The following is a 57,671-nucleotide window of genomic DNA, read 5'->3' as shown; positions in this document are numbered from 1 at the left end:
TTCGCGTTCTCGTCCTCGACATGCTCGAAAACAGCTTTCGCAATTACCGGGTCGGCTATGCAGCCGCCGAAGCCGTCGTGCTCCTCGTCATCGTCCTCATTCTGACCGGCGCGCAGTTCAGGCTTTTCCGCGATCGGAGCCGCGCATGAGCGAGCCCGATCGTCCGTCCGTGGTTGGTCAGAACCGTGTCGTCGGCCTCGTGATCGATGCCGTTCTTTGCGCGGTTAGCCTGATGATGCTTTTGCCGCTGGTGTTTCTGATCAGCAACGCGTTCAAGACGCCGCCGGAGCTGCTGGCCTGGCCGCCCACTATCATCCCACACCAGCCGACGCTGGAAAACATCGTCAGCGTCGTGCGCGAAACGCCGCTGTTTCGCTGGATCGGCAACTCGCTCGTCTTTGCGACGCTCTCGACCGCGAGCATCGTCAGCACGTCGGCGATCGCCGGTTATGTGCTCGGCAAGTTCGATCTGCCGGGGATCCCGGTCATCTTCGGCATCATCATCGCGACGGCCGTCGTTCCCTTCGAAGTCTACATGATCCCGCTCTACCTCAACGTTCAGTCCGCCGGACTGTTGAACACCTGGCCCGGGCTTCTGGTCGGCTATCTCATCATGAGCTTCGGCATCTTCCTGGTGCGGCAATACGTGATGACGTCGATCCCTGACGAGCTCCTGGAGGCTGCGCGGGTGGATGGCGCGGGGGAGGGCTGGATCTTCCTGCGGATCGTGCTGCCGCTGATGCGCGGCCCGTTGGGAGCTCTCGCCGTGCTGGCGTTCTTTCAGGCCTGGACCGCGTTCGCGTGGCCTCTCGTCGTCATGACCCACAAGGACACCTATACGCTTGAGGTTGGGCTAGCCTTGTTTCAAACCGGTTTCACCGTCGATATCGGTCATCTCAGCGCGGCCGCCGCCCTGGCTCTGGTTCCGAGCGCGCTGTTCTTTTCGCTGATGCGTCGAAATTTCGTGCGTGGCGTGGCCGCGAGCGGTTTGAAAGAATGACACCTTGCCGGCGTAAGCTGCGTGATGGACGGACAGGGAGTACCTTGAGGGACCTAGGTGGACGGCTCGAGCACGAGATGGTCGCTGGCCTTCGCAATTTTGCTCCAGTCGTACAACATCGGAACCATTTTGACGGAGGCCCATTGCGCATGCTGATCGGCAAAATGTGGGCTCGTGGGGTGCCCCGACGCGCCATGAAACACGACCCAGGCGCTGTTGTCCCAGTTGCCCACGTCGAAGACATAGCGCGCAACCGCGCCATAGGCCGCGTTCAGGCTTGACGTAGCCCAATAGCATCCATTGGCCATAATGGTATCGTTGTCGCCGCCAACCGGAAGCCCCGGCGGTTCGAGCTGCGACACCGCCTGCGGGAAGGCCGCCGACAACGGATGCGACATGCGGACGTGATGCAGCTCCGACCAAGTCTTGTCGTTCCATGTCTTGTCCTTGTCAGTTTCCGCTGCTCGCTTGAGCGCTGCTGTCAGCGCGCGATCCCAATCCCAACCTCCGAGGAACGCGGTATCGTCGTTGCGCAGCAATGACGGGAGTGCCCACCAGATCTGATTGAGCGGCGCCACGCCGGGGGCAACCTGGGCGACGGGATCTCGCGACACCGCGCTGAGACCGGACCGCTCGAGAACGATACGCGCAAGCTCGCGTCGCGTCCGAGCATAGGTTGCAGCCGCCTTTGAATTGGCAGCCATGCACGCGTCCCAACCGGCGATGAGGTCGCGCAACGCGGCAGCTGGTCCTTCGATCGCCGGGAGCCGGTTCAGGCGGGCGATGAATTCACTCGCCGTGAAGCTGTGCGTGTCGGCATGGATGCTGCCCATGTCGCTGACGGTCGCAGCCGAAAGTTCGGCCAGCCGATCGGCGATCCGTCTGGCCCGGTACGGAGGATGACAGTCGGTGCACAGATAGTCCGGATTCTCGTCGGTGACGACACGGTTGTTGGCGGTGACCAGAAAGCCTTCCGGCGGATCAAAGGCGCGCGGCATATCCTCCCAGGGAATGACACCCTGCCATTCATACTCTCCTGTCCAGCCCGGCACCGGCAGCCAACCATTCAGTCGCGGACGCCGCGGAACGATGGCGCGCACGAGATTTCCGATTCGCCCGGTGGTATCGGCCGCGACCAGATTGTGATCGATCAGGCCCCAGCCTCGCGTTGCCTCATAGAGCGCGTCGACGCTTCCAGCTCGCAGCATCGGCAGCAGGCAATCGAACGACCGATCGAGTTCCGCGAACTGCACCGACCGCAGCGTCAATGCCGCTCCCTGATGAGGGTCGCCCGCGATCACCGGCCCATGGTGGGTCGCGATCACCTCGACATCGACGGCAGGTCCACCGCGAACCGCGATGCGTTCATGACGGATATCGCTGGTGCGCCATTCATTCCGGAACAGGTAGCGGGACGCGTCGCCGGGCTTGAATTTCTCGACATACAAATCGTGGATATCGACAAAGGCGTGAGTCACACAAAAGGCGACATGGCCGTTGTGGGCAAAGTGCGGGAATGCAGGCACGCCCGGCACCGAAAGCCCGATGGCATCGAACGCGTCGCAGGCGAGGTGGAACTGCGAATATAGGCTCGGCATCTCGAAGGCGCGGTGTGGGTCGCCGGCCAGCAATGGCCGGCCGGTCGCGGTCCGCGACGGTCCGATCGCCCAATTGTTGCTGCCACCATCGGTGGCCTCCGGCCCTGCGAGCGTTGCCAGTGCTTCGATCGCTGGCGCCAGATCCTGCAGCGCGGCGGTCCATCGCTTGCCTTCCGCACCCGGCGGCGTGGCGAGAAAATCCTGGCCGCCATCGTCGTAACGCAGCTTGGCGACGTGATCCGGACCGATTCTGCGCATGGCCGCCGCGCGCCACAGTTTGAACCAGACCGAGCCCATCAGATAGCCGCGCTGCCGCATCACGAGGATGCAGTGCCACGGCTCCCAGCGTTCGACGTCGCCTCCGACCAGGCCGTACTCGAACGGCAACGGCGCGCCCTGCGCCAGGAAGGCGTTGACGCCGCTAGCATAGGCTTCGAGCATCGCGCGCGCTTCACTCGACAAACCGGCGAAGTCGCGCTGCGACGCGCCCGCGACATCCAGCTGCCGCGCCAGCGTATCCGCCGCGACACCCGCGCTGCCGTCCCATTCCGCCCAGCGGCCCAGCATGCGCCGGCGCGCGGCGTCCATCTGCCAGAGCCGGTCCTGGGCATGGACATAGCCTTGCGCAAAAAAGGCGTCCGCCGTTCCGCGTGCGCGGACGTGAGGGATGCCCCAGGCGTCGCGATGGACGTCGACCTTGTCCTCAAGACCACGCAGCACGACGGTGCCTTTGGTCTGAGGCAGGCATGAAGGTCTGTCATTGGCAGCGTTTGTCACGCTCTTCTCCCAGTCTTGTCAGGCTTGCAGGTAAGGGCTTCGTCGCCCGATCGATCATGCCGCGGGCGGTCGACGATCGGCCCAGGGGCGAATTCGCTCAAGAATGGCACCGAGGCGCAGAACATCGTTATCTTTCCACCAGCGGCCGACGATCTGCAGGCCGGTCGGCAATCCATCGGCGCCGAATCCGTTTGGCACCGACAGCGCCGGATTTCCGCTCTGGTTGAACGGATAGACGAAAGCGTTCCAGCCGCGATTGAACAATGCGTCGACGGTCTTGCCGGCCTCGGTCGTAATCGCAGTCGTGGGCAAGGTAGGGGTGACGAGGAAGTCGTAGTCTTCAAAGAGCTTCTGCACGGCGCGATAGAGCCGCGAACGGGCAACCTGGGCCTTGCGAAAATCGACCAAAGTAGCGCGGCTGCCTGCTGCGATCCATTCCACCAGGACCGGGTCCATCCGGTCGCGCCATTTTTCCAGATGGTGGCCGAAATAGACGTTCAGATTGGCGAGGTACATGAGCCGGGCAGGACCCGCGATCCAGTCCATTCCAGCGCCTGCCTCTTCTACCTCGGCGCCGAGCGCTGCGAGGGCTGCGAGCGACGCCTTGGTGTTTGCCGCAACGTCCGCGCTGCAGTCGCTCATGGCGGACAAATATCCGATCCGCAATCCGGACAAATCCTCCGAGATCAGGCTCGGCATCAGCGCCCCGTTACCGGGCGCACCGAGCGACCAGGGATCGAGCGTCGACGGACCTACAAGGCTGTCCATCATCAATGCCGTATCGGCTACGGTGCGCGTCAATGGACCGGCCGCGGCATAGTTGAAGAACGAATCCGAGGTCTGCTCATAGGGTACTGCGCCTGTGGTCGGCTTCAGTCCAACCACGCCGCAGGCTCCTGCGGGAATGCGGATCGATCCCGCGCCGTCCGTGCCGAGACCCAGCGGCCCAAGTCCGGCCGCCACCGCGACGGCCGCGCCACCGCTCGATCCGCCTGCGGTGCGTTCGGGATTCCAGGGATTGCGCGTGATCCCGAAGCTGGGTCCGTCGGTGTGGCCCTTGTGACCGAATTCGGGTGTGGTGGATTTACCTACCATGATCGCGCCCGCATTCTTCAGCCGCGTCACCAGGATATCGTCCTGCGCGGGAATATTGTCAGCGAGGATCGCCGATCCGTGTGCAGTGCGCACGCCCTTGGTGGCAAAGAGATCCTTGATGCTGACGGGGATGCCGTGCAGCGGCCCGAGTTGCTCGCCAGCCATGACGGCCTGCTCCGCGACCCGCGCCTGCGCCCGCGCCGCGTCGGCGGTCACCGTCGCGTAGGCATTGAGCGTCGGCTGTGTCCGCTCGATCGCGCCCAGCACGGCGTCGACATACTCCACCGGAGACAGCGCGCGTTTACGGATCAGGCTTGCGGCGGTCGTGGCGGGCATAAAGAGAAGATCGCGATCAGACATCTCAGAACTCCATCATTCGGCAAAGCGGCGGCGGCGGCCGTCAGGCGGGGACTTTGTCAAGGTGGCAGGCGGCGAGATGGCCCGAAGCGATTTCGCGCAGCTTCGGCCTCTCGGCTCGACAGCGTTCGAACGCGAACGGACAACGTGGATGAAACGTGCAGCCTGGCACCGTGTCGATCTGGCTCGGTAGCTCGCCGGTAACGACCGTCGTGCGGGCCTTGTTCGACTTGATGCGAGGGATAGCCGCAAGCAGCGCTTGCGTGTAGGGATGCTGGGGAGCGGTGTACAATTCGTGCTTGGGCGCGATCTCGACGATGCTGCCGGCATACATTACCGCCACCCGCGCTGAAATGCTGCGGACCACCGCGAGATCATGGGCGATGAAGAGATAGCTGAGGCCGAGTCGCTCCTGGAGGTCGAGCAGCAGGTTGACGATTTGCGCTTGCATCGACACGTCGAGCGACGATACCGGTTCGTCGCAGACGATGAATTCCGGCTTCAGCGCCAACGCGCGCGCGATACCGATGCGTTGGCGTTGGCCGCCGGAAAACTCATGGGGGAAACGGTCGCCACACGACCGCGGCAAACCGACCATCTCCAGCAGTTCGCGGACGCGATCATTGCGAGCGGCGCGCGACAGACCGCCCGCGACGTCGAGCGGCTCCGCGATCGCGTCCTGCGCGCGCATGCGGGGATTGAGAGAATTCTGCGGGTCTTGAAACACGAATTGCAGCCGTCGGCGCACTGTCCTGAGCGCGGCCTTGCCGGTCGCTGAAGAAATCTCCTGGCCGAACAGCTTGATCGATCCGGTGGTCGCGGCTTCGAGCCCGACCAGGATGCGTCCCGTGGTGGATTTCCCCGAGCCTGACTCCCCGACGAGGCCCAGTGTCTCGCCTTGCCCGACATCGAAATTGACACCATCGACGGCGCGCAACGACGCACCCCGCGCCGCAAAGGTCTTCACCAACTCGCGCACGGCGACGATGGGTGCTCCACTCATGCGTGCCTTCCCGCGGCGATGCGCGGCGGACAACGCGCGAAATGGCCGGCGCCGGCATCGACCAGCGCCGGCGGCTCCGTCAGGCAGGACTTGATCGCCTCGCTGCAGCGCGGGTTGAACCGGCATCCCGCGATCAACGTCGACGGATCGGGAATGTTTCCGGGAATCGTGGCGAGCCGGCGTACGTCCGCGTCGGGATCGGGCACGGCGCGGATGAGGCCTTCGGTGTAAGGATGCACCGGCCGTTCGAACAGGTCAGGGACGGCAGCGGATTCAACAACTCGCCCGGCATACATGACAACGACACGCTGCGCGAACTCCGCGACCACGCCGAGGTCATGGGTGATCAGAATCACCGACATGCCCATTTCACGCTGCAACTCGCGCAGCAATTCGAGGATCTGGGATTGGATGGTGACGTCGAGGGCGGTGGTCGGCTCGTCTGCGATCAGGAGTTTGGGACGGCACGCCACCGCGATGGCGATCATGACGCGCTGGCGCATGCCGCCGGAAAGCCGATGGGGGTAATCATCGATGCGGCGCGACGCGTCGGAAATCCGCACCATCTCCAGCAGCTCGACGGCCTGACGACGGGCAGCCCGCGCCGAGAGCCCCTGATGCTGGCGCAGCGGCTCCATGATCTGGTCGGCGATGCTCAGGACCGGATTGAGCGAGGACATCGGATCCTGGAAGATCATGGCGATCTCCCCGCCGCGAACCTGGCGCAGCCTGCGTTGCGAAACGGTCAGCAGGTCATGTCCGCCGTAGCGGATCGTTCCCGATGCGTAACGTGTGTTGGCACGGCCATGCAGCTTGAGGATCGAAAGGGCGCTGACGCTCTTGCCGCTGCCGGACTCACCGACGATGCCGAGGCATTCGCCGGCGCGAACGGCAAAGTCCACGCCTTCGACGGCATTCACCCAGCCGGCGTCGCCGCGGAACTGGACCGTGAGGTTCTCGACACTCAGGAGGGTTTGATGCGCCATTCAGGTCTCGATCTTCAAGCGCGGATCGAGCACGTCGCGCAGCCCGTCGCCGAGCAGATTCATGCCGAGCGCAGCGAGGCTGACCGCGAGACCGGGAAACAGCATCACCCACCATGCCTCGACCGAGTAGTCGCGCCCTTCCGCGATGATGTTGCCCCAGCTCGGGGCCGGCGGCGGCGGGCCGATGCCGAGAAAGCTGAGCGTCGCTTCCGCAACGATGGCATAGGCAAAGATGAAGGTCAGCTGGACGATCAGCGGTCCGAGGCAATTGGGCAGCACGTGCTTGACGATGATGTGCGCGTCGCCGGCACCGCTCACCCGCGCGGCCTGCAGATATTCCATCTCGCGAATGACCAGCACCGAGGCACGGACGATGCGCGCTGTCCGCGGCACATAGGCGACTGCCAGCGCCACCACGATGCTGCTGGCCTGCGCGCCGAGTGCCGCGCCGACACCAATGGCAAGCAGGATCGCCGGGAACGCCATCAGCGCGTCCATCAACCGCATGACGTACGGATCGAGCGCGCGAAAATATCCCGCCATGACACCGATCATGGCGCCGAACACGCCCGAGAGCAGGGCCACCGAAAACCCGATCGACAGAGACAACCGGCCGCCATAGAGCACACGCGTGAGGATGTCCCGCCCATATTGATCGCTGCCGAACGGGAAGCGCGCCGACGGCGGCTTGAACCGGTAGCGAATGCTCATTGCCGTCGGGTCGGTGCCGGTCAGCAGCGGCCCGATGATCGCGCACAGCACCAGGACGGTCACGACCACCAGTCCGATCTTGAACGACCGGTGAGCAGCGAGCTTGCGCAGGATTCGAAATCGCCGGCGTTCCGCCAGTATTTGCGTCGACGGTGCGGCGAGCACGGCGTCAGTCATAGCGCACCCGCGGGTCGACAAGAGTGTAGACAATATCCACGGCAACGTTGATCAGCACGAAGGCGAAGCCGAACAACAGCATGGTGCCCTGAATCAGCGGGTAGTCGCGGGCCATGATCCCCTGCACCACGAGCCGGCCGATGCCCGGCAACGCAAACACCTGTTCCATGACGACTGAACCGCCGATCAGGAGACTTAGGATGATGCCGCTGACCGTCACGACGGCAACCAGAGCATTGCGGAAGCCGTGCTTGCCGACGGTTCGCCACTCGCTGACCCCCTTGGCGCGAGCCGTCCGGATGAAATCCTGCTCGAGCACATCGAGCATCGCCGAGCGTGTCATGCGTGCCAGGAAGCCGATCTGAAACAGGCTGAGCACCATGGCGGGCTGGATCAGCGAGGCAAACCAGGCGCCGGGGCCCGCCGTCAGCAACGGCGCATAGCCGGCGGACGGTGCCCATCCGAGCTTCACGCTGAACAAGATGACCGACACGATTGCGATCCAGAAACTCGGGGCCGAGACCCCGATCAGCGCGATCGCCATGACACCCGCGTCGATCCAGCTGCTCCGGAAGTAGGCGGCCAGGATGCCGAGTGCGATCCCGATCGGCAAGGTGATGGCGAGCGACAGGGCGGCGAGCGACAACGTCACCGGCAAGCGCTCCCCGACCGCGGAGAGCACGGTCTGGTTCAGCATCAGCGAACTGCCGAACTTGCCCTGTGCCAGATTGAGGAACCAGGACAGCAGTTGCCGCCAGATCGACTGGTCGAGGCCGAGTTCACGACGAATCCGTTCGACCGCCGCAGGCGCGGCATCGGCTCCGGCGATCACGACCGCGGGATCTCCCGGCAGCAGGTGCATCAGGATGAAAGACAGCACTGCAACCAGCAGCAGGACTGGTATGGATTGCATGAGACGGACGCTGATCGTGCGAAACATGAGATACCCGATACGACGCTTTTTGCTCCTGCCCAGCCAGCCGTTTTGCCGACGACGCTACTTCAGCCAGACGTCCCAGAAATGAACGATATAATAGGGCATGAAGTTCACGACCTTGGCGGCGTTGTAGCTTCGCATCGTGCCCATGTCGGCGATCTTGATCATGTAGGCTTGCTCCAGCACGCGCTTCTCGATATCGGCCCAGGCAGAGATGCGCTTTTGCGGGTCGAGCGAGGCGTAGAACGCGTCATAGGCAGCGTCGAGAACATGGTCGTCCTTGACGTGCGGAAAGGTGTAGAACATCACTTTCCATTGTTGCGGACCGAGCAGCGGATTCGAGCAATAGCCGGTGGTGGACACATTCCAGACCCCGGTGCCGCGCTGCATGTTGCTCGCGTTGGTGGTCCAGTCGACGATGTCGACCGCGACGTTGAAGCCGGCGTCTTTCATCTGCTCGGACAAGACCAGGATGGCGTCGCGGAAGTTCGGATAGTTGGAGTTCGTCTGGAGCACGATCTTCTCGCCGTTGTATCCGGCCTGCTTCAGCAACGCTTTGGCTTTTGCCGGGTTACGCTGGTCGTAATAGGGCTTCATCGCATCGCCCTGATAGTAGGGGCTCGACGCGTAGACCAATGAATGGCCCGGCCGCGAGATCTGTCCCATGGCGCCGGTGATGTCATCGACGTTGACCACCGCCTCGATCGCCTGGCGTACCAGCGGATTGGTGGTTGGCGCCGCCTGCGTGTTCACCACGAACACCTGCATGCAATAGGGAAAGATCTGCTGCGTCGTGATATTGGCCTGGCCATCGAAGCGCTTGGCGAGGTCGCGGGGGACGTCGCCGATGACGTCGGCGTTGCCGGTCTGCAAGGCGGCGACGCGGGCGTTCGCCTCGGGCACAAAATTATAGCGAACCTGGTCGAGATAGGCGGTGCGGCGCCCGGCCAGACCATCCGGCCCGGGCGCGCTCTCGTCGGGCACATACCCGTCGAAGCGCTTGATGACGAGATGGCTGTCCTTCACCCACTCGCCAAGCATGAACGGACCGGTTCCGATGATGTCGATCTCGCGCGCCGCCTTGTCCTTCTGCTCGGCCGGCAAGATCTCGAACGGATAGACCGGCGACTTCAGCACGTCGACGAACACGGCGTTCGGCTTCTTCAAACGGATCACGAAGCCATAAGGATCGGGTGCCTCGAAGCCGTCGACATCGGCGAGCACGGAGGCGTTGGGACTGACCTTGCGATAGCGCTCGAACGACGCCAGCACATCGGCCGACGTCATCTCCTTGCCATTATGGAATTTCACGCCCTTGCGCAGTGTGAAGGTGAACACTGTGGCATCGGCACTGGTCTCGATTCTCGAAGCGAGAACAGGTTTGGCGTTATAGGTATTGTCGATCGCAACCAGCGGCTCGAACAGATGGTGAATGACTTCGAGTTCGACGAGGCTCGAGGCGACATGAGGATCGAGCGTGCCCGGGCCCGAGAGATAGGCATAGACGAGGCTGCCGCCGCGGTTGGGTTCGGCGGCATGGAGAGGGGTCGCAAGCGCGCCCAGCAGGGCAATCGATCGGCCCAACGCGGTGATCATACGAAACATGGCCGAAAAGCTTGTCATTACAACTGCCTTCCTATTGAGCTCGCGTATCAGTCGTCATTTACCCGCACGAATGCTCCCGCTGCATTCACCGGACCGTTGTCGCGGACTGGCGTCGGTCGAGCGAAGCGGCGACCTGCTTGAGGGCTCCGTCGGTCGCCTCGAGGACTCGATCGATGTCGTCGGCCTGATGCGCCGCGGACAGAAACATGTTGTGCCAGGGATGCATGTAGACGCCACGCCGCAGCGCCTCCTGCACGAAACGATGGCCGAGCACGAAATCCGGATCGTCCTCGAACATGATCATCGGCATCTGGACTGGTCCGGTCTGCCGCAATCGCACATCGTGCACCCGTGCCTGCGCCTCGAGCCCGTCGCGTAGCCGGCGGCCCATGGCTTCCATCGTCGCGACCGCGCCTGTCGCGCGCAGCTTCTTGATGGTGGCAATCGCTGCCGCCATCGGCACAGCCGAGCACCAGAAGGATCCGGTGACATAGACCTGTTGCGCGGCGTCGCGAAAGCGATCGGCGCCGGTCACCGCTGCAAGCGGATGACCGTTGGCGATCGCCTTGCTCCAGGCGCTCAAATCGGGCCGGACGCCGTAAGGCTCCCAGCTGCCGCCGATGTGGAGGCGAAAGCCCGCCCTGACGTCGTCGAGAATGAGCGCCGCACCGGCCGCGTCGCAGATCCGCCGCACCGCTTGCGCGAAGGCAAGCGTCGGCGCCTCCTGATGGCGTCTCACATCATGCTTGAACGCCGTCACCAGCACTGCCGCGAGGTCGCGGCCGGCCTCGTCGGCGGCGCGCTCCAGGCTCGCAATGTCGTTATAGTCAAAGTGAAGGATGTGGGCTCGATCTTCCGCGGTGACGCCGGCCAGCGAAGGCGTGCACCACGGCGCAGCGCCATGATAGGAGCCCTTCGCCACCAGCACCTTGCGCCGCTGCATGGCCGCACGCGCAATGGTCACGCAGGCCGTCGTCGCATCGGTGCCGTTCTTGGCGAACAGCACCCAGTCGGCGTGCGGAATGGTCTCGACAACGAGCTCCGCGAGTTCGATCTGGCATTCGGCTGGCCCGGTCATCAGATCGCCGCGGCTGCGCTGCGCCGCGGCTGCGGCCTCCACATCCGGATCACTGTAACCGAGCACGATCGGTCCGTAGCCGCACATCAGGTCGACATATTCCGTGCCCGCCACATCCCGGAGGCGGCAGCCGCTGGCGCTGCGAAAAAACTGCGGATAGCCGGGAGGCAGCCGAGCGACGTTCATGTGGCCCCACATGCCGCCGGGAATGACCTTCAGCGCTCGCGCCCGCAACGCCTCGTCCTGCGACAGGAGCCCGGATGCGGTGTCATCAGGTGCCATGGCAAGTCCCTCGTGCCGGACGGCCGCGCCGTTGCGACGCCAACACAATATATGATATATCATAGCTGCGAAGACCCTTTCTCGCCTTTTGATCTTGCAAAGACCGCAGGCAGACGTGCGGGCCACGCATAGAGATCGGTCGCCTCTCGACTGGAAAGCAGGCCCACTCGATGTCCAACGATGCTGTCGGTCTGGTCGGCCGCGACAACCTGACGGCCCGCGTGTTTGGGGAGTTGCGGCTTGCCTTGATGGAGGGGCGATTCCGCCCCGGCCATCGCTTCAAGATCCGCGAGCTCGCCGAAGCGATGGGCGTCTCGGAAACGCCGATCCGCGAAGCGCTGATGCAGTTGGTGCGCGCGCGGGTGCTTGACATGCAGGCAAGCCGCTCGATCGAGGTCGCCCGCCTGAGCGCAGCGCAGTACGAGGAACTACGCGGTATCCGGATTTTGCTCGAAGGACTGGCTGCCGAACGCGCAACCACCCGGATCTCCAAGGCTGATATCGCCAATCTCAAGAAGTATCATCAGGCGCTGGTCGCGGCAGAACGCGGCAGGCGCTGGCGCGAAGCCGTCCAGGTGAACTGGCAATTCCACCACACGCTCTACAAGGCGGCCGACGCACCCGAGCTGCTCGAGATGATCGAGACGATCTGGCTTCGCAACGGCCCTCTGCTCAACATGCTGTATCCGCATGCGACCCCGACCTATCCGGGACGGCATCAGCACCTCAACGTGCTTGACGGTTTGACCGCGAGAAATCCCGAGGCCGTGAAGCAGTCGATCCAGGCCGATCTGTTGGAGGGAGGCGCCAGATTGCTGCAACTGCTCCAGGATATCGAAGCCGGTGCGACGCCGTCGGAGTTGGATGCCGCAGTGACATAGTCAGCGCGCGACACCGCCTCGAACGACCCGGCGGGCCAGTTCAGTGTGCATCACCGATCGTTTCGCCGCGCGGCCACTATGATCCGATCCAGAATTTCGTCGAGGATCGGCATCGATGTTGCGAAATTGAGCCTGACAAATTGCGGACTACCGGGGTCAAAAGTTTCGCCGGCGCTGAATCCGATACGGGCGTTGTTCAGGAAGAATTGATGCGCCGCCGCTGACAGACGGAGTTCGCGGCAGTCGAGCCAGGTCAGGTAAGTCGCTTCCGGGGCATGGAAGCGGATCTCAGGCACCTCGGCCGCGAGCACATCCACAACTCTGTTCCGAGCCTTGTGAAGGTGATCCATCACGGCATCCAGCCAGGGCTGCCCCTCGGTCCAGGCAGCCATAGTTGCGTCGGCGCCGATGACATTGGCCTGACCTGTCAAGCGGAGCGGGATACGGCTGTGAAACCGCTTGCGCAGGTCCTCGCTGCCGAAAGCGATGACCGCGCAGCGCAGGCCGGGAATGTTGAAGCTCTTGGTCGCCGAATTGAGAGTCACGGTGCGCGCGGCGATCTCAGGTCCAAGCGAGGCAAACGGAATGTGCTGATATCCCGGATAGACGAGATCGGAATGGATCTCGTCGGAAATAACGATCAGATCATGGTCGATGGCGAACGTGGCCAATGACAGCAGCTCATCGCGGGAAAACACCCGCCCCGTCGGATTCTGCGGATTGCACAGCACGAAAATGCGGGTTCGTTGGTCAACCAGCGCCTTCAGTTCGTCCATGTCGAAGACGTAGCGGGTCCCGTCGTCGCGCATCGGCAGCGTCAGGAGCCGGCGCTCCGTCGTGCTGATGGCGTCGCGAAACGGCGGATAGTTCGGGACCTGGAGGACGACGCCATCGCCGGGGTCTGAGAACGCCAGGATCGGTGCGTAGGTGCCCTGCACCAGATCCGCCAGCGGCAGCACGAGATCGGGCGAGAGCTCCCAGCCGTAGCGGGACTTCATTCGGTTGGCGAAGGCTGAGGCGACGAGCCGGTCCGGCTTTTGGCCGTCGCGTAGCGGATAGCCGTAGTCGCCATCCCGGACGATGCGCTCGATTGCTGCCTGTATCGGAGCGGCGACGGCAAAATCCATGTCCGCGACGAAGGCAGGCAGGACGTCGGCGTCGTATTGGTTCCACTTGGCGTTACGGCGCGCCTGTAGCGCAGGCTGCGATAGTTCGAAGCTGATCGTCTCTCGGCTGTTCATGATCTCTGTCCGCGGCGCTTTCATTGGGTCGGCGATGTGAATAGGTTACGCGAGATGGTAGGCGACCGCATTGCCGTCGGCGAGCTTGTTTGGCGCTGTTGTCTATTTGCGTTCGATCAGCGCCGCCCGTCGTCAATCATTCCGTCCGACAATCACCAGCCTCCTGCACAGTTTTGCTACAGATCGGCATGTTTTGCGGCAGGCTTCGCTGCAACAACGCGCTTGACATCGTATTTGATCTCAACGACCGTATCGTGCAAGCGTAGGGCAACACGGCCCATCGACGCGATGAGTTCAACCATTTCCAACACCACGCTTTCATCGCGTGTTCGGTTGGCGGCGAGGGCGCCCTCGGCTTCACAGCCGACGGGCGCTTTTTTGTTTTGGATCGGGTGATGACGCAGAAGCGGTATCGAATTGGCGTGATGTTCTCGACGACGGGCTCCTACAGCGTCGTCGCGCGCTCGATCCTCAACGGCGCGTTGCTGGCGTTCCAGGAGGTCAATGCGAGTGGTACCGACGTTGCGCTGGAGCCAGTCGTGGTCGACCCGTCCGGCGACCTTGCGCGCTATCGTTCGCTTAGTCTCGAACTCCTGGGATCAGGAATCCGGCACGTGGTCGGCTGCTACACCTCGTCGAGCCGCAAGGAGGTGATCCCGTGCTTCGAGAAGTTCGATGGATTGTTGTGGTATCCGTCTCACTACGAGGGCTTCGAGAGCTCCGATAACGTCATCTACACCGGCGCAGCACCAAACCAGCACGTGCTGCCGTTGGTCGATTATCTTGCGTCCCGCGTCGGCTCGCGCGCGTTCTGTGTCGGCTCCAACTACATCTGGGCCTGGGAAAACAACCGCATCTTTCGCGAGGCATTGATCGCTCGCGGCGGCGCCGTGCTCGCCGAGCGCTACCTCCCGGTCGGTGATACCGAGGTCGACCAGGTGATCGCGGCCATCATCGACCAGCGTCCCGACTTCGTCTTCAACAATCTGATCGGCACCAGTGCCTATGCTTTCTTCCGCGCGTTCCGGGCCGCTTGCCGCGCCCGCGGTATCGATCAGGCATCCGAAATTCCGGTCGCGAGCTGCACGCTGTCGGAACCGGAATTGCCCGAGATCGGGCTGGACGCTGTCGACGGACATCTGTCCTCAAGCGTCTATTTCTCTTCGCTGAACTCGCCGGAAAATGCCGCGTTCATTCGCGCCTATACGGCATCCTTTCCGGACGGACCGGTCTCGTCGGCAGATGCTGAATCCTCCTACATCGCCGTCAAGCTGCTCGCAGCGGCATTGTCACAGGCCGGCACCGACGACGCCCGCACGGTGCGCGCCGCCGTGGCCGATCAGCGGTTGCGCGCCCCGCAAGGAGAGGTCCGCATCGACCGGCAGACCTTTCACGCTTGGCTCACGCCGCGGATCGGCCGCTCGGCGGCCAACGGGCAGTTCGAGGTGCTACTGGAATCCCGCGAACCGATCGCGCCCGATCCTTACCTCATTCAGTCGTCGCCGCGCTTTGCCAGCGCGATGCGCTCTCCGCTGTTGAAGGTGGTGCAATCATGAGCTCCCGACTGCTACAGAACTTCAAGGGCGGCCGCGCCATCGTCGTCACCCGGCGAGGAGGATGGGAGAGCGCGCTCGAAACGACGCTCGCCAAGCTCGGCGTCTCCACCGAATATCCGGAAATTATCGACGGCCGCGCGCAGATCGACGTCGCAGGCCTCCAGGCCGATCGCGACATTCTGTTCGTCGACGGCGATCTCGAAGGCGCGGTCGCGATCGAAGTCAATCCGGCCTCGCGGTTGCCGCCGGTGCCGGTGATCGGCCTCGTCGGCGTCGAGGCGCCAAGCCGGCTCAAGGCGCTCGTCAATCTCGGCGCCACCTCGTTCCTGCGCAAGCCGGTGCATGGCGGCGCGGTCTATACGTCGCTCTTCATGGGCATCAACCAGTTCCTGCTGCGCGCCGAGATGTATGAGCGCTTGCAGGGCCTCGAGGAACGCCGCCGCGGCCGCCGCGCGGTGATCCGGGCCGTCATCCTGCTGATGCAGCAGGACGGCCTCGACGAGGAGGGTGCCTATTCCCGGCTCCGTCGCGAAAGCATGCGCGCGCGGCAGAACATGGAACTCTATTGCGAGGAGTTTCTGAGTAAGCGGGCGAAGCCGCCCGATACGACCGGCCGCACGACCGGCATCATGCTGCAAGGCGGCGACAAGCCAGCCATCTAGGAGAAGCAAAATGAGCAAGTCTGTATTGCGGGGGCTGCGTGCCGCAGCCCTCACGGGGACGCTTGTCCTCGGATCACACCTCGGATCACCCTCGGCACTCGCGGCGGAAAATCCGATCAAGCTCGGCGTGCTGGAGGATCAGTCCGGCGACTTCGCGGCCGCCACCATCGGCAAGGTCCACGCCATCCAGCTCGCCGCCGACGAGATCAACAAGGCCGGCGGTATCATGGGCCGGCCGATCGAGCTCGTTCCCTACGATACACAGTCCGACAACACGCGCTACCAGGAGTTCATGCGCCGTGTGCTCCAGCGCGACAAGGTCGACGTCGTCTTCGCGGGCTTCTCGTCGGCCTCGCGCGAGGCCTATCGCCCGATCGTCGACCAGTTCAACGGCTTCGCCTTCTACAACAACCAGTATGAAGGTGGCGTCTGCGACGGCCACATGATCGTCACCGGCGCGGTGCCGGAGCAGCAGTTCTCCACGCTCATTCCCTACATGATGGAGAAGTACGGCAAGAACGTCTACACGCTCGCGGCCGACTACAATTTCGGCCAGATCTCGGCGGAGTGGGTGCGCAAGATCGTCAAGGAGAACGGCGGCAAGATGGCCGGCGAGGAGTTCATTCCCCTCGGCGTGTCGCAGTTCTCCCAGAGCATTCAGAACATCCAGAAGGCCAAGCCCGACTTCGTCGTCACGCTGCTGGTTGGCACCGCGCAGGCCTCCTATTACGAGCAGGCCGCTTCCGCCAACGTCAACCTGCCTATGGCGTCCTCCGTCAACGTCGGCCAGGGCTACGAGCACAAGCGCTTCAAGCCGCCGAGCCTGAAAGATATGTACGTCACCACCAACTACATCGAGGAGATCGACTCGCCGAAGAGCAAGGAGTTCTACGCCAAGTTCAAGGCGAAGTTCCCGAGCGAGCCGTATGTGAACCAAGAGGCGGAAAACTCCTATCTCGCCGTCTATCTCTACAAGCAGATGGTGGAGCGGGCGAAGTCGACCAAACGCGAGGACATCCGCAAGGTGATCGCGATCGGCGATGTCTGCATGGATGCGCCTGAGGGTAAGGTCTGTATCGACCCGAAGAGCCAGCACATGTCGCACACGATTTATCTAGCCAAAGTCGGCGCCGATCATTCGATTTCCTTCCCGAAGACCTGGGAGGACATCAAGCCCTATTGGCTCGGTGAAGCCGGCTGCGACCTCACCAAGAAAGATCCGATGGCCCAGTACACGCCGTCGAATCCGCCGCCGAAACCCTGACCCGGCGGTCGGTCGCCCCGGCGTTCCCTGCACGCCGGGGCGACTACGGCTACCCGCGACGGAGGCGTCGCCCCCTCTCATCGATCTGGCTGGTTCATGGACATCGCGACCCTCGTATTCTCGGCGCTCTATCAATTCGGCGACGCCTTCGCGTTCCTGGTGCTGTCGGCCTGCGGGCTCGCGGTGATCTTTGGCATGATGGGCGTGATCAATCTCGCCCATGGCGAGTTCATCATGTGCGGCGCCTATGTGACGGCTGCGACGGTGCATGCCGGCCTGCCGTTGCCGCTCGGGATACTGGCGGGCACGATTGTGTCCGCACTGGTGGGCGTCCTGGTCGAGCTTACGGTCATCCGCCATCTTTACGACCGACCGCTCGACACTATCGTCGCGACCTGGGGGCTCAGCCTGATCGCGACGCAAGGCACGCTGATCATGGTGGGCTCCACCATGGCGGGCGTCGGCACCCCGTTCGGCAGTTTCCAGGTCGGTGACTATTCCTATTCGATCTACCGCATCGTGCTGTTCTGTGCCGCGCTCGGCGTGCTGGCAGGTCTCTATGCTCTGTTCAACTGGACGCGCTTTGGGGTGCTGGCGCGCGCCACCATTCAGGTACCGCATATGGCGGCGGCGCTCGGCGTCGACACGCGGCTGATCTACAGCCTCACCTTTGCCTGCGGGGCGGGGCTCGCCGGCCTTGCCGGCGGTCTCTACGCGCCGACCATGACGCTGGTTCCGACCATGGGTGCGACCTTCATCATGGAGGCCTTCGTCACCGTGGTGATCGGCGGCGCCGACGTTTTCCTCGGCACGGCGCCTGCGGGTGGCCTGCTCGCGATCGTGAAGTCCGGAATGACGTCCTGGCAGGGTCAGTTGTTCGGCCAGATCGGTCTTTTGGTGGCCGTCATCATCGTGGTCCGGGTGCTGCCGAAGGGCATCTCCGGCTTCGTGCTGCGCGAACGCACCTGACGGAGTGATGGCGCTGTGAGCGGTTTCGTTTCCTTCTTTCGCCGTCTCGAGGGCCCGCAGACCGTCGGCCGCGGTCCGGCCTTCTGGAGCCTGTTTGCCGTCGTGATGATGATCGCGCTGGCCTATCCGCTGTTCAGCGACGGCTACACGGTCGGCAACACCGTCTACTTCTTCGTCTGGGTGTTCATCGCGCTCAGCCTCTGCCTGATCTGGGGCTATGGCGGATCGCTCTCTTTCGGCCAGACCGCGTTCTTCGGGATCGCGGGCTATGGCTACGGCGTCCTTACCCTCAATTTCGGCTCGGCCTACGGCTTCACATTGGTGGCGCTGGTGATTGCGGTCGCGATCGCCGCGCTGTTCGCGGTCCTGCTCGGCTATTTCATGTTCTTCGGCCGCATCGCCGGCGTATTCCTTGGCATCGTCACGCTCGCCGTGACCCTGATGCTGGAGCGCTTCATGGCCCAGACCGCAGGGCCGGAGTGGCACATCGGCAGCGCGCGGCTCAACGGCTTCAACGGCATGAGCGCGATGCCGCCTTTGACGATTCCGTGGCCGGGCGAACCGATCGTGCTGTTCGCCGATGTCGGGCTCTACTATTTCGTGTTTGGCCTTTTGGTCTTCGTCTATCTGGCCTTGCGCATCCTGATGAACTCGTCCTTCGGAAACGTCATCGTCGCGATCCGCGAGAACCCGGAGCGTGCGGAGATGCTGGGCTACGACGTGCGCAAGTACCAGCTCATCACCTTCGTCATCGGCGCCGCGCTCGCGGGGATATCGGGCGTGCTCTACACGGCGTGGGGCCAATACATCACGCCGTCGAGCATGGGCATGACGGCGGCGGCGCTGCCGCTGATCTGGGTCGCCGTCGGCGGCCGCAGCGACCTGACATCGACCGTGGTCGGTACGCTGGTGGTACTTGCCGCGTTCCAGGCACTCACGATCTACGGCAGCCAGTACGCGCTCATCTTCATGGGCGTGCTGCTGGTGCTGACCGTCCTCATCGCCCCGAACGGTCTCGTCCTCGGCGCAATGAACTGGCTCGGACGGCTCGCCGCGCGCCTCACCCAAAGGGTCAGCTGATGTCGTTGCTCGAGCTTCGCAAGCTGAACAAGCATTTTGGCGGCCTGCACGTCACCAACGCCGTCGACCTCACGCTGGAGGTTGGCGAGATCCATTGCCTGATCGGTCCGAACGGTGCCGGCAAGAGCACGCTGTTCCGTCTGATCCTCGGCGAGCATCATCCTGGTAGCGGCGACATCCTGTTCGCTGGGGACAATATTACCGCGCTGAAGTCGTTTGCGCGAATTCGCCGCGGCCTTTCGGTCAAGTTCCAGGTGCCGGGTGTCTTCAAGGGACTGTCTGTCCGCCAGAATCTCGAAATTGCCTTGCAGAGCCAGCATCGTGGCGCCCGGCTCGGAGAAGAGATTGAGCGGCTCCTCGTGTTCCTGGGACTTGAGAGTGAGCAGGCGCAGACCGCCGGCAATCTCAGCCACGGCCAGAAGCAGTGGCTGGAGATCGGCATGGCAATCAGCCTGAAGCCGCGCCTTCTGCTGCTTGACGAGCCGACCGCCGGCATGTCGCCGGAGGAAACCCACATGACCGGCGCGATGGTGCAGCGGCTCAATGCCGACGGCATGACCGTGCTTGCGATCGAGCACGACATGGCCTTCGTGCGCCAGGTCGCCCAGCGCGTGACCGTGTTGCATCTCGGCCAGGTCTTTGCACAGGGCACGATCGACCAGATCGTGGCCGACGAGCGTGTCGCGGCGATCTATCTGGGGCAGGCCCATGCTTGATATGCCGCGCAAGGAAGTGATCCTCTCGACGCTGGCTCTACGCGCCGGCTATGGCGGCAAGCCTGTGCTGCAAGGCCTCGAGATCGAAGTGCGGGAAGGCGAGATCGTCGCCGTCATCGGCCGCAACGGTGTCGGCAAGTCCACGCTGATGAAGAGCCTGATCGGGCTGGTGCCTGCGATGAGCGGCTCGATCGTCTATCGCGGCGAGGCGGTGGAATCTCTCCCGGCGCACAAGCGGGCTCGCCTCGGTATGGGCTATGTGCCGCAGGGGCGCGACGTGTTTCCGCGCTTGACCGTCGGCGAGAACGTCGCGGTCGGCGCAGCGATCAAGGGGGGCGGCATCCCCGAGGCGGGCCGGCGCAAGATCGTCGAGGCGTTTCCGATTCTCGCAGAACGCTGGACCCAGCGTGCCGGCACCATGTCCGGCGGCCAGCAGCAGCAGCTGGCGATCGGGCGGGTCCTGATTGCGGATCCGAGCCTCATCCTGCTGGACGAGCCGTCCGAAGGCATCCAACCCAATATCGTCCAGGATATCGCGCGCAACATGGTCGAGCTCAACCGCAGGACCGGTGTGACCATCATCCTGGTCGAGCAGAACCTCGACATGATCCGCGCCATGGCGCAGCGCTGCTACGTCATGGACAAGGGCCGCATCGTCGCAAGTCTCGACCGCTCAGCGCTCGACGACGAAGCGGAGATGCGCCGCCATCTGGCAGTCTAGAAAACGACGCCCAACCAAGGAGAAACAGTAATGGCCTGGCAAAACGATTCCATCATGGCACGCAAAGGCGTCGCCAAGGGCGAGCGCGGCAAGGAATACACGATCACCGAAGCCGAGCAAGGCAAGTACCACTATGTCTACGGCCCCTATGTGAAGCCGGTGCTGACGGTCGATCCCGGCGCCGTCGTCTCCGCCGAGACGCATGATGCGTTCGAGGGCGCGATCAAGCACGAGACCGATAGCCCGTCCAAGATTCTCAACTTCCCGTTTCTCAATCCGCAGAACGGCCCGATCCACGTCAACGGCGCAGAGAAGGGCGACGTGCTCGCCGTTTATATCGAACGCATCGTGCCGCGCGGACCGCAGCCGTGCGGCACCACCGTGGTCATGCCGGACTTCGGCGGCTTGGTCTCGACCGGGCAAACCGCGTTGCTGAACCCGGCGCTGCCGGAGCGGGTGAAGAAGCTCGTGATCGATCCCAAGACCGGAACCAAATGGAACGACAAGATCACGCTGCCCTATGAGCCGTTCATCGGTACCATCGGCACGTCGCCGGAGATCGAGGCGATATCCTCGCTGGTTCCGGACTATTACGGCGGCAACATGGACCTTCCCGATGTCGGCGTCGGCGCCGTGATTTACCTGCCGGTCAACACCAAGGGTGGGCTGCTTTATCTCGGCGACTGCCATGCCGCGCAGGGCGATGGCGAGCTCTGCGGCGTCGCCATCGAGCATCCGACCGTGACCACGGTTCAGATCGATCTGATCAAGGGCTGGACCATTCCGTGGCCGCGGCTTGAGACCAAGGATTTCATCATGACCATCGGATCGGCCCGGCCGATGGAGGACGCGGCCCGCATCGCCTATCGCGAGCTTTGCCGCTGGATGGCCGCCGACTACGGCTTCGACGAGATCGACGCTTACATGCTCCTGACCCAGGCCGGACGCGTCCGTCTCGGCAACATGGTCGATCCGAAATATACGCTCGGCGCCTCTATCAAGAAGTCTTTTCTCGTTTGAGGGCCGGTCAGGTCATGTCGAGCATCCACAAGGTCGCCGCCGTTCAGTTCGAGCCGACGATGTTCGAGAAGGAGCGCAACATCGTGCGCCTGCTCGAGCTCTGCGAGCAGGCGGCGGTGGCCGGCGCGAAGCTCATCGTCACGCCGGAAATGGGGACCACGGGCTATTGCTGGTTCGATCGTGCCGAGGTTGCACCCTTTGTCGAGAAGGTGGCGGGTCCGACGACGAACCGCTTTGCGGAGCTGGCGCGTAAGCACGATTGCTACATCGTTGTCGGGATGCCTGAGGTCGATGAGGACGATATCTACTTCAACACGGCCGTGCTGATCGGGCCCGACGGCGTGGTCGGCCGCCATCGCAAGACGCATCCCTACATCTCCGAGCCGAAATGGGCGGCGCCGGGCGATCTGCACAACCAAGTGTTCGAAACGCCGATCGGGCGCATTGCGCTGCTGATCTGCATGGATATCCACTTCGTCGAAACCGCGCGGCTGATGGCGCTCGGCGGCGCGGACGTCATCTGCCACATCTCGAACTGGCTGGCCGAGCGCACGCCGGCGCCTTACTGGATCAGCCGTGCTTTTGAAAACGGTTGCTACGTCATCGAAAGCAATCGATGGGGACTCGAACGCACGGTGCAATTCAGCGGCGGAAGCTGCGTGATCGCGCCGGACGGGCGGGTGATCGCGGTCCTCGACAAAGGCGATGGGATCCTGCTGTCGGAGGTCGATCTCGATGCCGCGCGGGCGCGGCGCGTGCTCGGAGAACCCGTCTTTGCACAACGCCGGCCGGAGCTCTATCCGGAGCTGCTCTCCGACACATTCAGCTGGAACCCGCGCGCCTTCTTTGGCCTCTACGGGCATGAGCCCTGGCCGACCGGAAAAACCTCGCGGGTCAGTGTTGCGCAATTTGCGCCTGTCGATGACGTCGACCAGAATCTCGGGGAGATCGCTGCACTCGCGCGTGAGGCCAGGGCCGGAGGCGCGGAGCTCGTCGTCTTCCCGGAGCTTGCGGCGACGGGGTTCGGTGATCACGAGAAATCGGCGCAGCCGATCCCGGGGCCAGTGACCGACCACCTTGGGAAACTCGCAGAGGAGCTCGGCGTTTATCTCGTCTGTGGCTTGGCCGAGCGCGCCGACGATACACTCTACAACAGCGCCTGCTTGGCCGCTCCCGACGGGAACATCTCGGTCTATCGTAAGACGCATCTTGCGGCCGACGAGCAGGGTTGGGCGACGGCCGGCGATAGTTGGACCGTCGTGGACACACCGCTCGGGCGCATCGGCCTTTTGATCGGCCACGACGCCTCGTTCCCGGAAGCTGGCCGGGTGCTGGCATTGCGCGGCTGCGATCTCATCGCGTGTCCCGCAGCGATCAGGGGCCGCTTCAGTTCGTCACATGCTGGCACGGATGTGGCGCAGCCAAAGCCAATTCCGACCGGCCCGGATTCGTATCATTGGCATCATTTCCGCGTGCGCGCCGGAGAAAACAATTTGTTCCTCGCCTTCGCCAACGTCGTCGATCCCGAGCGAGGCTATCTCGGCCTGAGCGGCGTGTTCGGCCCGGACACATTCGAATTCCCGCGAAGGGAGGCGATGGCTTCCAACGGCCCGGGCCTTGCTACGGCGCTGATCGACACCGGCAATCTCGACAGCGTCTATCCGACCAACGTGGTGCGGCGGAAAGATCTGGTGTCGATGCGCATGCCGCACAGCTATCGTGGGCTGATCAGGAGCGCCGTAAGCAACTACTGAACCAAGAAAGGAATCCGACCATGGATCTGGGACTCAAGAGCGCCAAAGTTCTCGTTACCGGAAGCACCAAGGGGATCGGCCGTGCGATCGCAGAGACATTTGCGGCCGAAGGAGCCGACGTTGGCGTGTGTTCCCGCAATCAGGCAGAGGTTGAGAGCACAGTCGCCGCGCTCAAGGCCAAGGGCGTCGAAGCTTATGGCGGTGCGGTCGATGTCTCAGACGCGGCTGCGCTGAAGGCGTGGGTTGGCGATATGGCGGCCAAGCTCGGCGGCATCGATGTCGTCGTCGCCAATGTCAGTGCGCTTGCGATCGGGCAAGATGACGAAAGTTGGGAGAAGGAATTTTCGACCGACATGATGGGCACCGTCCGGCTGGTGAACGCGGCCATGCCCTATCTGGAGAAGAGCGCCGCCGGTGCGATCGTTGCCATCTCCAGCGTCTCGGGGCGCGAGGTCGATTTCGCGGCGGGTCCCTACGGCACCTTCAAGGCGGCTATTATCCACTATACCCAGGGTCTCGCCAATCAGCTTGCCGGCAAAGGCATACGTGCCAACACGGTCTCGCCGGGCAATACCTATTTCGAAGGCGGAGTCTGGAACATGATCAAGGACAACAATCCTGAGCTTTACAAGTCGGCACTTGCGCTCAATCCCACCGGTCGGATGGGAACTCCACAGGAGATGGCCAACGCCGTGGTGTTTCTGGCCAGCCGCGCAGCGAGCTTCATCACGGGCACAAATCTTGTCGTTGACGGGGCGCTTACGCGCGGAGTGCAGCTCTAGTAGGACGTACCCGCGCCTCTATCCGACGAGGTGCGTCGCGTTATCCGTGGCGCAAATCTTCTCTACTTGTCCGAAACAACAGCCGTCATTGCAGCTGAGCGATCGATCGATCATGTCGAGCGCGGCCGTGTGGGGCCGCGCATATGAGTGCTTGAACTCCATCCCAGAACAGCCGCTTGCAATGTTTAGTATCTCGTGGTTCACTAAACAAATCGAGCCTGGCTGAATCCCTAAGAATCCAGGCAGGCGCGAGGAAACGTCCGTTTAGTCGTTCAGCCCGTGAAGGACTGTATCGCTCTGCTCGAAGCATTCGAGCGGGTTGGAGAGTCGCGCCATGTCGATGGCCGGCCCCACTGGGAGGGAAAGCGTTATGAAACAGACAGTAAAGGCGCTTCTTACTGCTTGCGGAGTTCTTGCATCCGCGCTCGGTGTCGGAGCGGGGACCACGCCTGCGCACGCGCAGGCCAAGACCATCACGCTGTGCTGGGCCGCGTGGGACCCCGCCAACGCCCTGGTCGAATTGTCGAAGGACTTCACCGCCAAGACCGGCGTCGGCATGAAGTTCGAATTCGTGCCGTGGACCAACTATGCCGACCGCTTCCTGAACGAGCTCAATTCGCATGGCTCGTTGTGCGATCTCATCATCGGGGATTCGCAATGGATCGGGGGCGCTGCCGAGAACGGTCAGTACGTCAAGCTCAACGATTTCTTCAAGAAAGAAGGAATCAGCATGGACGACTACATGCCGGCAACGGTGGTCGGCTATTCCGAGTGGCCGAAGAACAGCCCGAACTACTGGGCGCTGCCTGCCATGGGCGACGCGGTGGGCTGGACCTATCGCAAGGACTGGTTTGCGCGGCCGGAGATCCAGGCGGATTTCAAGGCCAAATACGGCCGCGATCTGGCCGTGCCGAAGACGCTTGATGAACTGCGCGACATCGCAAAATTCTTCCAGGGCCGCGAGATTGACGGCAAGAAGGTCTATGGCGCTTCGATCTATACCGAGCGTGGCTCGGAAGGGATCACCATGGGCGTTTCGAACTATCTCTATGATTACGGCTTCCAATATCAGGATCCGAAGAAGCCGTATTCAATGGACGGGTTCGTCAATTCGCCCGGCGCCGTGAAGGGGCTCGAGGCCTACAAAGAGCTCTACAAGTGCTGCACGCCGCCCGGCGCCTCCAACTCCTACATGTCTGAAGGCCTCGATGCGTTCAAGTCGGGCCAGGTCGCACTCCAGATGAACTTCTTTGCCTTCTTCCCGGGCCTCTATAAGGATCCAAACGTCGGTGGGGACAAGATCGGCTTCTTCGGCAACCCGGCCGGCCCCGCGACGCAAGCGACGCAGCTCGGAGGGCAGGGGATTTCGGTCGTTTCCTACTCCAAGAACCAGGGCGAGGCACTGCAATATATCAAATGGTTCTCCGGTGGAGATGTGCAGAAGAAGTGGTGGGCGCTGGGCGGTTATTCCTGCGCCAAGTCCGTGTTGAATGATCCGGGCTTCCCGAACAGCGCGCCGTTTGCCGGAGAGTTTCTGAAGTCGATGGGAATGGTGGTCGACTTCTGGGCCGAGCCCTCCTATGCGCAACTCCTGCAAGCCGAACAGAAGCGCGTGCATGACTTCGTGGTAGCGGACAAGGGTACCGCGCAGGAAGCGCTCGACGGTCTGGTAAAGGACTGGAAGGCGATCTTCAAAGAAGAAGGCAAGAAGTTCTAAGGCAAAGGCCTGGGGCGTGCGTAAGCGCGCTCCAGGCTCTCTTCGGCAACAACCCGCGGGCGTCGCATAGTCACGGGCGCGACGCCAGGATTGACCATAGCCATGAACGATTTGAGTACCTCATCGCAGATCACCTACCAGGCCGTCCCGATCCGGCCAGGCACCATACGTCGCATCCGCGGCCTTTCGGACCAGGCGCTCGCCTGGCTTTTTATAACGCCCACGATCGTGCTGCTGCTGGCGATCAATATCTTCCCACTTGTGTGGACGATCTATCTATCGTTCACCAATTATCGCGCCAATCGTGCGAACGCGCCGACAATATGGCTCGGGGCCGATTGGTATCAGTCGATCCTGACTGATCCAGATATTTGGGCGGCGATGCAGGTAACCGCGCATTTCGTGGTTTGGACCGTGCTGATCGAGACCGTGCTCGGGTTCGGCCTCGCCTTCCTGATCGACAAGAAGTTTCGTGGCCATGGCTTGTGGACCACGATCATTCTGTTGCCGATGATGCTTTCACCGGCGGTTGTCGGCAATTTCTGGACCTTTCTTTATCAGCCGCAGATCGGATTGTTCAACTATGTGGTCGCGTTCTTCACGGGGCGCGACGCTTCGTCGTTCCAGATGCTTGGAGATGTGACCCTCAGTCCGTGGGCCATTGTCATCGTCGATGCCTGGATGTGGACGCCCTACGTGATGCTGATTTGCCTGGCCGGACTGCGGTCGATTCCGGATTACATCTATGAGGCAGCGGAGGTCGATCGCGCGTCGAATTGGCGGCAGTTTTGGTCGATCACGCTGCCGATGGCTCTGCCGTTCATCATGCTCGCGGTGCTCTTTCGCGGTATCGAGAACTTCAAGATGTTCGACATGGTCAACCTCCTGACCGGGGGAGGGCCGGGCTCGACCACGGAAGTCGCCTCGATCACACTGAAGCGCGCAGCCTTTGAGAGTTGGCGAACCGGCTATTCTTCGGCCTTCGCAATCATTTTGTTCGTGACGGTATTCGGCCTCGCCAACATCTACGTCAAGGCACTCAACCGGGTGAAAAGCCGATGAGCGCCTCAAACGCAGCCCACTCAGTCGTCGAACCGTCGACCAGCGCGCGCCGCTTCGCCGGCCTGCTCGTCATACTCTATGCCATCATCACGATGGTTCCGCTGGTATGGATCGTGCTCACCTCGTTCAAGTCGCCTGACGACGCGATCTCCTATCCGCCGAAGGTCCTCTTCAAGCCCTCCCTTGAGGGCTATTGCAACGTCTTCACCACACGCTCGCGCCAGACCCCGGAGTTTTTTCAGACGCTGGGTCCGCCGCAGGGGCTTTGTGACAACATCGCGCGCAGTCGCAACATGGTTGTCGCCGGACCGTCGAACTACGTGCCGCGCTTCATCAACTCATTGATCATTGCCTTTGGTTCGACGGCGCTAGCCGTCGCGCTCGGCACGCTCGCAGCTTATGGTTTTTCGCGGTTCCGCGTGCCGCTGAAAGACGACCTCTTGTTCTTCATTCTGTCGACCAGAATGATGCCGCCAATCGCAGTCGCGATCCCCATCTATCTGATGTACCGGACCGTCGGGCTGTCGGATACCCGGCTCGGGATGATCCTGCTCTACACGTCGGTCAACGTCTCGCTCGCCGTCTGGCTTCTCAAGGGCTTCATCGACGAAATCCCGCGCGAATACGAAGAAGCGGCAATGATCGACGGCTACACGCGCTTCCAGGCGTTCGTGAAGGTGGTTCTACCGCAGGCGACCACGGGAATCGCGGCAACGGCGATTTTCTGCTTGATCTTTGCATGGAACGAATACGCCTTTGCGGTGCTTCTGACCTCTGGCAACGCGCAGACCGCGCCCCCATTCATTCCGATCATCATCGGCGAGGGCGGCCAGGATTGGCCTGCAGTAGCCGCCGGCACGACGATCTTTCTCGTGCCGATCGTCGTGTTCACGGTGCTGCTGCGCAAGCATCTTCTCCGCGGCATTACCTTTGGGGCCGTCCGCAAATGAATCTTGATGTGAACACGTCCACGTCCAACGTCAGTTTGACGAGCAGAATGTTGCGGCGTGGTCCGCTGGAAGCCATCGCGACGACGATCATTGCCGCAGGCGTGGTCATGCTGATGCAGCCGTTTTTTCTCACGCTTTATTCCTGGTCATTCGCAGTCACGCTCTTTGGGACGGTGATGTTCACAATTGTCTCGAAGGTCCGAGAGTAGCGCTCGATGGCACAGATCAGAGTCGAAGCGCTCAACAAATCCTTTGGAGAGTTTCACGCAGTCAAGGACGCGAGCTTCACCGTGGATGATGGACAGTTCCTTTGTCTGCTTGGCCCTTCCGGGTGCGGCAAAACGACAACGCTGCGGATGATCGCAGGGTTGGAGTTGCCGACATCCGGTACCATCAGGCTCGGCGGCGATGACGTGACGATGAACCGCGCCTCTGCGCGAGATATTGCCTTCGTGTTTCAGCTATTTGCGCTCTATCCGCATATGAACGTCCGGCGCAATATCGGCTTTCCGCTCAAATGTGAGGGCATCGGGGCCGCGGAGTGCGATCGGCGGGTGGTGGAGGCCGCGCGGATCCTGCGCATATCCCATCTCCTCGATCGGTCCGTTTCGACTCTCACCGGCGGCGATCGTCAACGCGTCGCGCTGGGGCGGGCGATTGTTCGCAAGCCGAAGTGTTTTCTGATGGACGAGCCCCTCGGAGCGCTCGATACCGAAATGCGCGAAGCGATGATCCATGAATTGCGCGCGCTGCATGAGCGGCTCGGTGCGACGACGGTCTACGTCACGCATGACCAGCTGGAGGCCATGGCGATGGCGGACATGATTGCTGTAATGAACAACGGCGCGGTCGAGCAGGTCGCGAGCCCGCGCGACATCTATGACCGTCCGGCTTCGCTGTTCGTCGCCGACTTCATCGGTTCACCGCCGATGAACTTCCTGCCGTTTCGCGGCAGTCTGGAAGCCGGTGCACAGATGATCCGGCTCGGCGAGCGCGAAGTTGCGGTTCCCGCTGCGCGCGAGGCGCTGGCGGAAAGCGATCTCGTGCTCGGTGTTCGGCCCGAGCATGTGCGTTTCACCGATCGCGGCATGGTGAGGGGCGAGGTCTATGGGTCGGAATATCTCGGTACCACGCAGATCGTTACCGTGACGACGCGCTATGGTGCGCTCAAGGCTCGGTCGCCCGCCAGCATATCGTTTCGAACCGGAGAGAGTGTCGGGCTCGACTTTCGGCCGGATACGCTGTCGATCTTCGACAAGGGGTCGGGCCGGGCGATCCGCACCGCGTTGCATGAGGGAGGTGCGCATGGCTAAGGTCGAGATCAGCGCGGTCTCCAAAGCGTTCAACAAGACGCAGGCGGTCAGCAATCTGTCGCTGACCATCGGAGACGGTGAATTCGTCGCGCTGCTCGGACCGACGGGCGCCGGCAAGACGACGACATTGCGTCTCATCGCCGGATTGGAGATGCCGGACAGCGGTTCGGTCCGGATCGACGAACGCGACGTGACGGGTGATGCGCCGGCCGATCGGGACGTGGCTTTCGTGTTCCAGCAATACTCGCTGTATCCGCATCTGACCGTGTTCGAGAACATGGCCTTTTCGTTGCGTGCGCCGATCCGCCGTGTACCCGAAGCCGAGATTCGCATCAAGGTGCAGGAGGTCGCGCGTCTTCTCCACATCGAAACCAAGCTGGACAACAAGGCGACGCAGTTGTCGGGCGGACAGATGCAGCGCGTCGCGATCGGTCGGGCCCTGGTGCGCTCGCCCTCGATCTATCTGATGGACGAACCACTCTCGTCGCTGGACGCCAAGCTGCGCGGCGAAATGCGCCTCGAACTCAAGCGCATCCAGACTGATCTCGGCGCGACCATCCTCTATGTCACCCACGATCAGACCGAAGCGATGACCATGGCGTCGCGCATCGGCGTGATCGAGAGTGGGCGGCTGATGCAGATCGGTACACCGCGAGAGATCTACGAGAATCCGATCAACGCCCATGTCGCGGCGCGGCTGGGCCAGCCTGCGATCAACCTGCTGCCGGCAGCCTTATTTGCCGGCGTTCCGCCCGCGGCCGCGACCGTCGGCGCGCGTACCGAGCACCTGACGATTGCGCGCGGCGGCGGAGACGTGTCGGCAACCGTCACGCGGATCGAACATCTCGGTGACCAGAGCTATCTGCACCTCGACATCGGCGGCCGACCGGTCGTGACGTTGTCGGACCCAGAAGCGAGTCTCGGCGCCGGGGACACCGTGTCGCTCCGCCTCAACAAGCCGCTGTTCTTCGATGCGGCCGGGGGGAGGGTCGCGGCATGAGTCTCGATCGGGCGGCCAGGGAAAAGCTGGTGCGGGCACTTGCGGCGTCGGTGATTGAACACGCCGACGAACTGACCAGCCTCGACCAGGCGATTGGTGACGGCGATCATGGGCTGAACATGAAGCGCGGCTTCGAGGCTGTGATTGCAACACTGCCCGGCCTTGCGGACAAGTCGCTGCCGGAAATGCTGAAGGCGATCGGGATGACGCTGGTGATGAAGGTCGGCGGCGCTTCCGGGCCGCTGGTCGGCACTTTCTTCATGGAGCTAGGCAAGGCGCTCCCGGAGCAGCCGGCGCGGGCCGATCTCGTCGCAGCGACGGACAAGGCGATCAATGCCGTCAGGGCACGCGGACGTTCGGAAGCCGGGCAGAAGACCTTGCTGGATGTCCTGGTGCCGGTGCAAGCCGTGCTGGCAGGGGGCGGCGATGCCAGGGCGGTTGCGGCGGAGGCGGCGCAAGCGGCCGATCGCACCACGCCGATGCTCGCTATTCGCGGCCGAGCTTCCTTTCTCGGCGAACGTTCCATTGGTCACATGGACCCGGGTTCGCGCTCAGTGTCCCTTTTGATCGGTGCGGCAGTCAAGGTACTGGAATTCGAGGCAAGTTCATGAACAGTGCAAATGCCCGCAATGTCGGGATCGTCATCGTTTCTCACTCCCCCAAGATCGCGGAAGGTGCGGCAGACATGGTGCGCCAGATGGTAGGCAGCGCCGTGCCGCTCGCCTGGACAGGTGGCGATGTCGATGGCGGGCTCGGCACGAATGTTGCTGGAATCCTCGAGGCGATCGAGACGGCATGGTCGCCGGCAGGTGTGGCGGTACTGGTTGATCTTGGCGGGGCGGAGACAAATTCTGAGATGGCGGTGGAAATGCTGGCCGAAGATCGGAGGGCGCGGGTCGTCGTCTGTAATGCCCCGGTGGTTGAGGGAGCGGTGATTGCAGCGACGGAATCTTCGGGTGGTTCATCGCTCGCCGCGGTCAAGCGTAGCGCGGAGGAATTCTATGCATGATGCCCACGCCAGCCGGGCAGGTGAGACGTCGGTGCCGCTGACCGCCTCGGCGGTTCTCGTCAACAAGGTCGGTCTTCATGCGCGGCCATCGGTCAAGCTGACACAGTGCGCGAAGAAGTTTGTCGCAAAGATCGAGCTTGCCCTCGCTGAAGACGGCCCCTGGACCGACGCCAAGAGTCCCGTGAAGGTGATGCGCGTGAAGGCCCCACAGGGCGCGACGTTGCATTTTCGCGTTGCCGGCGCCGACGGCGAAGCGGCGCTCGCGGCCATGCTGGCGCTGGTGCATGATGGATTTGGTGAGGTGTGAGGCGTGACCGAGATTCGTCTCACCGGCCGTGCCGCCGCGCCGGGCCTCGCCATCGGACCGGTCACCGTGCTGACCGCCGCTGTTGCTGAACGGGCGGCGAGCGGCGATCCCGCTCAGGAGGCGGCCGCATTGAAGGCAGCAATCGAAGGTGCGACGGCGGAGATAGTCAAACTGATCGGCACCCTTGAAGGCGAGGTGGCGGACATCCTGGAATTCCAGGTCGCAATGCTGGAAGACGATGCGCTGGCGGAGGGAGCCTATGACGCCATCTCGGCTGGCATTTCCGCTGACCATGCCTGGCGTTCGGCACTCGACGCGGAGATCATGGGCTATCGTTCCGCGAACAATGAATATTTCCGTGCTCGCGCCGCGGATCTGGTCGATATCCGCGACCGCGTGCTCGCGCGTCTGAACGGCGCTGATGCGACCGCGAAGATTGCGGTCGGGGCGATCATCGCGGGTGACGACATCTCGCCTTCCACCTTTCTCGCTGCCGACTGGTCACGTGGTGGCGCCATCGCACTGGCCGCCGGCTCACCTTCCTCGCATGTCGCCATGCTGGCACGGGCGCGCGGCGCCCCCATGGTGGTCGGGCTCGGCCCATTGTCGTGGATCGGACCGCCACCTTCATTGGCGCTCGTCGACGGCGATGCCGGCATCGTGGTCTTCGACCCCGAGCCGGAAACGCGGCGGCTGTTCGAGCGCCGCTTGGCGGCGGCGAATGCCGCGCAAGCCGCCGCCGATGCCGGTCGCCTTGAGCCTGCTTGTACGGCCGACGGCCGGCGGATCGCGGTTCTTCTCAATGTCGCCGCACCTGAAGACCTCGCAGACCTGGATCCCAAAATCTGCGATGGCATCGGCTTGGTGCGCACGGAATTTCTGTTCGAGGCGTCCCACGGGCTGCCGGACGAGGACACCCAATATACGGTCTATCGGCGCATTCTCGACTGGGCCAAGGGAAGGCCGGTGACGATCCGCACGCTCGATGCCGGCGGCGACAAGCCGATCGCCGGTTTGACCGTCGACGGCGAGCGCAATCCGTTTCTCGGCCTTCGCGGCATCCGTCTTTCGCTGGCGCGGCCGGAGGTGTTTCGCGTGCAATTGCGGGCACTCTCCCGTGCTGCCGCGCATGGGACGCTGAAGGTGATGCTGCCGATGATCGCGGTCCCTTCGGAGCTCGATCGCGCGAGTGCCATGCTTGATGCGGAGTTCGCGGCCCTCAAGGCGAACGGAATTGCCTGCGCTCTCCCGCCGCTCGGCATTATGGTCGAGGTTCCAGCGGCGGCACTCCGTGCAGCGGATTTCGGCGCTGCATTCTATTCCATCGGTTCGAACGATCTGACCCAGTACACGATGGCGGCGGCGCGCGATATTGGCGCAGTCGCTGACCTCAATGATGCCGGCAATCCAGCTGTGCTGGCACTGATAGCCGCAACCGTCGAGGCCGGACAAAAGCGCGGTGTCGAAGTCTCCCTCTGCGGCGACGCCGCGGCCGACACTCACCTGACGACGATGCTGCTCGCGACCGGATTGACAAGCCTCTCGGTGTCGCCGATTGCCGTCGCACGGCTCAAGGCCGCAATCGCAAGGGTGGGTTCATGAAGGACGATGTCGGCAAGGACACGCCTGGTGACAAGAACGTCGCGGAATACAAAATAATCCTGCGAAAGGTGCTCGACAATCGGCCTTCGGGGACGCGGCTGAAGCTTGCGGCAGCGTTGGGCAAGAATCGCTCTTTCGTGAGCCAAATCACGAATCCGGCTTATCTGGTGCCGATCCCGGCGAAGCATGTCGCTGTTATCTTCGACGTCTGCCATTTGTCCAGCGCCGAGCGTTCGGCATTTCTCGATGCGTATGGCCGTGCGCATCCCGGAAGACTGCGCGCACCCCATCGCGAAGCACACACGCGTATCATTTCGGTGACCGTACCTGAGCTTGGTGACGACAAGAAGAATCGTGCGCTCGAACAGCTGATCGTGGATTTCGCCGCGCAGCTCGCACGCTTTGCAGAAAGCGTCGGTTAAGCCATTGATCTAGACTTTAGACCAGACGGGGAGGACATTCATGAAAAAGCTGATCAACAGCGTAGACACAGTGCTCGAAGAAAGTCTTGACGGTCTGGCCGCAGCTCACGCGGATCTCCTTGTGCTCGGCCCGGAGCGCAAATTTGTGCGTCGTCGGACCCTCAAGCCGGGCAAGGTCGCGCTGATTTCGGGAGGCGGCTCGGGACATGAGCCACTGCATGCGGGCTATGTCGGCCTCGGCATGCTTGACGCAGCCTGCCCCGGCCAGGTCTTCACTTCGCCGACACCGGACCAGATGATCGAGGCCGCGGAGGCCGTCGATACCGGCGCAGGCGTGCTGTTCATCGTCAAGAACTACGAGGGCGATGTGATGAATTTCACCATGGCAGCCGAGATGGCCGGTCGAGAGGTTGCAACCGTGGTGACCAACGACGACGTGGCGGTCGAGAAGTCGACCTACACGACCGGTCGTCGTGGCGTCGCGGGAACGTTGATCGTGGAAAAAATGGTCGGCGCCGCAGCCGAGACTGGTATGCCCCTTGCTGCGCTCAAGGAACTCGGCGACGAGGTCAATCGGCGTACGCGCTCGATGGGCGTAGCGCTGTTGCCGTGTACCGTGCCCGCGGCTGGACGGCCAAACTTCACATTGGCCGACAATGAGATGGAGATGGGCGTCGGCATTCATGGTGAACCTGGCCGTCGCAGGGTGCCGTTGGCTTCCGCCGATACGATTGCCGCCGAGTTGGTCGGTGCAATTCTGAAGGATCTTGTGCCCAGCAAGGGTAGTGAAGTGTTGCTCCTTGTTAATGGGTTTGGCGCCACGCCTTTGATCGAACTCTATCTGATGGTCAATGCCGCCAAGCGAATCCTGGACCGCGCGGGAATCACGGCGACGCGTTTCCTGACTGGTTCCTATGTCACGTCTTTAGACATGACCGGCGTCTCGATTACCGTATCGGTGCTCGATAGCTACGCGACGAAATTGTGGGATGCTCCGGTGCAGACCGCAGCTCTACGTTGGGGAGTCTGATATCGGCTCGTGACTACGAGTTTTGTTGAGATCGAATGCCGATCAATTCCCTACTGCCTTGATGCACGGCAGCGGAATAGGTGACCTTCCGGTGCATATGGTCGCGCCGAAAGACCAGCCGCTCCCAAAGCCGGATGGGTGCGAGCTGGACTAAGGCAAGGTGATCTTCTCCCTTCCTGGCGAGCTCAATTGGAACCACACGGCGGCGCAAAGCATTACAGAGAGTTAGAAACCAGTTGAAGAAGCTTCGCCATGTCAGTCGCCCACAAGCCGCCGCGGGTCGCTAAAGCTAATGGCATTGACATTTGCTACGAAATTTTCGGTGAAGCCGGAGCCGAGCCGTTGGTGCTGATCATGGGGCTTGGCGGCCAGATGGTGCAGTGGGACGACGCCTTCTGCGAGCAGATTGCCGCACGCGGATTTCGCGTCATCCGTTTCGACAACCGCGACACCGGCCAATCGTCAAAGCTCAGCGGCGGTAAGAGCCTGACGCTGTGGGAAATGCTGAAAGTACGTTTTTTGAACATCCCGCCCGCAGCGCCGTACACGCTACGCGATATGGCCCGGGACACGATCGCGCTCATGGACGTGCTCGGCATTCGCTCGGCGCATATGGTCGGCGCTTCCATGGGCGGCATGATTGCCCAAGAGATCGCAATTACTTTTCCCGAACGCGTGCGGTCATTGATTTCGATCATGTCGACCACGGGCGATCCCGACTTGCCGCAGCCAAGCAACGAAGCGGTCTCCTTGCTGACGGAGCCGCAACCCAAGAGCCGCGAAAAATTCATCGCGCGCTTCAAGCGAAACTGGAAGGTTCTCCGGGCAGGCCGCTTTCCCGAGGATGAAGCCCTCGACCGCTCGCGCGCCGAACGTGTCTTCGATCGCGGGATCAATCCGGCTGGCGTCGAAAGGCAGATCCGGGCCGTCCTTGCATCGGGAAGCCGCAGGGAACGGCTGGCCAAGGTCAAGGCGCCGACACTGGTCATCCACGGTACTGCCGATCCGCTGGTTGATCCGGAGGCCGGTCAGGATACCGCGGCCTCCATTCCAGGCGCCAAGCTGATGATCGTTCCGGGCATGGGCCACGCGCTTCCCATGGCGATCTGGCCAGAGATCATCGACGCCATCGACAAGCACGCACATGGCGCAAGCGCGAAGGCGGCGTGAGTTATCCGGGCGACAGGTTTTTCAAGACATGCGGTTATGCACATGGCTGGCGGTCAAGCTCAGCGATGGGTCCAGGTTAGGTAAAAGCGGTGTCAAAGGGGACCGCGTTCTATGGACTCGTGTTCTGCGCGATGCTCACGGCGAAGATCACCCTGCACCGCGATCACTCGCTTCCTGGTCGATGCCGGCTTGGATGCCACCTCGGCCCTATGGATTCAGCTGGGCATGCTTGTCCTGGTCTGCTGGTTCATTGCCGCGCAGGTCGAGCCGGCCGTCAGATCCGCGATGACGCAAACTCTTTCGTATGTCGGAAAGCTTCCGAAAAGACAGCCAGCATCGCGGCATCCGGCATTGTCTCGAGGACTACGCCTTCCACGGCGTGTCCCGGCAAGGTGATGAACGTCACAACCCGGTAGCCGATGCTCGGCCAAGCCTCGCTGTTGATGAGATTGTGAGCAGGTTGCTGGCATCGGCTCGTCTGTAAGTTCCATCGCGGAGCGTGATAGCCATCACAGTCGTCCCAACATTTTCTCAACCGAACGGTTGAAACGCGAGCACTTCATCTCGACGTGACGTGGGGAGTGTTGCTTGGCAGAAACACAACCTTACAAAAGAAGTCTTCGAGAGCTGGCGTGCGCTCTCCTTCATACCAGTTCGTGCGGTTCAGGCTTAACATCGACTCGGCATTTCGATGATCCGACCGTTGGGGCGACATCATGAAGAAGCGATTTCTTTCGGGACTCATTTTTGTATTCGCGATTGGGGCGGTGGAACCGGCCTTTGCTGCTGACATGCAGATAGCCCCGAAGCGAAGGGCGGAGCCGCAACAAACGCAGCAAACTGCGAGCAACAATTGGTCCGGCGGCCAGGTCGGCGGATCCAATGGCGTCAGCTCGGTCAACAATAACTTCGTTGAGCCGGGTGCCTATGTTTGTCCTGCTGCCTTTCCGTACAACGTGAGCTGCTTCGAATCGCAGTTCGCGTTTGGCGGTCATCCGGTGAGCTACACGATCGGGCCATTTCTTGGATACCGCTGGCAGTTCGGGAATAGCGTGGTCGGTGTTGAAGGCGATTGGTCGTGGAAAAAGGCCGAGAACACGGCTCTGGTGTCGCTGCCCTTCGTCTGTTTCGACGCTGGCTGCGCCAACTATCGGTCTGACACCAAGTACGGCGCGATCAAGCAGACCTGGGACAGCTCGCTTCGGCTTCGTTACGGATGGCTCGTGACTCCTTCGACGCTCGTCTATGGCACCGCCGGCGTGGCGATCGGGCAAATCAGCGGCTCGTTTTCGTACCAAGGCGTACTTTTCGTCACGACGCCTGTGCTTACTGCCGGAAGCACGGCGACGTCCAGAGCAGACTGGTCGGACACCAGAGTCGGTGGAACGGTCGGTGCTGGCATCGAGACCGCTATTTGGGGAGGATGGAAGGCGAGGGTGGAATATCGCTACACGGACTATGGTAGCTATACCAAGACCGTCGGGGTGAACACCGTTTGCGCCGCTCCAACAGGTTGTAGCGCGCCGTCCAGCAGTGCGACGATTGACGTGCGCGAGGCCTTCCACACGGTTCGCGTGGGGCTAGGTTTCGACTTCTGAACGCGGCCCAAGCGAATTGGGTTCCGCCGTTGGCCGCCTGAGTTCCAAGCGCCTTTGGTCTACTGCTTGGCGCCTTCTCCGACCAGTGAGAACGGCCCCCAGATCGCAGGGTGAGCATTGGTCGCCGACGACCTATCACCGAGGTAGGCAAGCATGGCGTGCCGCAAGGCTTCGGCGCGGCCCAGCGTCGGGTCCGCTTTGAGCGTATCAAACGTCGACGTGCTCAACCGCGTTGCCGCCTCGGAGGCAACAGGCCAGTGCGACACCAGAAGAGCGCGCGCTCCCGCATAGAAGAAGGCTCGGGCGAGACCGGAAAGAGCCTGGGCGCCCGGCTTTTCACCCGCCGCCGTGTTGCATGCCGATAGTACCACCCAGTCCGCATTGAGCTTGAGTTGCGCGGCCTCGCTTGCCGTCAACAATCCATTATCGTCCGGGCTCGGTTGGGCGGGCAGAGAGAGAAGCAGCGCCGGCTCGGCAAGGCCCTTGATATCGCCAGCGACGAGACCATGCGTCGCGAAATAGACGATGCGATAATTCTCGAGCGGCGTGTGTTTCACGGTCGTCACACTCGCGTCTCGACCGAGATGGATATCAGAGGCAGCCGCGCCAAGGTCCGACGCGACCGCCCTGAGTTCATCTGCGCTGTCGGGAAGACTTGGCGCGGAAGCTAGCGCCGAACGATCGAGACCGGCGCCCCGCCAATAATCGGTGTAGGACCTGGCGATGCCCCTCGCGTGAACGGCGCCCCTGGCGTCTCCCGGCGCACGGTCGGGGCTGAAAACCGGGTCGCCAAATCCGACCATCGGCTTCAAGTCCAGGTCTCTGCGCGCAAACGAGCGCAGCGTCCGCAAGCTCGCGACCGAAGGTAGGACGGTGACCGCCTGGCGCTTGATCAGCCACGCAGCGTCGCGATAGGCGGGAGCATCCTGCTCGGGTGTTTTGCCATTGAGCTGTACCGACAATTGCGTCGGCTTTTCCGTCACTAGCAGGTGAAACGGCAGGGCCGTCAACGGCCCCGATGATGTGACAAGTAACTGGCGCTTGTTCTTGATAAGCCCGTCGACCGGACCAAGCAGTTGCCCAAACAATTGGTGTGCGAGGTTGAGGTCGAATGTTTGAAGTTTATCGACGTCCAGTCCTTTGCGGAACTTCTCGACCTCATCGGCGAGGCCGGCTCCCCCGATGGGGATCGTATGCCAGTCGAAGTCATTGGCCGTCAGGGCAAAAACGTAGCTCTCCTTCTCACCGGTCACAACAAAAACGAGGGCCTCGTCGGACCCCAACAATTTCTGCGCATCCTCGACCTGCAAGGGCTTCGGCATGGCGAGCTTGGCGAATTCAGGAAATTGCTGTTGCAGCTGTGCTGAGTTGGCCGCCAGCTTATTCTCGGCATCGGCGATAGTCTTGCGGATTTCGTCGGCCTGCGCAGTGGTCGACTGCCCATCCGGGTTCGACAGCACGCCGATCAGCGTCTTGTTGCGATCATGCAAATAGTTGGACAGGTCCTGGTTCGTGCGCACCAGCGCGGCAAGTGCATCGTTGCCCGCAGCAAATCTCGGCCCAAGTTGCTGGAGGGCACCGCCGGCCGATGATTGAATGGCCCACTGAGCCACTTCGAACGCCTCTTGGCCGAGTGCCCCGGCGGAACCGGTTCCGGCGCGCACGGCGGCCGCGAGGCCGGCGACATGCGTTACAAAAATGTCGCCGCGCTGCTCGATCAAGCCGTCCGAGCCGTTGCCCGACAATTTCCCCGCCGATACATCTTCGTCAGCGTGCGCGAGGATGGCCGCGGTTGCCCTGCGAGAATAGGCGATCGCATCAGTTGGATTGCCGCGCGAAATGCACAACAAGGCGAGATCGTTGAGCCCTCTCGCAACCTCCGGATGGTTCACGCCGCGCGCCTTCTCGTTGATCGTGAGTGCGCGCTTGTAGACCTGTTCGGCCTCCGGATAGCGGCCCTGATGCTCGAACAAATGGCCTTGGCTGATCAGAACCGTGGCGACGAAGCGGTGGCTCGGTCCGAATGCCTTCGTGAAGATGGCAAGTGCCCGATTGAACTGCGCTTCCGCGTCGGCGTAGCGCCCCTCTCCGTCGTAGGCGACGCCGAGCTTGCGGAGCACTTTTGCAGTGTCGGGATTTTCCCCGCCGATCGATTTTTCGACAACAGCGAGCGCTCGCTTGGCGTATGTTTCGACGTGGTTGTAGCGCTCCTCGGATTCATAAATCGCAGCGAGATTGTTGAGGATTGTGGCCACGCTGAGACTGTCTGGGCCGAACACCGCCTCCCGTATGCCGAGAGCGCGTTGGTAAAGCGCTTCGGCCTCGTCGAGCCGGCCTTCGTCCGCGTATACGCTCGCCAGGTTGAGGAGCGACGTGGCGAGGCGGGGATGATTTGGGCCTAGGGCCTTCTCCCAGATCTCGATGGCGCGCAGAAATAGGCTGTCGGCCTCGGCATAGCGGCCTACTCGCTCATAGACGTGCGCCAAGTTGTTGAGACTTGCGGCCACATCGGGATGGTCTAGACCAAGTTGCTGCTCGCGAATTGCAAGCGCCCGCTTGGTCGCTGTCTCGACCTCACCGAAACGGCTTTGGTCCTCGTAGACCTTGGTGAGATTGTTGAGGACCAGCGCGACCTGCAGGCTGTTGGGCCCGTTAATCTTCTCCGCCAAATCGAGCGCCCGCTGATACTGCGCTTCCGCCGCCGCGTAACGCGCCTGGCTCGTGTAGACATCCCCGAGATTGCCGATCAATCTGACCACAGCGGGGTCGGCCGGTCCGAGCGACTTTGTCGCGATATCGAGAGCCCGCTTGTACAGCCCTTCGGCCTCAACGCCGTTGCCTTGCAGCAGATATACTGTGGCAAGGTTGGCGAGAGCTTGCCCGGTTCGCGGATCGGACGGCGGAAGATTCTTTTGCAAGGCATCGACCACCTGCTTGAACATAGCGACAGCTTCGGTGTAGTGCCCCAACTCCTGATGAGCGCGCGCGAGGTCGTTGAGTGCCAGGATGTAAGTGATGTTGCTGGTGCCGGCGCGCTTGGCTGCGGCCTCGGTCGACTGGGCCTGCGCCAGAGCTTCGGAATATTTGCCGGCTGCATAAAGCGCCGCGAAACGTTTCTGCGCAGCTTCGATATCGATCTTCTGCGCCGCGGCCGGCGCCAGAGCAACGCCGACGGCAATCAGAAAGGCAGCCAGTCCGCGCCACCAACTTGATCTGAACAGCCCTGGTAAGTCGGCGAAGAACAAATGTGCACACGTCACTCTTTTGCTCCTTGCCCGCTCTCGCCGTAGCAAACCAGCCACGGCTGGAGGGCCACATTCGCTACGGCGAATAGACTTCCCGGGTTGAAATCCCGGTCAAATCTCCGGATAAATCACGCCGATCGATGCTCTTGATCTGTGAAAACCCCAGACTGTTGCAAACGAAGCCCGCATCCGATTTCCGAAGCGTGTCGCTGGAAATGGACGCTTCGGTGGCTCCAAGTTCTGCAATGAAGCGTCTGCGGGCCAATCCGGGCAATATTCCGTCGACTTTCGGCGGTGTTACCCAAGCGCCTTCGATCCTGAAGAATACGTTGCCGACAGTTGCACACGCCACATGCCCTTGCGTATTGAGCATGATGGCGTCATCAGCGCCGCGATCGATTGCCTCCCTTCGGGCCAAAATATTGTCTCCGTAACCCAATGACTTGATCCTTGAGAGAGGAGAGTGCTCGTTTCGGCGCGTGGATCGACAGACGACAAAATCTTGCGGATGCGTGGCGGGGCTGGGTGCTACGGTCAAAACGCAAGTCGATTGTGAAGCAGCTTCCTTCGGCCAGAGCCCTCTTGCCGCTGATCCTCTCGTGACTGTCAGTCGGATTGCACCCGGAGTATCCACGGTTGCGCCCGCAAGCAGTCGATCGATCGCATCGGAGATGCGAGTTTCGCTAAAGGGAATCGACAGACCAATCTCGCCTGCTCCGGCTTTTAGCCTCGCGAAATGTTCAGACAGCCAAAATGGAGTAGAGCCTACGGCTTTGATCGTTTCGAAAATGCCGTCAGCCAGAGTGAAGCCTCGATCTGTGACAAGCACACGAGCGTCACTCTGATCAACAAAATCTCCGTTAAGCCAGACGGCGCTCATATGAGGATCTCACAATGGTCAATTTGGATTCGTCGGCGAGCCGCCAGCTTCGTCCGCACCTACAAGCTCGTATCGATCCGGACTAAACCCACCAGTGAGTGCCACGACGACGGATTTGATCGAGGCCGCGGCCTTCAGAAGCATCTCGTCGAATTCGCCCTCCGCGGTTGAAGCAGCTACGACGCCGCCTCCGACGCCCATTGATAGACGTCCTCCGCTCGCAACGATGGTTCTTATCACGATGCTCAGGTCGACCGCCCCATCGGTACCTAGCCAGCCCAACGAACCTGAGTATACGCCTCTGGCTCGCCCCTCCAGTTCGTCGATAAATCGCAGGGTGCGGGTCTTGGGCGCGCCGGTCATTGAGCCGCCGGGGAATGCATTCCGGATCAATTGGACTGGACTGGCAGAAAGCTCCAACGTGCCGGTCACGGTGCTGACCAATTGATGAACCGTGCGATATGATTCCACATCGAACAGCTTCGGCACGCGAACGCTGCCGGGAGTACAGCTTCGCGAGAGATCGTTTCGCAACAGATCCACGATCATGACGTTTTCTGCGCGGTCTTTCTCACTCGTTCTCAATTGCTCCGCGAGTTGATCATCCTTGAGAGGATCCTGATCGCGTTTGATTGTGCCCTTAATCGGCTTGGTCTCGACTCTCCCGTTTGTGTCGATTGCGAGGAAGCGCTCGGGCGAGGCGCTAAGGACGGCGCCTTCGGGCCACCTGATAAATGCAGCATGAGGGGCAGGATTGACCTTCCTCATGGTTCGATAGAGCGTCAACGGGTCCACATCGGAGTTGCAATGCAACTCGTTCGTCAAGCAGACCTGATAAGTTTCGCCTTGCCCTATCAGATCCAGGCATCGACGGATGTCGGAAAGATAGGTCTCCCTGTCGCGGTCCAGGTAAAACTTGATGGGCTCATTTGGTATGTTCCGAACCTCAGGCATTGCCGGGGGGGCTGCCCTTTCGATCGTAGCGATGGTGTGATCGATCCACTTTTTCGCCCGATCTGCGTTAGACGGTTCATCGATAGCCAAAACATAAGTTTTCTTCTCGACATGATCGACCGCGATGAAACGGTCCGAGTAGATGAACATCGCGTCCGGCGTCGCTGCGCTTCGATCCGTCGGTGAGCCGGAATCGTTCCGAAGTTCATAGCCGAACCATCCGACGTATCCACCTACGAACGGGCAGGGAGGAGCCGGTTCCGGGCGACTGGGTTCTATCCGTTCCAAATATTCGAAAATTCCAGTGTGCTTAATGTGGTTCCCGGTGCGGTCGGATATTTCGATACGCTTATCCGAGCATCGATATTGAATGCAGGCCGCGTTTGGACCTGATGCATCGCCTGCATAGGACCAGCGAGCCCGACCTTGTTCCACGAGACTGCTATCAAGCCAATAGGCATGGGGGGATTCGGAAAAGAGCGACGTGAATACGTCCTCCATGTCAATCTCGCGCGGAATCTCCTTCCAGAACGTTCGCTTGCGAGCTGCTGCCAGCTCCTTCCTGTGTGCGGAGCCATTCAATGATTTGCCGTTCGGAGACGCGCCATTCAACGACTTGCCATTCAAGGACTTGCCATTCAATGACTGTCCGTTTGAGTGACTTCCTGACGCGTCGATCATCCGACAGAAATTTTCCAATAATTTCCGGCCGTGCTCCGTGATGATGGACTCGGGGTGAAATTGAACACCCCATTGAGGCCGATCGCGATGGGCAAGCCCCATGATCAGGCCATCCTCTGTCCAGGCGGTCACCTCCAAGCACGAAGGGACAGGCTGCTGCGCGACCAGCGAATGGTACCGAGCGCCCCTGAAGGGAGAAGGAATTCCGCTGAAGAGGCCGGTGTCGTTGTGATGAATGAGCGAAGTTCGTCCGTGCATCGGCGCGGGCGCGCGAACTACCCTGCCTCCTGACAGCGCGGCTATGCCTTGATGACCGAGACAGACACCAAGCAGCGGCACTTCGGCTTCTTCAATAACGCTCGTGCAGAGACCGAAATCACCCGGCTGCTCTGGATGACCAGGTCCTGGTGAAATCACAATTCCATCGAATTGCTTCTGCTTGAGCTCATTCCAGGAAATCTCGTCATTCTTCACGACGAGCGGTGGCTCGTGGCAAATTTCAGCGAGGAGATGAACGAGATTATAGGTGAACGAATCGTAGTTATCTATGACCACCAATCGCATTGCTGCACCAGACCATGAAGTGTTTTCATTTGAAAAACGAAGGTCGTGATATCGAGAGCACTCTTCTTGTTTTAATAGAAAATGCTAACCGGCGATGTGACGTACGTCTCATAGTTCTCTGCAAGAATATACTCAGCAGAATAAGCACTGGCTAGTTTTCGATTGTCGACCAAGTCCTGGTCCAATGATGTTCATCAGAAGAGCAATGTCGATCAACAAAGAGGCAATTTCGGCGTCTGTCGCCGACGCTTAAATGAGCATCGCGACATGGAAAGCCGACTTCGCTCGCGTCGGCTCGTTACAATTTGGTCTAATAACTGGCGCCAAGGTTCGGATGGCGCCGCCACCTCAGTTGCAATGAGGCCATGCGCAACTATGAAGCGGCCGCGCAACTCAACAAGCGCTAGACCGGTTTGGGTTCCATCGACGAGCAGCTTCGCAGCGATAGCGGGCAGCGACAGCAGCCGGTCGCACGGGTAAGTCAGAGACCGGTCGGCGCAGCGACCACCGGCTCCGGCGCGAGCTTCTGGCCCTCGAACGTCTGCGCGATCTTTCCGTCCACGATATGCAAGCGGCGGTCGGCGCGGGCGGCGAGCGCGGGATCGTGGGTCACGACCACGACGGTGCGGCCCTGATCGGCGATCTCGCGTAGGATGCTGAATACTTGTTCCGTGGACGACGCATCGAGCGCGCCGGTCGGCTCGTCCGCGACGATGATCTCGGGCCGGTTAGAGAGTGCACGCGCGATCGCGACGCGCTGGCGCTGGCCGCCAGAGAGCTGGTTCGGCCGCTTCTGGGCATGATCCTGCAACCCGAGCGATCCGAGCAGATCGAGCCCGCGCGCCTGCATATCTTTCTCGCTCATCTTGCCCTCGGCGCGCATCGGCAAGAGCACGTTTTCGAGCGAGGTGAATTCCGGCAGCAGAAAGTGAAACTGGAACACGAAGCCGCACTTTGTCAGCCGCACATGGGCGCGGTCATCCTCGGACAGTTTCGAGGTCGGCTGGCCGCAGATGATGACTTCGCCATCGGTTGGCGCGTCCAGAAGGCCGAGCAGATAGAGCAGCGACGATTTGCCCGAGCCGGAGGGACCGGTGATGGCGACGAATTCGCCCTTGTTGACGGCGAGGTCGATGCCGTTGACGAGCGTGTGCGAGACCGCGCCCTCGATGCGCCGCACCAGTCCAACCGCCTGCAATGCAATTTCGTTCATGAGGCGCCTCGGATGATTTCGACGGGATGGACCCGCGTCGCCTTGCGCGCGGGGAAGAACGCCGCGCCCGTGCAGCAGAGCAGCGAGATGCCGCCGGCGATGAGGTAATGCCGTGGCGAATAATAGATCGAGATCGGGACGTTGGTTCCGGTCAGCGTGTTGTAGATCGTGATCTGCGACCAGCCATAGCAAAGCGCATAGCCGATGGCCCAGCCGGCAATCATTCCGACAAGGCCGATGATGGCGGCTTCCATGATGAAGATGCTGCGCACGGCCGTCTCGCGCATGCCGAGCGATTTCATGATGGCGATGTCCTGGCGCTTCTCGTTGGTGATGGTCGAGATGATGTTGTAGGTCGCAAAGGACGACGTCAGCAGCATTGCGCCCATCACCGTCAGCACGATGAAGTCGCGGACCGCGAAGCTTGAGAGCAGGTCGGAATTGGCCTCCTGCCACGACACGGATTTGTAGCCGATCTGCCCCTCGACCCGTTTTGCGATCACATCGGCGATGAGAGGGTTGTTCAGCCGCACGCGCAATTCGTTGACGATGCCGCTTTGGCCCATCATCACCTGGGCCGTGCCGAGCGTCGCGTAGATCTGTCCCTCGTCGACGCGTTTCAGGCCGGAGCGGAACATTCCGACGACCGTCGCGCTCACTTGCGTACCCTGGCCACCGATCAGACTGACGGTGTCGCCGGTCTTGATCGCGAGCTTGTCGGCCAGCGCAACGCCGATGATGACCGCGTTCGGCGCGCGCTGCAGGTCGCTGACCTGGCCTTCCCGCATTTGCGAGGCGAGTTTCGACACCCTGACCTCCAGCCGCGGATCGATGCCGATCAGCGTGATGCCGACGCGACCGCCGTGATCGATGATCGCGGTGGTCCGCACCGAGGGCGCGACGTCGCCGGGAAGCCACGACCGGAGTGAGGCCATCATCGATTCCGGATAGCGGATGCCGGGGCGGTTGTTGACGTTCGCCACGTTCGACATCTGTACCGCGCCGTATTCGCGGTCGGCGGGCTGCACCGGCGCCGCGCGTCGTTCGTCCTGCACGGTCACATGCGGCATGGTGTCGACGAGCTGGCGCAGGAAGTCGATCTGGGAACCTTCCATCAGCCCCGCCATCATGATGGTGAAGCCGACGCCCATCGCCACGCCCGCCATGCCGACGAGCGTTTGCCGGACCCTGGTCGTGACGTGGGTCCAGGCGATGTTGACGAGGAGATTGCCGGCCATTTCCGATTGTGCCCGATCAGCGATTGGCGAATTTCCCGACGTTGCGCCGGGCGTCGTTGACGACGGAGTCGATATGGGCGGAAAGCGCCGACGAGATCCCCGCATCATCCGGATTGGCGATGGGCGGGGCCGCCAGCGCGGCGACCGTCGTTGAGACCTGCGGCTGGCTGCTTTGGATCTGGTTGCTCTGGATCTGGTTGCTTTGGACCGGGTCCGGCGTTGCGGCGGGCTCCGTCTCCTGCGGCGAGGTCACCTGCTTGCTCGTGTCGATGCGGACCCGTGTCCCGTCGGCGAGGTCGGGTCGGGCCGGCGAGAGCACCGCTATGCCGCGCGAGATATCGCCGATGACCTCGACATTACGGCTGCCGCGGATGCCGACGCGCACAGGCACGCGCTCGAGGCGGCCGTTGTTGACGGTCTGCACGAAATCACCCGAGACCGCTTCGGCCGGGATGATTGTCGCCGATGGCTTCTCACGGAAGATGATGTTGGCTTCCACCGACATGCCGATCCGCAGCGGGGTATCGTTGGGCAGCAAGAGATACACGCGGAAGGTCTTGCGGGTCGGATCGCCCTTCGGCGTGATCTGCGAGACGCTGGCGCGCAACGCCTGCGCGGGGAACGCTTCGCTGCGCAGAAGCGCCTTCTGGCCGACCGCAATGCGGCTGATTTCCTCTTCATTGACCTCGGCGACGACCTGCATCGGCAGCGGTGGCCCAACCCAGAACAGCACATCGGTGGGGCCCGCGATCTCGCCGACTTCGCCGTCACGCCGTAGCACCATGCCATCGAGCGGCGCGCGCAGCACGAGCTGGTCGATCCTCGTTTGCTGGGCGGCAATACGGCTCTTGTATTCCTGGACACGGGTCCAGCGCTGCTCATATTCCTTCTGCGTGGCGTCGTCCTTGGTGCGGTCCTTCGTGGCGCGATCGAGGTCGCGGTCCGCCTGCTGGCTCGAGATCTGCAATTCGTTCAGAGCGTTGCGCTCTTCGGCGTCGTCCTGGCGGCCGAGCACCTGGCCTGCCTTCACCGTCTTCCCCTCGCAGATGCAGAGGTCGATCAAGCGCCGCCGCTGCAGCGGCACGACCTTGGCCCAGCGAGCGGGCTCGACTGTGCCGGTGCCATAGATCGCTTCCGAGACTGGCGCTATGGTCGCAATGCTCGTCGTGACCGTCTGGAGGTTGTAATAGTTGGTGTAGCCGTAATAGCCGCCGCCGGCGCATGCCGCGAGGAACGCAATTCCCAATATGCGAAAGATGCTCATCGCGGTTCTCTCTGGCCTAATAGCCGAATTTCTTGCGCAGCCCGGGCATCTGCTTGAGGAAGTCGTCGATGTCGTCCTTGGAGATGTTCTTGCTGAGTGCGTCCAGCGGATTGTCATCGCTGGAGGACTTGGGCGGTTGCGGAGGGGAGGCCGTGGCGGCCGGGGCAGGCGCCGCGCTAGTCACCGTTGGGGCGGGAACCACCGGGGCCGTGCGTGAGTAATCCGCCACCGGAGGCGCGGTCGGAGCGGGCGTGCTGGTCGCCACGGCGCGCCACTTTCCGGCGTCGCTCTTGGCCTTGTAAACATCGTCCGCGTTCATCCGCTTCTCCAGGACGCCCATGAGCTGGCTGGAGCCGTTGCGGAACTCATCCACTCGGGAGGCGCCGTTGACGATGTAGGCCCACTTATAGGCCTCGACATTGCTCTTCTCGACGCCGCGCCCGGTGGCATAGAGGCCGGCAAGGATCAGCATTGCGTGCGAATGGCCCTGATTGGCGGCGCGGCTGAACCAGCGGAACGCTTCCTGGTCGGACCGCGGCACGCCGACGCCGGCCGAATAGAGTGCACCGAGGTAGAACTGAGCTTCGTCGTCACCGGACTGCGCCGCCCGTAGATAGCGGCTCGCCATGTCCTGGTCGAAAACTGCGTCCGCCCTGGCCGAATGGGGGCTTGCCAGCAAGGCGTAGCAGATGATCGCTAGTACGGCTCGCTTCATGGCTCATGGCCTCAAAATTTCTAAGGCAAGAAAAGCATCTCAACATCAATCGCCGAGTTCCGTCGCGTCGCCGGCTACATATGCGTCGACTATACCGGCACCACGGTTCAAGGATCGGGTCGTGAGCAAGGTGCCACAGCATCGGAAGGCACCGTCACCGCAGTCGCAATTAGGCCATTCGCAATTACAAAACGACCGCACAACTCAACAAGCGGTGGACCATTATCAATTCGGGAGCCATCGACGAGCAACTTCGCAGCGAACGTGCCTGCCGGGTCGATCGCCAAGCGCGCATCTTCGAAGCCGAGCCAGCGGCCAGTCAGAGGGTACCAGGCCTTATAGACGGATTCCTTCGCGCTGAACAGCAGCCGATCCCAGTGCGTCGTCGGAAATGCGCGCGACAACGCAGCTAGCATCCCGGACTCTCCCGGGACTGTGATCGATTCCTCAACGTCGTCAGGCAGACGGCCGTTCTGTTCGGTATCGATGCCGATGCTCGCAAACACGCTTTGGGAGGCAACTGCGGCAGCCCGGAACCCGGCGGTGTGAGTTATGCTGCCGACTACGCCTGCCGGCCACAGCGGTTCGCGTTTCGGACCTGCGCGGATTGGAACCGGAGCGTACCCAAGCTTGGCGAGTGCGTCCCGCGCGCAGCGACGCGCTGTTATAAACTCGCGGCGACGGGATTCGACTGCGTTCGCAACAAGAGCTTCCTCTCCCGGAAAACTCTGCTGCCCCGGTACATCCTCAAAAGTCTCGACCGCCACGACGCCGTGGGGCAGGAGCTGTTCGATCATGCCGGCAGCACCTTCCTCGGCATTGGCGGCTTGCTGCGCCTGCTCCACTCGCGCGGATAACCGATTGAGACCTCCTCAAACCGGACGCCGTCATAGTAGGCTGTCCGCGGGATGTGCAGGTGACCATAGACAACGACGCTGGCACGAAAGCGAACATGCCAATCGGCGGTGCGGGTCGTACCGCACCATTGCGCGAATTCCGGAAATCGCAGCGCTTGGGTCGGCTGGCGGATAAGCGGCCAGTGCCCAACGAGGATCGTCGTCACCTCGGGCCCCAGGGCGAGCAACCGGCGTTCGGCGTCTTCCAACCGCGCGCTACACCACGATTCTCGATCCGGATAAGGCGCCGGATGCAGCAGCACCTCGTCGGCGCAGACCACCCCGGTCTCGTGCGCGTACGCGAGAGACTCCTTCTTTGTTGTTGTCCCGGGCGCGAGCCAGGAATGGTCATAGAGCAGGAATAGTGGCACGATAGTTACAGGACCGCTCTGGTCCTGCCAGATCGCATACTTGTCTTCTGGCGTCAGAATGTCGTTGTCACGGCACATCTGGACGAGAGCTTGGTAGCGGGCCACGCCTTTGAGCTGGACGGGGTCGTCACGAAGGGTCCACAAATCGTGGTTGCCGGGTGTCCAAATCACCTTCGCATACCGGCGCCGCAATAGCGAAAGCGTCTTCTCTATCTTACTGAACGTATCGTCCACATCACCGGCCACAATCAGCCAATCGTCGCTCGATTCCGGGTGCATTTCGTCGATGATGCGTTTGTTCTCCGAGAATGAACCGTGAAGATCACTGGTGGCAAACAGGGATCCCGGCACCTCGACTCCTCTCAGCCTCGCTTGTCGCCCGATCGAACGACATCCGCCCAGTCTGGACGCTGGGAACAAGTATAATTAGACTGGCAATCCATTAAAGTGGAAATCTATCCTGGCGGAATTTGGGTGCTGAAAAAGCTCTTGAGATGATGACCGCCATGGAAATGGAAAAAAGTTCGGGCTGAAGCAGATATTGTTGTAGCTTTGGCCGCAAGCATTGAAGCAGCGGGTTCACGTGTGGAGGGTCCAAAATTGCGGTTCCATCAACCTGACCACCCCAAACTCGACGCTAAGTGTGTGGCCCTCGTCACATTCGTATTCGCTGCGCCGTATTAGTTTGCTGCTGATGTCGGCAGACTCCACTTCGTTTGTAAAATTGTTTGACGTTCACGTGCGCCTTGTGACCCAATCGGGGCGGTGCTTGGTTTTCAATTTGTAAGACCGATCGCTGACAAGCGCATCATCCGTTCGGTTGAGGACATCGAGCAGCATTTTAGTGTCTCGTCGAAGCTTGCAACGGATGTGAGGGAGGAATCGCCGGGACGAAGTTGAAAGTCCAGCACTGCGCGTCGAAGGGCCACGCTTAGTGGCCAACGATTTCTGGATACCAGTATGAGTTGTAGCTTACTTGTTTTTGACGTGATTGGTCGCCATGCAGCATCTCAGCTCAACGTATGACCTGTTAACCGGTTCGGCGTTGATCAGTTACCGACTGTCGCTGTCGGAAAATCCCTGGTCGGCGCATCACGAGGTCTTCGATCGCGTCTCCTTGGTGGGGACCGGGTTATTGGAACTGGCCCTGACGGCGGGGCTTGCCGTGGGCAGTCCGCGGGTGTTGGAGCTGACGCCGGCCGCTCCGCTGATGATTTCGACCGCGAGCAGATCGCGGGTGAAGATTCAGGTGCAGGCTGCCGATGCGCAGGGGCATCGTGCCTTTTCTCTCCATGGTCTGGATGAGGCTTCGGGCGCGGACGGCTGGATTCTTCATGCGATGGGCGTGCTGGCGGGGGCCGAGGAGCGAGGCCAAGAAGAGTCGGCTGTGCCGCTTCTGGAGGCGCGGGCCCCGGAAGGAACGGCGCAACTCGACATTTCGACTCTCTACACGCGATTGAGTGCACAGGGATCCGATTGCGCGCCGGCATTGCAGGGACTGACCGGAGCTTGGCGCTGCGGCGAGACGATCTATGCGGAAGTGGCTCTGCCCGCCGGCACGATATCCGGCGCCGGCGAGCACGGGATTCATCCCGCGCTTTTTGATGCTGCGTTGCATGTGTTTGCTGCGGAGGGTTTTGCCGCGGCCGAAGGCGGCATACCGTTTCCAGTTTCGTGGTCGGATGTGACGCTTCACACACACGTGGCCAGCGAGTTGAGGGTACGCCTTGATCTGAGCGGATCTGAAAGCTCGGAGCAGAGGTCGGCCTCAATGTTGTTGTGGAATGAGAAAGGGCAGCCGGTCGCAACGGTGGGGTGTGTGACGCTCCGCCGGGCTGGAGGCGAGCCAGTGCTCGAGCATCACGTTGAACAAGCGCCGTCTCCGGCACCTTTGCGTGTGCGGGAAAGCTCGGAGCGTCCTCGCACAGCGGCGCGAGGCCCGGTCGTATCAGCCCTGCGCCATCGCTTGAGCGGGTTGCCCGAAAACGAGCGGCTCGGACGTCTCGTGGTTCTGGTGCAGGAGAACATCGCGGAGATTTTGGCGTTGCCCAATGCCTCGTCCGTGCCCGCGGATGCGCCGCTGAAGGGACTTGGGCTGGACTCCATGATGGCGGTCGAGCTGCGCAACCGCCTGTCGGTGCGGGTGGGGATCAAGCTTCCGACGACGCTGGCATTCGATTATCCGACTCCGGAGGCGATTGCGGCGTTGCTTTTGCGCCAAGTCTTTCCGGAACTGGATGTGATCGCTGGGACAGCTCCCACGCAGTCGCGCGCCAAGGACGAGCCGATCGCAATCGTCGCAATGTCGTGCCGCACGCCTGGGGAAGTAAAGGATTCGGAGGCCTACTGGACGCTGCTCGCGGAAGAGCGCGATGCGATCGGACCGTTTCCGGCGCGCTGGGATAGCCATGCGCTGTACGATCCGGATCCGGAGACGCGGGGTAAGAGCTACGCACGTGAAGGCGGCTTTCTATACGACGTCGATCAATTCGATGCGGGCTTTTTTGGGATCGCGCCACGCGAAGCAGTGTCGATGGATCCGCAGCAGCGACTGGTGCTGGAGGTCGTGTGGGAGGCGCTGGAGAAGGCCGGGCTTCAGCCGGAAGCGCTGAATGAATCGAGTACGGGCGTTTATCTCGGCGCGATGCGGAGCGATTACCGGCAAAGCGGGATCTCTCTCGAGTCGATGGATGGCTATGCTGAGACAGGCCAGGCCAGCAGTGTGCTGTCCGGGCGAGTGTCTTATGCGCTGGGTCTGCAAGGCCCGGCGATGACAATCGATACCGCGTGCTCCTCGTCGCTGTCTGCGCTGCATCTGGCGTGCGCGGCGCTGCGGCAGGGCGAGTGCGATCTGGCGCTGGCGGGCGGTGTGCAGGTGATGAGCACGCCGTCGGTATTTGTGGAGTTCAGCCGGTTGCGCGCCGTAGCGCCGGATGGGCGTTGCAAGAGTTTTTCGGACGGCGCCGACGGTGCCGGCTGGAGTGAAGGCTGCGGCGTGCTGGTGCTGAAGCGTCAGTCGGATGCGGAACGGGATGGCGACGAGATCCTGGCGCTGATCCGGGGCTCGGCGGTGAACCAGGACGGGCGCAGCCAGGGTCTGACGGCGCCGAACGGTCCGAGCCAGCAGCGGGTGATCCGTGCGGCGCTGTCGGCGAGCGGCGTAAGCCCCGACGAGATCGACGTCGTGGAGGCGCACGGTACCGGAACCAGCCTCGGTGATCCCATCGAGGCGGGCGCGTTGGCCGCAGTGTTCGGGCCGACGCGGCGCGCGGATCGTCCGCTGTGGCTGGGCTCGTCGAAGTCGAACCTCGGGCACACGCAGGCAGCGGCGGGCGTTCTCGGCGTGATGAAGATGGTGCTTGCGCTCAAGCACGAGGTTCTGCCGAAGACGCTGCATGCGGAGCATCCCAGCCACCAGATCGAGTGGGACGGCAGCGGGCTGTCGCTGCTGCAGCAGGCACGTGCGTGGCCGCGTGAGGCCTCGCATGTGCGCCGTGCGGGTGTGTCGTCGTTCGGCATCAGCGGGACCAATGCGCATGTCGTGATCGAGGAGGCGCCGGCGCGATCGAAGGCTGCCCGCGGTGAGGTGAACGGCGCGGCTGAAGCGTCATCGTCATCGCCCTTGATCCCGCTGCTGGTGTCCGGTCGTGACGAAGCAGCTCAGCGCGCGCAGGCGGGTCGGTACGGCGAGTGGCTGTCGCAGCATCCTGATGCGGACTGGCGCTCCGTGGTGGCGACGGCGGCGTTGCACCGGACGCAGTTTGCTTCGCGTGCCGCGATCTCAGTGCGCGATGCGGCGGAGGCGGTGGAGGCGCTGCGTGCGCTGGCCGAGGGTCGCTCGCATGCGGCGGTGTCGGTCGGCGAAGCGCGCGATCGTGGTCGTGTGGTGTTCGTGTTCCCCGGACAGGGCAGTCAGTGGCCATCGATGGGCCGAGCCCTGTTGGCGGAATCGGCGGTGTTTGCGCAAGCGATTGCAGCCTGTGAGAGGGCGTTGTCGCCCTACACGGACTGGTCGCTGACGTCGGTGCTTCGCGGGGATGAGGCTCTCGAAGCCTGCCTGCTGGAGCGGGTGGACGTGATCCAGCCTTCGCTGTTTGCGATGAATGTCGGCCTGGCGGCGGTGTGGCGCAGTCTCGGACTGCAGCCATCGGCGGTTGTGGGCCACAGCCAGGGCGAGATCGCAGCCGCCGTGGTTGCCGGCATCCTGTCGCTTGAGGACGGCGCGCGGGTCGTGGCGCTGCGCAGCCAGCTGTTGCGCCGCCTGACCGGACACGGCGCCATGGCGGTGACGGAGCTTGCGGCCTCGATCGTGGAAGAGCGGCTGAAGGCCGCGGAGTGGTCCGGCTTGTCGGTGGCGGTGGTGAACACGCCGGGCTCGACGGTCATCTCGGGGCCGACTGAAGTGGTCGAGCGCTGGGTCGGCTGTCTTGGTCAGGAAGGCGTGTTCTGCCGGCAGGTCAATGTGGACTACGCCTCGCACAGCGCGGAGATGGATCCGATCCTGCCGGAGCTGGAAGGCTTGCTGTCGGATCTGGCGCCACAGCCAGGTCAGGTGGCGATGATCTCGACGGTGACGGGAACGCGCTGCGAGGGAGCGTCGCTGAATGGGGCCTATTGGTGCCGGAACCTGCGGCAGACGGTGCGGCTGGACCTTGCGCTGGCCGAGCTGATCGGTAGCGGGCACGGCGTGTTCGTGGAAGCGAGCGCGCATCCGGTGCTGGCAATGCCGCTGTCTGCGGCGAGCGGTGAGCATGGCGTGGTGGTGGGATCGCTGCGCCGTGACGGCGGCGGGATGTCGGAGCTTTTGCGCAATCTCGGCGCGCTGCATGTTCATGGTGTTGGTGTCGACTGGGCGAAGGCTCTCGGTGCGAGTGCGACGGCACCTGTTGCGTCACTTCCGACCTATGCGTTCCAGCGGCAGCGTTACTGGCTGGAGGCTGAGAAGGCGAGTGGGGACGCCGCGACGATGGGGCTGTCGGATGCGTCGCATCCGCTGCTTGGCGCTGCGACGCCGCTTGCGGAGAGCGACGGGTTTTTGTTGACGGGCCGGTTGTCGTTGTCGGAAGCGGGCTGGCTTGGCGACCATGCGGTGTTCGGGACGGTGCTGCTGCCGGGGACCGGGCTGCTGGAGCTGGGCTTTGCGGCGGCGCGTGCGGTTGGATTGACTGAAGTGTCGCAGCTGACGCTGCTGGCGCCGCTGGTGCTGCCGGCGGAGGGTGGTGTCCGGCTGCAGGTTCAGGTTGATGGTGCCGAGGCAGGCGGCGGAGGCCGGGACCTGAGCATCTATAGCCGAGTGGAAGATGCGGCTGAGGGCGGGTCGTGGACGCTGCATGCGCAGGGCGTGCTGGGCGAGGCTGCGGAGCAGGAAGCCGCGCAAGAGAGCGGGCTTGAAGTCTGGCCGCCTGTTGGCGGCGAGGCGATCGACCTGAGCGGTCATTACGCGCGGATGCAGGCGCGGGGCTACGGCTATGGGCCGCTGTTCCAGGGTCTGGTCGAGGCCTGGCGGGTTGGTGATGCCGTGGTTGGGCGGGCGGTGCTTGCGGAAGCGCTGTGGCCGTCGGCGGACGAGTACGGCTTGCACCCGGCGCTGCTGGACAGTGCGCTGCATGTGCTGAGTTTTGATCGTGTGGCAGGCGCCGATCTCGACGGCGGTGCTGACGCTCCGCTGCTGCTGCCGTTCGAGTGGTCGGAGGTATCGCTGGCAGCGACGGGTGCGCGTGAGCTGCGGATCCGGGCCTCGGTCGAGCGCAGCGGCGAGGGCGAGGCGCTGGCGCATCTGCAGCTTGCGGATGGTCACGGGCGTGTGGTGGCGCATGTCGGGGGCTTGCGGCTGAAGCAGGCGAGCGAAGCGCAGATCCGCGATGCCGCGCGCAGCGAGGCGCAGCATCTTTATCGTCTGGAATGGCGTGCGGTCGCCTTGGGTGAGAGCGGAACTCAAGCGCTTGCCCCGCCGGTGATCGTCGGAGGCGACGGCAAGCTGGCCGCAGCTCTGGGGCTTGATCACGCCGAGAGCGTATCGGCCCTTGTTACGCGCCTCGACGAAGGCGGAGCGATCCCCGCTCAAATCGTGTTCGACCATCTGTCTGATCCGGCTGAACCAGCAGGCCCCGTGCTTGCGGCGACGCATGCGACGGCGGAGCGTGGCCTGGCCGAGCTGCAGGGGATTTTTGGCGAAGCGCGGCTGAACGAGACGGCGGTGATTTGGCTGACGCGGGGCGCGGTGGCGACGGGTCCGGATGAAGGCGCAAGCGGACTGTCGCGGGCGCCGCTGTGGGGTCTGGTGCGGAGCGCACGTGCGGAACATCCGGATCGGCGGCTGCAGCTTGTCGATGTCGATGTCGTGCTTGCAGATGCATCGCTGCTGGCGAAGCTGACGTCGACGACGTCGGAGCCTGAGCTGGCGCTGCGCCATGGTGCGGTGCTGGCACCCAGGCTGGCGCGCACTGGCGCGGGCACACTTCAGGCACCGGCGTCAGCGCCGGATTACCGCGTGGTGGTCACCGATCCCGGCCGGCTCGACGGCGTCAGCCTGGTGGCAGCACCGGAGCTGTCGGAGCCATTGGCACCAAATGATGTCCGGGTCTGCGTGCGTGCGGCCGGCATGAACTTCCGCGATGTGCTGATCACGCTGGGGCAGATTGCCTCGCCCGGCATCGGGTTCGAGTTTGCCGGCGTGGTGGAGGCGGTCGGCGCGGACGTGACGTCGGTTGCGGTTGGCGATCGCGTATTTGGCTGTGGGCGCGGCTGTTTTGGCACACGCGCGGTCACAGTGGCCGAACAGCTTGCAAGGGTCCCGGCGGGGATGTCGTTCGAGGCGGCGGCGACGATCCCGCTGGCCTATCTGACGGCGCTGTATGCGCTGCAGGAGCTCGGGCATATCAGGTCGGGTGATCGGGTTCTGGTGCACGCGGCGGCCGGCGGCGTCGGGATGGCTGCGGTGCAGCTGTGCCGTCACTTCGGCGCGGAGGTCTATGGCACGGCGAGCCCGGGTAAATGGCCGGTGCTGGAACGGATGGGACTGGACGGACGGCATATCGCCAACTCGCGCGATCTAAGCTTCGAGACCCAGTTCCGATCGGCAACCAAAGGCGAGGGCGTCGATATCGTTCTCAATGCGCTGACGGGCGAGTTCGTCGATGCCTCGCTGCGGCTTTTGCCGCGGGGCGGCCGCTTCCTGGAGATGGGGATCGCTGATGGGCGTGACGGTGCTGCGATCGCCGCAAAATACCGTGGCGTGAGCTACCATGCGTTCGTGCTGCCGACGGATCGGATGCCGGCGCTCTTGAAGCAGATCATGGGCTTGTTTGCGCAGGGCGTGCTAAAACCGTTGCCCTATGTTGCCTACGACATCAGGCAGATGCCGGCAGCGCTGCGGCAGATGGCGCAGGGTCGTCATGTCGGCAAGCAGGTGGTGCAATTGCCGCGGCGTCTTGCCGCCGGCGGCACGGTGCTGATCACGGGCGGTGCGGGCGAGCTCGGCCGCGAGGTCGCGCGGCACCTTGTGACTGAGCACGGTGTGCGTCATCTCCTGCTGACGTCGCGTCGCGGCATGGCCGCGCCTGGCGCGAGCGAGCTGTTGGCGGAGCTCGAAGGGCTGGGTGCGCAGACGGTCGAGCTGGTGAGTTGCGACGTCGGAGATCGTGACGCTGTCAGCAAAGTCTTGCGCGCGATCGCGCCGGAACGTCCGTTGACGGGCGTGTTCCATCTGGCAGCTTTGCTGGACGACGGCATCGTGCCGGCGCTCAACGTCGAGCGGCTGGAGCGGGTGCTGCGGCCCAAACTCGATGGCGCCTGGCACCTGCACGAGCTGACGGCGGATCAGGATCTTGCGGCGTTCGTGCTGTTCTCGTCGGTGGCAGCCCTTGGCAGTCCGGGCCAGGCGAACTACGCGGCGGCGAACGTGTTTTTGGATGCGCTTGCGGCGGAGCGGCGACATCGTGGTCTGGCCGGGCAGAGCCTGCTGTGGGGGCTGTGGGAGCAGCGCGGCGTCGGCATGACGGCGCATCTGGGCCGGGCCGAGCTGATGCGGATGCGCCGGCAGGGCGTGCAGGCGCTGTCGCTGCAGCTCGGGCTCGCGCTGCTGGATGCGGCGCAGGCGCAGCCTGAGGCCATGCTGGTCCCGATCCATCTGGATGTCGGCGCGATGCAGCGCCAGCTCAGTGACGACGTGCCGGCGCTGTATCGCGGCCTGGTGCGCAGCGGCTTGCGGCGGGCATCA

Annotated in this window: 47 protein-coding genes and 1 pseudogene (1 of these 48 running past the window's edge); 29 read left to right on the top strand and 19 right to left on the bottom strand. The window is 62.5% G+C overall.

Annotated elements, in window-relative coordinates; all coding sequences use genetic code 11:
* Together UP06_RS28235 and UP06_RS28230 are read left to right on the top strand one after the other, a co-directional pair.
* A protein-coding gene (locus UP06_RS28235; protein WP_045006960.1) for a carbohydrate ABC transporter permease crosses the window boundary here: on the top strand, positions 1-149 show its end. The gene continues 739 nt to the left of window position 1, outside the view; 149 of the gene's 888 nt are visible here — the last part of the coding sequence; the start codon falls outside the window, past its left edge; the stop codon is at positions 147-149.
* On the top strand, positions 146-1,000 hold the full coding sequence (locus UP06_RS28230) for a carbohydrate ABC transporter permease (protein ID WP_045006959.1): 855 nt from the start codon (positions 146-148) through the stop codon (positions 998-1,000). The genes UP06_RS28235 and UP06_RS28230 overlap by 4 nt, the downstream gene beginning before the upstream one ends.
* A 53-nt stretch (positions 1,001-1,053) precedes the next feature.
* Here UP06_RS28230 and UP06_RS39465 read toward each other — a convergent pair whose 3' ends face one another.
* From UP06_RS39465 to UP06_RS28190, 8 genes are all read right to left on the bottom strand, one after another.
* On the bottom strand, positions 1,054-3,375 hold the full coding sequence (locus UP06_RS39465; RefSeq protein ID WP_045006958.1) for a penicillin acylase family protein: 2,322 nt from the start codon (positions 3,373-3,375) through the stop codon (positions 1,054-1,056).
* 54 nt (positions 3,376-3,429) lie between these two features.
* Positions 3,430-4,830 (bottom strand): amidase, encoded by a 1,401-nt coding sequence (locus UP06_RS28220; protein WP_045006957.1) that lies wholly within the window; start codon positions 4,828-4,830, stop codon positions 3,430-3,432.
* A 40-nt stretch (positions 4,831-4,870) separates the two neighbouring features.
* Entirely contained in the window at positions 4,871-5,830 is a 960-nt protein-coding gene (locus tag UP06_RS28215) for an ABC transporter ATP-binding protein (RefSeq protein ID WP_045007162.1), read from the bottom strand.
* Positions 5,827-6,816 (bottom strand): ABC transporter ATP-binding protein, encoded by a 990-nt coding sequence (locus UP06_RS28210; RefSeq protein ID WP_045006956.1) that lies wholly within the window; start codon positions 6,814-6,816, stop codon positions 5,827-5,829. The genes UP06_RS28215 and UP06_RS28210 overlap by 4 nt, the downstream gene beginning before the upstream one ends.
* Positions 6,817-7,704 (bottom strand): ABC transporter permease, encoded by an 888-nt coding sequence (locus UP06_RS28205; protein ID WP_045006955.1) that lies wholly within the window; start codon positions 7,702-7,704, stop codon positions 6,817-6,819.
* Positions 7,697-8,644 (bottom strand): ABC transporter permease, encoded by a 948-nt coding sequence (locus UP06_RS28200; RefSeq protein WP_045006954.1) that lies wholly within the window; start codon positions 8,642-8,644, stop codon positions 7,697-7,699. The genes UP06_RS28205 and UP06_RS28200 overlap by 8 nt, the downstream gene beginning before the upstream one ends.
* A gap of 57 nt (positions 8,645-8,701) precedes the next feature.
* Complete coding sequence (locus tag UP06_RS28195) at positions 8,702-10,237, bottom strand: ABC transporter substrate-binding protein (protein ID WP_045006953.1); 1,536 nt, start codon at positions 10,235-10,237, stop codon at positions 8,702-8,704.
* Positions 10,238-10,331: 94 nt separating this feature from the next.
* A complete protein-coding gene (locus UP06_RS28190; RefSeq protein WP_045006952.1) occupies positions 10,332-11,606 on the bottom strand; it encodes an aminotransferase class III-fold pyridoxal phosphate-dependent enzyme in 1,275 nt (424 codons plus the stop codon).
* Positions 11,607-11,776: 170 nt separating this feature from the next.
* Between UP06_RS28190 and UP06_RS28185 the strand changes: the two genes are divergently transcribed.
* On the top strand, positions 11,777-12,487 hold the full coding sequence (locus tag UP06_RS28185; RefSeq protein WP_045006951.1) for a GntR family transcriptional regulator: 711 nt from the start codon (positions 11,777-11,779) through the stop codon (positions 12,485-12,487).
* Between the two features lie 50 nt (positions 12,488-12,537).
* Here the strand turns inward: UP06_RS28185 and UP06_RS28180 are convergent, their stop codons facing one another.
* Together UP06_RS28180 and UP06_RS42465 are read right to left on the bottom strand one after the other, a co-directional pair.
* On the bottom strand, positions 12,538-13,728 hold the full coding sequence (locus UP06_RS28180) for a MalY/PatB family protein (protein WP_045007161.1): 1,191 nt from the start codon (positions 13,726-13,728) through the stop codon (positions 12,538-12,540).
* Positions 13,729-13,904: 176 nt separating this feature from the next.
* Positions 13,905-14,030 carry a hypothetical protein gene (locus UP06_RS42465; protein ID WP_283806044.1) on the bottom strand — a complete coding sequence of 42 codons (126 nt, stop codon included), beginning with the start codon at positions 14,028-14,030 and terminating at the stop codon, positions 13,905-13,907.
* 93 nt (positions 14,031-14,123) lie between these two features.
* On the opposite strand from UP06_RS42465, the gene UP06_RS28175 reads away from it, so the two are divergent.
* From UP06_RS28175 to UP06_RS28060, 24 genes are all read left to right on the top strand, one after another.
* The gene (locus UP06_RS28175; RefSeq protein WP_045006950.1) at positions 14,124-15,284 is read left to right on the top strand and encodes a transporter substrate-binding domain-containing protein; all 1,161 of its coding nucleotides are present in this window, start codon (positions 14,124-14,126) and stop codon (positions 15,282-15,284) included.
* A complete protein-coding gene (locus UP06_RS28170) occupies positions 15,281-15,946 on the top strand; it encodes an ANTAR domain-containing response regulator (RefSeq protein WP_045006949.1) in 666 nt (221 codons plus the stop codon). The genes UP06_RS28175 and UP06_RS28170 overlap by 4 nt, the downstream gene beginning before the upstream one ends.
* 10 nt (positions 15,947-15,956) lie before the next feature.
* On the top strand, positions 15,957-17,210 hold the full coding sequence (locus UP06_RS28165) for an urea ABC transporter substrate-binding protein (protein WP_045006948.1): 1,254 nt from the start codon (positions 15,957-15,959) through the stop codon (positions 17,208-17,210).
* A gap of 96 nt (positions 17,211-17,306) precedes the next feature.
* Entirely contained in the window at positions 17,307-18,179 is an 873-nt protein-coding gene (locus tag UP06_RS28160) for an ABC transporter permease subunit (protein ID WP_045006947.1), read from the top strand.
* Positions 18,180-18,194: 15 nt separating this feature from the next.
* On the top strand, positions 18,195-19,259 hold the full coding sequence (locus UP06_RS28155) for a branched-chain amino acid ABC transporter permease (protein WP_045006946.1): 1,065 nt from the start codon (positions 18,195-18,197) through the stop codon (positions 19,257-19,259).
* Positions 19,259-19,975, top strand: coding sequence for an ABC transporter ATP-binding protein (locus UP06_RS28150; protein WP_045006945.1), 717 nt, complete (start codon positions 19,259-19,261; stop codon positions 19,973-19,975). The genes UP06_RS28155 and UP06_RS28150 overlap by 1 nt, the downstream gene beginning before the upstream one ends.
* Before the next feature lies 1 nt (position 19,976).
* Positions 19,977-20,696, top strand: a complete 720-nt coding sequence (locus UP06_RS28145) for an ABC transporter ATP-binding protein (RefSeq protein WP_045006944.1) — start codon at positions 19,977-19,979, stop codon at positions 20,694-20,696.
* A gap of 30 nt (positions 20,697-20,726) precedes the next feature.
* Complete coding sequence (locus UP06_RS28140) at positions 20,727-21,716, top strand: acetamidase/formamidase family protein (RefSeq protein WP_045006943.1); 990 nt, start codon at positions 20,727-20,729, stop codon at positions 21,714-21,716.
* Between the two features lie 14 nt (positions 21,717-21,730).
* Complete coding sequence (locus UP06_RS28135; RefSeq protein WP_045006942.1) at positions 21,731-23,470, top strand: nitrilase-related carbon-nitrogen hydrolase; 1,740 nt, start codon at positions 21,731-21,733, stop codon at positions 23,468-23,470.
* A 20-nt stretch (positions 23,471-23,490) separates the two neighbouring features.
* The gene (locus tag UP06_RS28130; protein WP_045006941.1) at positions 23,491-24,252 is read left to right on the top strand and encodes an SDR family NAD(P)-dependent oxidoreductase; all 762 of its coding nucleotides are present in this window, start codon (positions 23,491-23,493) and stop codon (positions 24,250-24,252) included.
* A gap of 370 nt (positions 24,253-24,622) precedes the next feature.
* Positions 24,623-25,969, top strand: coding sequence for an ABC transporter substrate-binding protein (locus UP06_RS28125; RefSeq protein ID WP_045006940.1), 1,347 nt, complete (start codon positions 24,623-24,625; stop codon positions 25,967-25,969).
* A 102-nt stretch (positions 25,970-26,071) separates the two neighbouring features.
* Complete coding sequence (locus tag UP06_RS28120) at positions 26,072-27,031, top strand: carbohydrate ABC transporter permease (RefSeq protein ID WP_045006939.1); 960 nt, start codon at positions 26,072-26,074, stop codon at positions 27,029-27,031.
* Positions 27,028-27,981, top strand: coding sequence for a carbohydrate ABC transporter permease (locus UP06_RS28115; protein WP_045006938.1), 954 nt, complete (start codon positions 27,028-27,030; stop codon positions 27,979-27,981). The genes UP06_RS28120 and UP06_RS28115 overlap by 4 nt, the downstream gene beginning before the upstream one ends.
* The gene (locus UP06_RS28110; RefSeq protein ID WP_045006937.1) at positions 27,978-28,190 is read left to right on the top strand and encodes a hypothetical protein; all 213 of its coding nucleotides are present in this window, start codon (positions 27,978-27,980) and stop codon (positions 28,188-28,190) included. The genes UP06_RS28115 and UP06_RS28110 overlap by 4 nt, the downstream gene beginning before the upstream one ends.
* A gap of 6 nt (positions 28,191-28,196) precedes the next feature.
* Entirely contained in the window at positions 28,197-29,294 is a 1,098-nt protein-coding gene (locus UP06_RS28105; RefSeq protein ID WP_045006936.1) for an ABC transporter ATP-binding protein, read from the top strand.
* A complete protein-coding gene (locus UP06_RS28100; RefSeq protein ID WP_045006935.1) occupies positions 29,287-30,294 on the top strand; it encodes an ABC transporter ATP-binding protein in 1,008 nt (335 codons plus the stop codon). The genes UP06_RS28105 and UP06_RS28100 overlap by 8 nt, the downstream gene beginning before the upstream one ends.
* Positions 30,291-30,905, top strand: a complete 615-nt coding sequence (dhaL, locus tag UP06_RS28095) for a dihydroxyacetone kinase subunit DhaL (RefSeq protein ID WP_045006934.1) — start codon at positions 30,291-30,293, stop codon at positions 30,903-30,905. The genes UP06_RS28100 and dhaL overlap by 4 nt, the downstream gene beginning before the upstream one ends.
* On the top strand, positions 30,902-31,303 hold the full coding sequence (gene dhaM, locus UP06_RS28090; RefSeq protein WP_045006933.1) for a dihydroxyacetone kinase phosphoryl donor subunit DhaM: 402 nt from the start codon (positions 30,902-30,904) through the stop codon (positions 31,301-31,303). The genes dhaL and dhaM overlap by 4 nt, the downstream gene beginning before the upstream one ends.
* Positions 31,296-31,610, top strand: coding sequence for an HPr family phosphocarrier protein (locus UP06_RS28085; RefSeq protein ID WP_045006932.1), 315 nt, complete (start codon positions 31,296-31,298; stop codon positions 31,608-31,610). Before dhaM ends, UP06_RS28085 begins: the two co-directional genes overlap by 8 nt.
* Before the next feature lie 3 nt (positions 31,611-31,613).
* Entirely contained in the window at positions 31,614-33,212 is a 1,599-nt protein-coding gene (ptsP, locus tag UP06_RS28080) for a phosphoenolpyruvate--protein phosphotransferase (RefSeq protein WP_045006931.1), read from the top strand.
* Positions 33,209-33,634 carry a hypothetical protein gene (locus tag UP06_RS28075; protein ID WP_045006930.1) on the top strand — a complete coding sequence of 142 codons (426 nt, stop codon included), beginning with the start codon at positions 33,209-33,211 and terminating at the stop codon, positions 33,632-33,634. The genes ptsP and UP06_RS28075 overlap by 4 nt, the downstream gene beginning before the upstream one ends.
* Before the next feature lie 40 nt (positions 33,635-33,674).
* Positions 33,675-34,664, top strand: coding sequence for a dihydroxyacetone kinase subunit DhaK (gene dhaK / locus UP06_RS28070; RefSeq protein ID WP_045006929.1), 990 nt, complete (start codon positions 33,675-33,677; stop codon positions 34,662-34,664).
* 252 nt (positions 34,665-34,916) lie between these two features.
* On the top strand, positions 34,917-35,834 hold the full coding sequence (locus UP06_RS28065) for an alpha/beta fold hydrolase (protein WP_045006928.1): 918 nt from the start codon (positions 34,917-34,919) through the stop codon (positions 35,832-35,834).
* Positions 35,835-36,550: 716 nt separating this feature from the next.
* On the top strand, positions 36,551-37,432 hold the full coding sequence (locus tag UP06_RS28060) for an outer membrane protein (RefSeq protein WP_045006927.1): 882 nt from the start codon (positions 36,551-36,553) through the stop codon (positions 37,430-37,432).
* A gap of 59 nt (positions 37,433-37,491) precedes the next feature.
* On the opposite strand, the gene UP06_RS28055 is transcribed toward UP06_RS28060, so the two are convergent.
* The 9 genes from UP06_RS28055 to UP06_RS28020 form a co-directional block, all read right to left on the bottom strand.
* Complete coding sequence (locus UP06_RS28055) at positions 37,492-40,677, bottom strand: CHAT domain-containing tetratricopeptide repeat protein (RefSeq protein WP_050032158.1); 3,186 nt, start codon at positions 40,675-40,677, stop codon at positions 37,492-37,494.
* Between the two features lie 76 nt (positions 40,678-40,753).
* Positions 40,754-41,557 carry an aminotransferase class IV gene (locus UP06_RS40245; protein WP_082081655.1) on the bottom strand — a complete coding sequence of 268 codons (804 nt, stop codon included), beginning with the start codon at positions 41,555-41,557 and terminating at the stop codon, positions 40,754-40,756.
* Positions 41,558-41,575: 18 nt separating this feature from the next.
* Positions 41,576-43,756, bottom strand: a complete 2,181-nt coding sequence (pabB, locus tag UP06_RS28050) for an aminodeoxychorismate synthase component I (RefSeq protein WP_045006926.1) — start codon at positions 43,754-43,756, stop codon at positions 41,576-41,578.
* A 481-nt stretch (positions 43,757-44,237) separates the two neighbouring features.
* Entirely contained in the window at positions 44,238-44,969 is a 732-nt protein-coding gene (locus tag UP06_RS28045; RefSeq protein ID WP_045006925.1) for an ABC transporter ATP-binding protein, read from the bottom strand.
* Positions 44,966-46,207, bottom strand: a complete 1,242-nt coding sequence (locus UP06_RS28040) for an ABC transporter permease (protein WP_045006924.1) — start codon at positions 46,205-46,207, stop codon at positions 44,966-44,968. The genes UP06_RS28045 and UP06_RS28040 overlap by 4 nt, the downstream gene beginning before the upstream one ends.
* A gap of 16 nt (positions 46,208-46,223) precedes the next feature.
* Positions 46,224-47,471: an efflux RND transporter periplasmic adaptor subunit gene (locus UP06_RS28035; RefSeq protein WP_050032155.1), complete on the bottom strand. Its 1,248-nt coding sequence runs from the start codon at positions 47,469-47,471 to the stop codon at positions 46,224-46,226.
* 16 nt (positions 47,472-47,487) lie between these two features.
* Positions 47,488-48,186: a tetratricopeptide repeat protein gene (locus UP06_RS39320; RefSeq protein ID WP_050032151.1), complete on the bottom strand. Its 699-nt coding sequence runs from the start codon at positions 48,184-48,186 to the stop codon at positions 47,488-47,490.
* 107 nt (positions 48,187-48,293) lie between these two features.
* Entirely contained in the window at positions 48,294-48,983 is a 690-nt protein-coding gene (locus tag UP06_RS28025) for a 4'-phosphopantetheinyl transferase family protein (RefSeq protein WP_045007157.1), read from the bottom strand.
* Positions 48,980-49,804, bottom strand: coding sequence for a metallophosphoesterase family protein (locus tag UP06_RS28020; RefSeq protein WP_045006923.1), 825 nt, complete (start codon positions 49,802-49,804; stop codon positions 48,980-48,982). The genes UP06_RS28025 and UP06_RS28020 overlap by 4 nt, the downstream gene beginning before the upstream one ends.
* A gap of 649 nt (positions 49,805-50,453) precedes the next feature.
* Here UP06_RS28020 and UP06_RS42735 point away from each other — a divergent pair.
* Both UP06_RS42735 and UP06_RS28015 read left to right on the top strand, forming a co-directional pair.
* Positions 50,454-51,287 (top strand): annotated as a pseudogene (locus UP06_RS42735) (polyketide synthase dehydratase domain-containing protein); the annotation flags it as partial.
* A 132-nt stretch (positions 51,288-51,419) separates the two neighbouring features.
* The coding region (locus UP06_RS28015) for a type I polyketide synthase (RefSeq protein WP_245305563.1) at positions 51,420-57,671 on the top strand (6,252 nt) is incomplete at its 3' end.

Origin of the sequence: Bradyrhizobium sp. LTSP857, assembly GCF_000938285.1 — a bacterium.
Taxonomy (GTDB): Bacteria; Pseudomonadota; Alphaproteobacteria; order Rhizobiales; family Xanthobacteraceae; genus Bradyrhizobium.
This window is presented reverse-complemented; position numbering and strand designations above follow the sequence as displayed.

Excerpts from the sequence above, each read along its gene's own strand:
- UP06_RS28200 (WP_045006954.1), bottom strand. The coding sequence starts at position 8,644 with ATGTTTCGCACGATCAGCGTCCGTCTCATGCAATCCATACCAGTCCTG.
- UP06_RS28185 (WP_045006951.1), top strand. The coding sequence starts at position 11,777 with ATGTCCAACGATGCTGTCGGTCTGGTCGGCCGCGACAACCTGACGGCC.
- dhaM (WP_045006933.1), top strand. The coding sequence starts at position 30,902 with ATGAACAGTGCAAATGCCCGCAATGTCGGGATCGTCATCGTTTCTCAC.
- UP06_RS28085 (WP_045006932.1), top strand. The coding sequence starts at position 31,296 with ATGCATGATGCCCACGCCAGCCGGGCAGGTGAGACGTCGGTGCCGCTG.
- UP06_RS28205 (WP_045006955.1), bottom strand. The coding sequence starts at position 7,704 with ATGACTGACGCCGTGCTCGCCGCACCGTCGACGCAAATACTGGCGGAA.
- UP06_RS28190 (WP_045006952.1), bottom strand. The coding sequence starts at position 11,606 with ATGGCACCTGATGACACCGCATCCGGGCTCCTGTCGCAGGACGAGGCG.
- UP06_RS28180 (WP_045007161.1), bottom strand. The coding sequence starts at position 13,728 with ATGAACAGCCGAGAGACGATCAGCTTCGAACTATCGCAGCCTGCGCTA.
- UP06_RS28165 (WP_045006948.1), top strand. The coding sequence starts at position 15,957 with ATGAGCAAGTCTGTATTGCGGGGGCTGCGTGCCGCAGCCCTCACGGGG.
- UP06_RS28125 (WP_045006940.1), top strand. The coding sequence starts at position 24,623 with ATGAAACAGACAGTAAAGGCGCTTCTTACTGCTTGCGGAGTTCTTGCA.
- UP06_RS28175 (WP_045006950.1), top strand. The coding sequence starts at position 14,124 with ATGACGCAGAAGCGGTATCGAATTGGCGTGATGTTCTCGACGACGGGC.
- dhaL (WP_045006934.1), top strand. The coding sequence starts at position 30,291 with ATGAGTCTCGATCGGGCGGCCAGGGAAAAGCTGGTGCGGGCACTTGCG.
- UP06_RS28210 (WP_045006956.1), bottom strand. The coding sequence starts at position 6,816 with ATGGCGCATCAAACCCTCCTGAGTGTCGAGAACCTCACGGTCCAGTTC.
- UP06_RS28040 (WP_045006924.1), bottom strand. The coding sequence starts at position 46,207 with ATGGCCGGCAATCTCCTCGTCAACATCGCCTGGACCCACGTCACGACC.
- UP06_RS28140 (WP_045006943.1), top strand. The coding sequence starts at position 20,727 with ATGGCCTGGCAAAACGATTCCATCATGGCACGCAAAGGCGTCGCCAAG.
- UP06_RS28230 (WP_045006959.1), top strand. The coding sequence starts at position 146 with ATGAGCGAGCCCGATCGTCCGTCCGTGGTTGGTCAGAACCGTGTCGTC.
- UP06_RS28170 (WP_045006949.1), top strand. The coding sequence starts at position 15,281 with ATGAGCTCCCGACTGCTACAGAACTTCAAGGGCGGCCGCGCCATCGTC.
- UP06_RS28060 (WP_045006927.1), top strand. The coding sequence starts at position 36,551 with ATGAAGAAGCGATTTCTTTCGGGACTCATTTTTGTATTCGCGATTGGG.
- UP06_RS28110 (WP_045006937.1), top strand. The coding sequence starts at position 27,978 with ATGAATCTTGATGTGAACACGTCCACGTCCAACGTCAGTTTGACGAGC.
- UP06_RS28100 (WP_045006935.1), top strand. The coding sequence starts at position 29,287 with ATGGCTAAGGTCGAGATCAGCGCGGTCTCCAAAGCGTTCAACAAGACG.
- UP06_RS28145 (WP_045006944.1), top strand. The coding sequence starts at position 19,977 with ATGCCGCGCAAGGAAGTGATCCTCTCGACGCTGGCTCTACGCGCCGGC.
- UP06_RS28105 (WP_045006936.1), top strand. The coding sequence starts at position 28,197 with ATGGCACAGATCAGAGTCGAAGCGCTCAACAAATCCTTTGGAGAGTTT.
- UP06_RS28220 (WP_045006957.1), bottom strand. The coding sequence starts at position 4,830 with ATGTCTGATCGCGATCTTCTCTTTATGCCCGCCACGACCGCCGCAAGC.
- dhaK (WP_045006929.1), top strand. The coding sequence starts at position 33,675 with ATGAAAAAGCTGATCAACAGCGTAGACACAGTGCTCGAAGAAAGTCTT.
- UP06_RS28045 (WP_045006925.1), bottom strand. The coding sequence starts at position 44,969 with ATGAACGAAATTGCATTGCAGGCGGTTGGACTGGTGCGGCGCATCGAG.
- UP06_RS28150 (WP_045006945.1), top strand. The coding sequence starts at position 19,259 with ATGTCGTTGCTCGAGCTTCGCAAGCTGAACAAGCATTTTGGCGGCCTG.
- UP06_RS28025 (WP_045007157.1), bottom strand. The coding sequence starts at position 48,983 with ATGATCGAACAGCTCCTGCCCCACGGCGTCGTGGCGGTCGAGACTTTT.
- UP06_RS28215 (WP_045007162.1), bottom strand. The coding sequence starts at position 5,830 with ATGAGTGGAGCACCCATCGTCGCCGTGCGCGAGTTGGTGAAGACCTTT.
- UP06_RS39320 (WP_050032151.1), bottom strand. The coding sequence starts at position 48,186 with ATGAAGCGAGCCGTACTAGCGATCATCTGCTACGCCTTGCTGGCAAGC.
- UP06_RS28195 (WP_045006953.1), bottom strand. The coding sequence starts at position 10,237 with ATGATCACCGCGTTGGGCCGATCGATTGCCCTGCTGGGCGCGCTTGCG.
- UP06_RS28075 (WP_045006930.1), top strand. The coding sequence starts at position 33,209 with ATGAAGGACGATGTCGGCAAGGACACGCCTGGTGACAAGAACGTCGCG.
- UP06_RS40245 (WP_082081655.1), bottom strand. The coding sequence starts at position 41,557 with ATGAGCGCCGTCTGGCTTAACGGAGATTTTGTTGATCAGAGTGACGCT.
- pabB (WP_045006926.1), bottom strand. The coding sequence starts at position 43,756 with ATGCGATTGGTGGTCATAGATAACTACGATTCGTTCACCTATAATCTC.
- UP06_RS28135 (WP_045006942.1), top strand. The coding sequence starts at position 21,731 with ATGTCGAGCATCCACAAGGTCGCCGCCGTTCAGTTCGAGCCGACGATG.
- UP06_RS28115 (WP_045006938.1), top strand. The coding sequence starts at position 27,028 with ATGAGCGCCTCAAACGCAGCCCACTCAGTCGTCGAACCGTCGACCAGC.
- UP06_RS42465 (WP_283806044.1), bottom strand. The coding sequence starts at position 14,030 with ATGGTTGAACTCATCGCGTCGATGGGCCGTGTTGCCCTACGCTTGCAC.
- UP06_RS28120 (WP_045006939.1), top strand. The coding sequence starts at position 26,072 with ATGAACGATTTGAGTACCTCATCGCAGATCACCTACCAGGCCGTCCCG.
- UP06_RS28065 (WP_045006928.1), top strand. The coding sequence starts at position 34,917 with ATGTCAGTCGCCCACAAGCCGCCGCGGGTCGCTAAAGCTAATGGCATT.
- UP06_RS28160 (WP_045006947.1), top strand. The coding sequence starts at position 17,307 with ATGGACATCGCGACCCTCGTATTCTCGGCGCTCTATCAATTCGGCGAC.
- UP06_RS28130 (WP_045006941.1), top strand. The coding sequence starts at position 23,491 with ATGGATCTGGGACTCAAGAGCGCCAAAGTTCTCGTTACCGGAAGCACC.
- UP06_RS28035 (WP_050032155.1), bottom strand. The coding sequence starts at position 47,471 with ATGAGCATCTTTCGCATATTGGGAATTGCGTTCCTCGCGGCATGCGCC.